This window comes from Ligilactobacillus apodemi DSM 16634 = JCM 16172 (genome assembly GCF_001434405.1).
In the GTDB taxonomy this organism is placed as follows: Bacteria; Bacillota; Bacilli; order Lactobacillales; family Lactobacillaceae; genus Ligilactobacillus; species Ligilactobacillus apodemi.
The window spans coordinates 115,343-164,516 of the sequence record NZ_AZFT01000048.1 but is presented as its reverse complement, the minus strand read 5'-3'; the positions used below and the strand labels follow the sequence as shown (position 1 = coordinate 164,516).

Here is a 49,174-nt window from a genome sequence, read left to right as displayed (position 1 = left end):
ACATTTGGATCGAGCACTGACTCTGGTGTCAATTTGCTGTTCAAAGTGGCGTGAACGTTGGCTTTTGGTGTTACCGCATCGGCATCATTACCTACTTTAACTTGCATTGGTAAGTCATCTTTCGAGCCATCTGGATACGTTACTTCCAATGTTCCGGTTTGGCTACCAGCCTTTGTAGTATCCACTGGAACTTTCCATGTTACCTTTGTTCCTTGCGAAAGAACTGCACTGGGATCGAGCACTGATTCTGGTGTCAATTTGCTGTTCAAAGCAGTGTGGACATTGGCTTTAACTTTTGGTGTTACGGCGTCGGCATCTGTCCCTACTTTGACTTGCACTGGTAGTTCATCTTTTGAACTATCTGGGTATATTACTTCTACTTCTCCAGTTTGCATCCCCGCTTTATTAGTATCTACTGGAACCTTCCACGTTACTTTTGTCCCCTTTGGAAGGGTCACATCTGGATTCAAAACTGATTCTGGTGTTAAAGTTTCACCCAATTTCACCTGTAAATTCTTTTTAACAGTTGGATCATAATTTTGTGCTTGGGAAACAACTTTGACCGGCATGTTTGTCTCTGCTGTCGAAGAATCTGCAAATGTCAATGTATCTGGAACTTGCTTTTCCCCAATGTTTGTCGTATCTACTTTATCTTTGAAGACCGCATTTACTACCTGTAAATTCTTTTGTTCTGCTGGTACTAATCCTTCCAACGCTTTATTAGCAGCGACATTTTCATTTAAGCCAACGACTACTGGCTGAAACTTAACATTTTTATCCTTGCTAAAATTCTCTGCTTCTGAAGGTTCAACTTGGACACTTACAGGTAAAAGCTCTGTCGTATGATCCCCATATGTCACCACAACGTCATCTTGTGAAACATGTTCTTCTTTTGGTTGAGGTGTAACTTGAAGTGGCTTTTTCCAAGCATATGTCACTGGACCAAATTGTTCTAATTCCGCTTGATTAGCAACTGCATCACCAGCATTTAATTGCTGTCCCCAAGGAACCGTCAAACCTGTTTTTGCTTTAGCACCAACAACATTAATGTCAACGCTTGCCAACATTTCTTGATCATCTTTGGTTGCAACACTTACAAATCCCGTAGTTTTACCCGCTACGTTAGTTACAGGACTTTCGCCCCAACTTACACTTTTAACAAGTGACCATAATGGTTCTCCCGCCAATGTTTTTTTACCATCTCGTGAGGTCCAACTTAATAAATCTTTTGGTGTTAACGGGACCGTATTGCTGTTCTCATTAACGTGCATTGTCACAGCTTTGACTTTAAAAGACCCATCCTTTAGATCAAAATCAGCAACTTTAACTAAAACTGGAACTACCAACTCATGCTGATAAGTTGGATCATATTTATCAGCAAAAGATACTTTCACTTCAACTTGCTGGTTGCCACTTTTAGTTAAATCTGGTTTGGTTACCCAAGAATATTTAGCATCGGTTGGCAATTGGTCTGCATTGGCAACTAGCAATTTAGGGTCTTCCAAAAAACTTGCATTTAACGGATACTCTTTCCCAGTTACGCCGACCGGAGCCGCTTTAACTGCAACTTCTGTAACTTGTGGGACGGTATTATCAGCAACATCATCACTAGTATCTAAAACTGGAACAACAGCCACTTTCAACTTGGAATTACTACTATTTACCTTTGCATTTAGTTCAACCGTAAATGGTTGTGCTTGTGCCAAACTATTAAATTTAACTGGTGTAACAGAGGTTGTCCCTAAAACTTTTCCGTCTTTATCTGTAACAGTAAGTTTTTGGGGATTTTTTTCAACGTCGCTAAAAACAAGTTGCCCGTGAACTTTTTGCTCTGTTCCATAAACGTTGGAGACATTTGGCATGGACACAAATGGATTAGTCGATTCTGTAGTTTCTTTTACATCAGGCAAGCCATCGCCATCAGAGTCATTAAATGAAACGACCCCTGTTGCTAAAGAATAAGCTTGCATCGTACCATCCTGGGTTGAATAGTATTCACTAAAGAGCAGATTTCCATTTGAATCGCCCTTTTTCAATAAATCAGTGTAGATCTCAGATGGTTTTTTATTTAACCGGTACACTAAGCGCAACGCAGCTGGACGTCCATGATAAAGGAGTCCATTTTGAAAATCAATATAACTTCCCAAATTTGTCGGATTTAATTTTCCAGTCCCATCATCATTAAACGGCAGATCTGCAACTTTTTTCGTTAAAGGTGAATTATATGCTAACGGTCTCCAAACCGATTTTCCTGCCACTTTGTCATACTGCTTTTCAAAGCCGTATGCGCCATCGGTACTTGGCAAGGTCCCCCCGGTCAACATGTCTAATTCTACCGTCCGAGCACCATTTACCTTTTCTAAATAAGGTAATAATGTTGGATCGATCGCATAATTTAATTGTAGGCGCCAATCGTTATCATAAGACCACATATAGGATTTATCGGCTTGATAGAAGACTACTAAGGCACCATTTTTACCAATGGTCGGATCGTAAGTAACAACTGAATGCGCACCGTTAAATTTAGACTCTTCTGGCGTTGAAACCGGAACTTTTGCCAACGGATCTCCAGGACCAACAACGTAGCCTGCGTTATTCGTCGACAATAATGCCGTATGACTAGTATCATCGTAAACATAGGCATTATAAGCCAGTGGTTGTTTCGCTACATCAGGAAGCTGACGCAAGACATTTTGAACAGTATCAACTAAAGTGATCTTCCCATTTTTAGCTACCTGTGAAACCCCGGCGTTCACCAGACCACCACCAAAAATGCCACCACGGCTATAAATCATGTTAGCTTCCCACATATTAGTTGGCTTGTTATCATCACCTACAACACGTGTGAAATTGACAACTTTAGACTCATCACCGGAAACACTAACTGAAACTCCATTGACCTTATTAGCCAAACGATTATCAAGTTGCACCCGTAGCTTATACGCTGATGAACTTGCAGCACAAGCATCAGAGCGGTGGTTGACTACCGTAAATGGGAGCGTGTTCCCCGTCAAGACATCTTTTGTAACCATCCCTGGATCAAAGGCCATGGTATACCATTTAGCGTTATAACTTAACTTTGGCGTATATAAACCGCTCTTATTAGCTACCGCTTTTTGTGCATCGGCTGTCCATTGTGGATCAATTACTGCTTTACTTTGAGTATTATTATCTGATGGGGCAACGGCATCTTGATACTGATTTGCATTAGGAGCGACATTTTTTTCTTGTACTTGTGGATCGGCTGGTTTATTTGGTGAATTTACGTTGCTTGGCTGTGATACTACTGAACTTGTAGCTTGAGCTGCTTGTGACTTTTGTTGTTGTGAATCATTTTCTGGAGCAACCGCTGTCTGAGCTGGTGCTTGCATTTTTGAAGTTGCTGTTGGAGCCGATTTTTCTGATTTATCGGCTGAAGTGACTTGTGGTTTTTGCACTTGTGTCACCGAACTAGTTGTCTCGGCAGGTTTAACCGGAGTTGTTTGTGACGTTTGTGTTTTCTTAGTAGCTACTTGTGCTGCTTTTTTAGTCTCAGCAACTTTGTTTTTATCAGTAGAAACACCTGTAGTTTGTTTGCCAGATAAAACTTGAGAAGACGATTCTTTATCACTAGGTAAATCAGCCTGCGCTTGTGTGCTTTTTTGCTCACTTGTTTGTGCGCTGGCATTATCCGCTTGAACATATTGACTTTGAGTAGAGACATATAATGCGAAGGTTGAACTGATCAAAACTGAAGCAACACCAACTGTAAACTTTTTGATTGCAAAATGTTGCTTAGTAGCCGCTAACTTTTGCAATCGAAGCTTATGATTATTTTTTGAAAGCATTTCTATCCCCTCCATATTTTTTAGCTATTGAATATTTTGTTACCGCAATATTCAATAGTTAGACATACTGTAGACCTACTATAAGTTATATTCAATAGTTTTGATTCGTTTTATGTAATTATGTTCAATAAAAACTTATTTATTCATTAAACATAAAATATAAATAAAAATATGTGTGGACATTTTAGAAAATTAACTTAGCTAGATGATTGAATTTTTAGACAAAAAAAGCTCTCAGCACAAAGCTGAGAGCAGTAATTATTTTAGGCTTTTGTACGAATCGTAAAGCTTCGTTCGCCCGTCTTCTTTTGTGGACGTTCGTTTGTTTCAAAGCGACGTTTACGTTTACCGTTATCACGTTGATTTTTCTTGTTGTGCTCACGTGAGTTGAACTTATTGTTGCGCCGACCGTTATAACGTTTATATTTACCATTGTTATTATTACGATTCTTGCGTCGAGGCAATGGACGTTCTGGTGTGATCTTAACTGGAACTGAACTTGCATCATCTTTAGTCATATTATTCAACAAGGCAGCAACAAGATCAACTTGATCGTATTGTTCCAATAATTCTTTAGCTTGTTCTTCGTATTTATCTGTATCAGTTTTAGCCACAAGCTCTTTGATATCATCAAGCGCTGATGATACTTGACCAACAAAGGCTTCTTGAGCTGTTGGTGGACGAAGAGGATCCATGCGCTTCTTAGTCAAGCGTTCGATCACGCGCAAATAATCCATTTCATTTGGAGTGACAAAAGTTACAGAAACCCCATGACGACCGGCACGTCCAGTTCGACCGATCCGATGAACATAACTTTCTGGATCTTGTGGAATATCATAGTTGTAAACATGTGTTACCCCAGAAATATCCAAACCACGAGCTGCCACATCTGTTGCAACTAAAATATCAAGTTTGCCTTCTTTAAAGCGTTTCAAGATACTCATTCGTCTTTGTTGTGAAAGATCACCATGGATGCCAGCAGCATTATAACCACGTGCTTCTAATCCTTTTGATAATTCATCGACCCGACGTTTTGTCCGCCCAAATACAATTGTCAACTCAGGTGCTTGAACATCTAAGATCCGTGTCATAATGTCAAACTTCTCATAATCACGAGCTTTTACAAAGTATTGATCAACTAGATCTGTCGTTAATTCTTTAGCCTTGATCTTAACAACTTCAGGTTCTGTCATGAATTTTTCGCCAATTCGTAAAATTTCTTTTGGCATCGTAGCTGAAAATAGTAATGTTTGACGTTCTTTAGGAACTTCTGAAATGATTTTTTCAATATCATCTAAAAAGCCCATATCTAACATCTCATCAGCTTCATCTAACACGAGCATTTTTACATGACTCAAATCAACGGTTTTACGGTTGATATGATCTAATAGACGTCCTGGAGTACCGACTAAAATTTGAGGTGGGTTCTTTAAGAGCTTGATTTGGCGCCGAATATCTGCCCCACCATAAACAACTTGCACCTTTGCTCTTTTATCTTTACCTAAGCGATAAAGTTCTTCTTGCGTTTGGATCGCTAATTCACGTGTTGGTGAAATAATAATTGCTTGGATTGCATGTTCCTTAGGGTCAACGTGTTCCAAAATTGGTAACCCAAAGGCCGCCGTTTTTCCCGTACCAGTTTGTGCTTGTCCAATTACATCTTTTCCTTCAAGCACAAGTGGAATAGTTGCTGCTTGAATTGGAGTTGCTTCCTCGAAGCCACTGCGCTTAACGGCTTTTAACAGGTCTTGTGATAGACCAAGTTCATCAAATTTCAAAAAATTTTTCCTCCTAGATTTGGTGGTGCTAGCCACCTGTCTGCACAAAATAACAGACAACAACTCTGCAAAAGCCCGTCAATTGCAAAGTATTTTTGGTAATCATAATTTTGTACGTATCATCATAGCATAGCACTATTATTCAGTCTTAGCAATGTCTGCCAAGACTTCTTCTAAATGGATCCCATGACTAGCTTTTAATAAAACCAAGTCATCTTTTCCTAACATTGCCTTTAAATCAGTAGCAAGTTTCGCCTTTTGATCCGGTGAATATTGATGGATCTGCGTAGGCATAAATTTTTCCGTAAGTTTATCAGCTAAACTTTGCATCAAAGGCCCACAAAGATAGACTGCTGAAATCTTTTCAGGATCGATCGCATCAGCTAAACTAGCATGCATTGCTTGCTCATCTTTACCTAATTCAAGCATATCGCCTAAAACTGCAACTCGTTTACCGGTTGTGCTAACTTCTGAAAAGGCTCGCAAAACTTCTTTAGCAGCAGTCGGATTAGAATTGTAAACATCACTTAAAATTCGGTATCCACCTAAGCCATCACGCCATTCAGTCCGATTTTTAGTGATGTCAAATTTTTCTAGCGCTTGAGCCATTTCGTTGACATCAATATGGAAATACTTCCCTACGCTTAAGGCAGCTAAGGCATTTTTGACATTATATGCCCCAATCATCGGGATCGTAAAGTTAGCATCTGGCCACATGGTAACTCTAAAACTTGATTTAGTTGCATCACTTACCACATTAACACTTTGCAGATCATCGGTTGCTTCATTTCCAAAAGTAAATGTTTCTTGCGAAATGTCTTGTGCGCGCTTGACCAATAACGGTTCATCACCGTTATAAATCAAGATACCATCTTCTTTTAAGCCGTTAACGATTTCCATCTTTGCATCGGCGATCTTGTCACGTGAACCAAAAAATTCGATATGTGCTTCACCAATCATGGTGATCACAGCTACATCAGGTTGCGCTAAATGACTTAATTGATCAATTTGACCAAAGCGATCCATCCCCATCTCAACCACTAAGATCTCAGTATTAGGCTCCATTGAAAGAATCGTCATTGGCACACCGATCTCATTGTTAAAGTTCGCAAAAGTCTTCTTCACATTAAATTGAGTCGCCAAAACCGCTGCAATCATGTCCTTAGTTGTCGTTTTACCGTTACTACCGGTTACCGCTACGACTTTAGGGTTGATTTTTTGCAGATAATAGCGACTTAAGCTTTGTAAAGCATCTAAAGTATCATTAACTTTAAGTGCTGGAACTTCATGTGGCTCATTTTCATGGTCTGCTTGCCATAAAACAGCGCTAGCTCCATTAGCGATCGCTGAGCTGACATAATCGTGACCATCTTGTTGCCCCATCAACGGAACAAATAAAGCTCCTTTTGTTAACTCTCGACTATCAAAACTTATGCTGGTGATCGTGATATTATCCCAGTCTTCAGATCCTTCTATATTTAAGGCACGAGCAATTTCAGATAATTGCATCTTCATGCGAATTTCTTCCTTTCTGCCAACTACGGACATTCCGTAAAATGACATAACTTTTTTATCAGTTCTTTTCCATTGTATCACAAACGATATTCTTTTTCCTTGCTACGAAGTATTTTTAACATTTTGAATTTCTCTGTCAAAAATCAGCTTAAATCATCACAAAACAACAACGGGTACCACTTCTAAAGTGAATACCCGTTGTTAGTTACATTTGGCGTAAACGTTTAACTCGTTCTTCAATCGGTGGATGCGTATCAAAGAGATGCGCCCACGTTTTTCCTTTAAAAGGATCAGCAATATACATTGACGCACTACTTGCATCCGCAGCCTGCATTGGTTCACTGGTTGAGATTTTTTCCAAAGCATTGACAAGCCCTAACGGATTACGTGTTAGTTCAACCGCAGAAGCATCAGCCAAATACTCACGATTACGTGAAAGTGCCATTTGCGCGATCATGGCTGCTAATGGCCCCAAGATCACCGCCAGCAAGGCTAAAAGCATCATTACGATCTCAAACACACCACCGCCACTGTCATCGCGATCATTGCGTCGGCGATGTCCCCCCCAAAAAAGGGAATGCATCCCAAAGTTAGCTAAGATCGAAACTACCGATGCAAGTGCTAACGCCACAGTCTGCAGTCTGATATCGTAATTGCGAATATGCGAGACTTCATGCGCCATCACACCTTCGAGCTCTTCACGGTTTAAGCGCGTTAACAACCCTGTAGTAGCTGCAACCGCCGCATTTGAAGGATCATTTCCCGTCGCAAAAGCATTGGGACTATTATCCTCAATGATAAAAACGCGTGGCATTGGAACTTTACCAACTAATGCCATATCTTCGACAATATGCCACAATTCTGGCGCTTGACTTGGATCAGTGATCTCACGGGCATGATTCATACTCATAACTACATCAGCCGATTGTCCTAGCATGACAAACATGTAGACAAAACCGATCACAATTGCAAAAATGATCCCTATCAAAGCACTTCCAGCAAAAGCATAACCGATCGCTGCCCCGATCACACCTACTAAAAGTAAAAAGCCAACCATTACACCGACAGTTTTGCGTTTATTTGAAGCGATCTGTTGGTATAGCATAAAAAATTCTCTCCTAATCAAAAGATACCTTTGGCACTTCTTTTTGTTCTTCAGGAACTGACAAATAGTCGACTTTTGTAAAATGATGCATTTTAGCGATCAAGTTAGAAGGAAATGTCAGTAATTTTTGATTAAAAGCTGCCGCAGAAGAATTGAATAATTGACGGGAATAAGCAATTTTATTTTCCGTATTTGTCAATTCTTCCATTAATTTTGTAAATTCTTGGTTAGCTTTTAAATCTGGATAGCTTTCCGAAAGAGCAAAAATTGATTTCAAGCTATCACTCAATTGATTAGAAACTTCCATTTTAGCTTGATGATCCCCATCAGGCAACGAAACTAATTGGTTACGTAATTTAACAACTTCAGCAAAAGTTTCCTTTTCGTGCTTAGCATATCCTTTAGTTGTCTCCACTAAGTTTGGGATCAAATCATTGCGCCGTTTTAATTGAACATCAATTTGACTCCATGATTCTTCCGTATAGATCTTTGCGCGTTGCAAGCCATTATAAAGCGAGATATACATAATAACTAACAGTAAGACAATGACTGCGATCATAATCAAAAACATGGCATTTACCTCCTAGATCTGGTTACATTTCTTTACAAAAAAAGCCAAGGGTGAATTACTTCACTCTCGGCCAGCGCAGTACTCATTATCAAAATGAATAGAATACCTACACTCCACAATGTAATGTATTCAAGCACGCTGCAATCCGGCAGCAAATGTGCTCTGCTATCGACACTGACCACTAGCCGCCGCAGCGGAGTAACAAAAATGTTACTTGGTCCTTCTCGACTCATCGCATACTGAAATTATATCTTATTTAGCACAACATTTCAAGTCTAGCCGTTTTTTATAGTAGCTTTTCCATTTGATGATGAGCGATCCCTGCTTCCATAAAGCCAGCCCCAACTACATGGTAGCCTAATTTCAGATAAAAACCTTGGGCTTGATCTTGGGCACCTAATGTAAGTTTTTTTATTTGGTACTCTTTAGCCACCTGTTCAAGCTTAGCAAACAATTCTTTAGCCAGCCCTTGTCCGCGATGATCACGGCTAACAGCTACTCGCTGAATGTGCCAAACGCCCGCTTCTTCTTCAAAAGCACGTGCCGTTGCAACTGGTTTATCCGCTAAATAACCAACAAAATAAACTGGTCCTGTCTCATTTTCTAGCTCCAGGTCGCTAGCAACTCCTTGTTCCTCGACAAAAACGGCCTTTCGTAGGCTCAAAGCATCTTGATAAATTTTACTGGTGATATCGTCACTTTGTCTGATCTGCATTGTTTTACCTCTTTTCTCAAATGTGGTATGAAATATTTTACTTAGGTATTATCTTGGATGCAAGATGCTTGAACTTAAATTAAATAGTTTTATAATAAGACCGTGGGTAGATCCACGATTATGAATATACGGGAGGCGAAGGACATGGCTAAGAAGTTAAGTAAAGAAGAACGCAAGGCAATGGCTCGCAAAGCAATGGAAAAACGTGCTAAGCAACCTAAGCCAGCTGCCGGATCAGGCTTCGCAAAACTTGATTCTGACGCTGCACACCTACGCGCTTAATTACCGTCATAGTTCATATCAAAAACATCTGTCATTTTGGCAGATGTTTTTTTATTTTTGCCCTGTAATAGCGCAGAATTTTGCAGAAATTTGGGATTTTTCTAGCTACTATTGTTAAGCACAAGTAAGCGGTTGTTAACATTCGTTACAATTTGCATACATCTCCTTGATATGCTAGGGTTAATACAACGAATTCAAGCATAAACACTTATAAAACAGAAAGGAAGATTTAATGACAGTCGAAATTGACGTAAAAAACGTCAGTAAAATTTTTGGACGTCAAGTTGAAAAAGCTAGTAAACTTGCGGTCCAAGGTCTAAGTAAAGAAGAAATTTTAAAGAAGACTGGTGCTACCGTTGGGGTCGACCGCGTCTCTTTCCAAGTCCAACAAGGTGAGATCTTTGTGATCATGGGGCTTTCAGGGAGTGGTAAATCAACAGTTTTACGGATGCTAAACCAACTGATTCCAGCTACTTCAGGGCAAATCATCGTAGACGGTCAAGATCTAACTAAATTATCTAAAAAAGAAATGCTTGAATTCCGCCGCAATAAAATGAGTATGGTATTTCAAAATTTTGCACTTTTTCCACACTATACAGTTTTAGAAAATGTGGCTTATGGTCTTGAAATCAAAAATGTTTCCAAAGATGAACGCCTTAAAAAGGCGCAACATGCCTTAGAGCTAGTTGGGTTACAGGGTTATGGTGAACAATATCCTGATCAGCTATCTGGTGGGATGCAACAACGTGTTGGGCTTGCTCGCGCCTTGGCCAGTGATGCACAGATTTTATTAATGGACGAAGCTTTCTCTGCGTTAGATCCATTAAACCGCAAAGAAATGCAAGATGAGCTTTTGCGTATTCAAGCAGATTTAAATAAAACGATCATTTTCATCAGTCACGATCTAAATGAAGCCTTGAAATTAGGCAATCATATTATGATCATGCGTAATGCTAAATTAGTTCAAGTTGGTACACCAGAAGAGATCTTGACTTCACCAGCCGATGATTATGTTGAAAAATTCATTGAAGATGTTGATCGTAGTCGCATCTTAACAGCCGAAAACGTTATGATCACGCCAGCAATGGTCAATATTGACAAAGCTGGTCCACGAACCGCTTTACGTGAAATGCGTGAAAATAATACTTCGTCGATCTACTTAGTTGATAGTAAGTATCGCTTTAAGGGCATCGCATCTGCTCAAGATGTCTCCCAACTTCTCAAAAAAGGCAAAACTGATTTGCATGATGTCTTGATGACCGACGTTCCAACAACGACGCTAGATACTGTTTTAACTGAATTATTAGCCGATATTTCTACGACAACTATCCCATTTGCAGTCTTAGATGAGCAAAAACGGTTGCGCGGTATTATTATTCGTGGTGCGGTCCTAGCTGCACTTTCAGGAAATGAGGTGGAACATCATGCCTAACATCCCAAAATTGCCCCTCGAAGACTGGATCAACGATTTGGTTGATCAATTGTCACAATTTACCGGTTTTTTCAATGCAATTTCCAATTTTATTTCTTCAATTGCTAATGCCTTTCAATGGTTCTTTGATCTTTTTCCAATTTGGCTTTTCATTTTGATCTTACTCTTAGTCACCTATTACTTACGCCGTGGTCAAAATAAATGGGGCCTATTAACTTTAGAATTAGTCGGATTACTCTTTATTTGGAACATGGGCTACTGGCGCGATATGACACAAACCTTGACCCTTGTTTTGACCTCTTGTTTATTAGTTTATATCGTTGGTATTCCGCTGGGAATCTGGATGGCTAAAAGTAAGACAGTCAAAATGATCGTCCAACCGATCTTAGATTTCATGCAAACTATGCCGGCCTTCGTTTATTTGATTCCAGCGGTTGCTTTCTTTGGGATCGGAACTGTTCCAGGTGTCATTGCCTCAGTGATCTTTGCAATGCCACCAACAGTTAGAATGACTGATTTAGGGATCCGTCAAGTTCCTGAAGAATTGATCGAAGCGGCTGATTCTTATGGTTCAACCAGTTGGCAAAAACTTTTTAAACTCCAACTGCCGATCGCACGCAATACGATCATGTCAGGTGTGACCCAATCATTGATGCTAGCACTTTCGATGGTCGTTATCGCCTCAATGATCGGTGCTTTAGGTTTAGGGAATAAAGTCTACTTTGCTGTCGGACGTAATAACGCCGGTGCCGGATTTACTGCTGGATTAGCAATCGTTATTTTGGCTATTATTTTAGATCGTTTGAGTCACTCACTTCAAAGTAATCAAAAGAAAAAATAGGGGGATATAGTGTGAAAAAACTGAAAAAGATCTTTTTCCCACTCCTAGCTCTTTTGGTATTTACTTTAAGCGGTTGTAGCAATCAAGCGACCGCCAAATACGATGCTTCAAAACCACTAGGTCCTCAGATCAATTATACGATCACTGGGATCGATGCTGGAGCTGGGATCATGGGAAATACACAGACAGCCTTAGAAAAATATGGTTTAGCACAAAAAAATTGGCAATTACAAACTAGTTCAACGGCAGCAATGACAAGTGTCTTAGATAAGGCAATCAAAAACAAACAGCCGATCGTTGTCACCGGTTGGATCCCACACTGGATGTTTACTAAGTACAAATTGAAATTCTTGCAAGATCCTAAAAAAGTTTATGGTGACGCCGAAGGGATCCACACGATCGCGCGCCTTAATTTGAAAAAAGAAGAACCCGGGTTTTATCAATTTTTAGAAAACTTCAATTGGACTTCTGATCAAATGAGTGAGGTCATGCTACAAATAAATGAAGGTGCTGATGCTACCCAGGCTGCTAAAGATTATCTCAAAAAGCATCCTAAGCAGCTCAAAGAATGGCTCAAAAATGTGCCTAATGGTAACGGGAAAAAGGTCACGCTAGCATACGTTGCCTGGGATTCTGAAATTGCTAGTGCCAATGTTGCTAAGCAAGCTTTAGAATCTAAAGGCTATAAAGTTACGATCCGCTCAATGGACGCTCAACCAATGTGGACTGCGGTTGCTACTGGTGCGGTCGATGCATCACTTAGCGCTTGGCTTCCAACCACGCACAGTGCCTACGCAAAATCATTTAAAGGCAAATATATCGATGTCCGAACAAATATGGAAGGTGCTAAGACTGGTTTAGCAGTACCGACATATATGACAAATATCAATTCTATTTCCGATTTGCTTAATAAATAACACATCACTTTAACCAAAAGACTTGCTGAGTAATGATAGCTATTTATCATTACTCAGTTTTTTTGTTTACTAAAAAATACCGCCCAATTATTAGCTAGAGAACTAATGTTTAGGCGATATTTGGCAACTAGTCGAGCTTTTTTATTTTAGTAGGTTAACTAATATTATCCGGCGTAATATATATTTCAAAAACATCTAATTCAGTACCATCATCAAAAACCGTAACTTCAAGTGCTAGCATTTTTGGACCAAATACTTTACGTTGAACTACTCGTACTGAGTCCCAATTATAGCTAACTTTTTCCACACTGTATCCTTGTTGTATCACATAACTACTGCGATTTCTGATATAAGCTGTCATTTCTTTTTCATGCGCCTGCAAAAAAGCTATCTGTCGCGCTTTTTGGGTTTCACACCTTATCGCAAATACTTTCTTTGTCCTAACACCAACTAATACTAATAACAATGCCAACAAGATCACGATAAATCTCTTTTTCAACTTATCCTCCATTTTGCACTATCTTTTACAACTACCATGTATATCGTATGCATTTTTTCGCTGTTAGTCAGTCTTTGCCCCACAAAAGGTACACTAAAAAGACCCACTACTACATTTTATCAATGTTAGTAATAGGTCTTTTTTACTAGTGATATTAACTAAGGGCTGGAATTTCATCGGCAAATTGACTGTTATAAAGATCAGCATAAAAGCCACCTTTTTTCATCAACTCACGATGATCACCAGTTTCAACGATCGAACCATGATTCATCACAATGATATTATCTGCATCCTTGATCGTTGAAAGACGGTGCGCCACCACAAAACTTGTCCGATCACATAATAAACGTTCCATTGCTTGTTGGATCAAGACTTCTGTTCTGGTGTCGACCGAACTAGTTGCTTCATCCAAGATCAAAATTTCTGGGTCCGCTAAAAAGGCCCGTGCGATCGTGATCAATTGGCGTTGTCCTTGCGAAATGTTTGAAGCATCTTCATTTAAAATCGTGTCATAGCCATGTGGCAATTGGCGCACAAAAGCATCGACATGGGCTGCTTTAGCGGCTCTAATAACATCTTCTTTAGTTGCGTCTTCACGTCCATACTTGATGTTATCATAGATGCTTCCCGTAAAGAGCCACGTATCTTGGAGCACCATCGCAAAATGTCCGCGAAGATCATAACGTGTAAATTTACGCGTATCTTTCCCATCTAATCTGATTGCACCATCATTGATATCATAAAAGCGCTCCAACAAATTGATCATCGTCGTCTTCCCAGCTCCAGTCGGCCCAACGATCGCGATCTTTTGTCCAGGTAAAGCTTTAAAACTAAAGTCGTTCATTAAGATCTTGTCTTTAGTATAACCAAATTTTACGTGATCAAATTCGATCTTAGCAGCTGTTTCAACATCAGGTTTAGTTGTCTTTGCTGGCTCAAGTTCAGGTTCATCCAAAACTTCAAAGATCCGTTCTGCCGATACGATCGTTGATTGGATCGTATTTGCAAGGTTAGAAAGTTGTGTGATTGGTTGTGTAAATTGGTTGACGTATTGAAGGAATGCTTGCACATTACCTAAAGTCATCGTCCCATTGGCAACTTGCAAACCACCAACTACCGCAACTAAAACATAACCAATATTTTTAACTAAGTTCATACATGGCATGATCAACCCTGAAATAAACTGCGCACGCCAAGAAGCTTGGTAATAACGTTCATTTTCCGCTTCAAATTCGGCGATCATTTGCTCTGACTTATTAAAAGTTTTGACAACAGTGTGTCCCGAATAATCTTCTTCAACATAGTTATTCAATTGTCCTAAACTTTGTTGTTGCGTTGCAAAATGTTTTTGCGAACGTGGTGCTACAAGCGAGACGACCACGACACTTAGTGGAACAGTGATGCAAGCAATCAAGGTCAATTTCCAACTGATCGAAAGCATCATGATCAAAACCGCAATAAAGGTCACAGTACTTGTGACTAACTGCGTCAAACTTTGTTGTAAAGTCCCACCAATGTTATCCATATCGTTGACCGCACGTGACATGATATCACCATTAGAGTGCGTATCATAATATGAGATCGGTAAACGTTGCATTTTTTCTTTTAAATCTTTACGCAACTTATAAACGATTTTTTGAGAAACATTTGCCATGATCAATTGTTGCGCTAACCCTAATACTGCAGCCAAGAGATAAAAAATACCAACTGTCAGTAAAATCTTCTTGATCGCATCAAAATCAATCGGGAAACTAGTTACATGCTTACCTGCTTTTATTTGCTGGTAACCTTGCAATAGACCGTTGTAGATCTCGGTAGTTGCTTGCCCTAAGATCTTAGGTGTGATCGTTTGAAAAATAACCGAAGCAATCGCAAAGATGATCACCAATATCAATGCCCATTTCCACGGATTCATGTAATTGATCAATCTAAAGGTAGTCTCCCAAAAGTTTTTAGCTTTTTTACTTTTTCCATTTGCGCCACCTGGTCTTGGTCCTGGTCCATGCATTAGTGTTCATCCCCTTTCTTTAATTGAGAGTCAACAATCTCTTTGTATGTTTTATTGTGTTTTTCAAGTTCTTCATGTGTGCCTTGACCGACAACTCTACCTTCATCTAAAACAATGATCTCATCTGCTGCAGTAACGGTCGAAACACGTTGCGCAACGATCACGATCACACTTTTTTGAATTACAGGATCTTGCTTTAAGCCGGCCCGTAACTTAGCATCAGTCTTAAAATCAAGGGCTGAAAACGAATCATCAAACACATAAACAGCTGCTTTTTTCATCAAAGCACGTGCAATCGCCAACCGTTGTTTTTGTCCACCAGAGAAGTTATCGCCACCTTGCTCGACCACTGAATCTAAGCCATCAGGTAATTCGGCAACAAAATCCTTCGCTTGAGCTAACTCTAACGCATGCCACATTTCTTCTTCGGTCGCATTTTCATCCCCAAATTGAAGATTACTCTTGATCGTTCCTTTAAAAAGAACTGCTTTTTGTTGCACAAATGAGACATGTTCATGCAAATTTTCCTGGGAAATATCGGCAATATTTACCCCATTGACCTTGATTTCACCTGCAGTTGGATCATATAACCGGGGAATTAAATTAACTAAGGTCGATTTACCCGACCCAGTCCCCCCGATGATTGCAACCATTTGGCCAGCTTTTGCTTTAAAATCAACATTTGATAATGCCAAATTTTCAGCATTTTCATATCTAAAATCAACATGTTCAAAAGCTAAACTACTTGGTTGTTCTGCGTTCAACTCAGCTGTAACATGCTTAGTTCCAGGAATCGAAAGTGGCATTGCTAAAACTTCATTGATCCGAGCAGCGGCTGCTTGAGCCCGAGGAAGGAAAACAAAGACCATTGAAAGCATCATGAAACTAAACAAGATCATGTTAGCGTAAGTCATAAACGAAACTAAATTACCAACGCCCATTGAACGATCCCCGATCAATTGCGCACCAAACCAAACGATTCCCATGTTAGTCCCGCTCAAGATCAAAGTCATCACCGGTGACATGATCGAAACCAGACTAAATACTTTAACCCCAGTTTGGGTGTAGTCTTTATTGGCTTGATCAAAACGTTTTTGTTCAAAATCATCACGTCTAAATGCCCGAATAACTCTGACCCCAGTTAAACCTTCTCTAAACGTTAAATTGATCTTATCAATTTTCTTTTGCAAACTCTTAAAGAGTGGAACTGCTAAATACATTACGATCGCAATTGCGATCAATAATAGTGGAATTGAAACTAAGAACACACCAGTAAGTCTTTTTTCACTTTGGTATGCCATAAAACTTGCCCCGATCAACATTAACGGTGACATCAACATCATCCGAAATAACATGATCAAGACGTTTTGAATTTGTAAAATATCGTTAGTTGTTCGTGTGATCAATGACGATGCCCCAAATTGATCGATCTCACGTCCGCTAAAACTCAAAACCTTTTTAAAAATGTCAGCTCTGATTTTTGCACCAGCTTTTTGGGCTTGAGTTGCTGCAAAATAGACGTTTCCGACGGCTGCCAATAAGCCAATGCCGGCGATGATCAGCATTTCGCCCCCAATTTTCCAAATATAATTAGTGTCGCCTTTAGCCACACCATTATTGATCATATCTGAGGTCAAGGCCGGCAAATTCAAGTCACAAATAACTTGAACTAGTAAAAATAACACGGCTGCTAAAACCGCCCACCATGAGAGCCGGTTTTTGACTAATTTGAGCATATTAACCTTCCTTTCTGGGAATTAATTGTATTGCTATCTTACCCTCTGACTAATCAATTGTCAACTTCCCTTACAATTATAACAAATTTTATTACATAACTATCATAATTAGATATAAAAAGAGGGGACATCTCCCCTCTTTTTATATCTAATTAAACACATCTTTAAAGGCTTGTAAAGCAACGTTATTTGTAAAAATATCAAAGTATATTTGTTCAAAAAAACCTTGAAATTCTGGCTTTTCTAAGCAATGTTTAAAAAGCGGTGCTACCATTTTAGGATCATTACCAAACATTTCACAGCCAAAAGCTCCTAAAATTAAAATATTTACTTTAGCCTGCTTAAAAGCTCGCAAAGTTTGCGTGATCCTGCGCCTAAACACATTTTCTAACTGCGTTTTAGCAGGAAGATGGTTAGTCTTTTCTGAGATCAACTTCACATTAGGCGCAGCGATCACAGCCACATCAGCATACCGTGTGTTAGGTAAGATCTTATCTTCTTTTGGTCCACGTAAAAACTTAATATTTTTTGCATAGATCAAAGCGTCAGAATAATAACCTTTTTTTGAAGCTAATTTATTTTTGTAATAATAACTCTGCCGATACTTACGCAGTTCGGGATATAAAAAGCTATTCCGACAAATCATTTGTTCTCGAAAATTTCCTTCCGTCATAAAGTCATGCCCTAACTTAGCGGGATCAGCAAAATCCATCAAGCCAACCTTTTTTGTTATCGGCAATTTTTGCAAACGTTCTAAAAAATTTTCTTTTTCTACAAAGATTTGGGTCTTACTATTCTTAGGATTGTCTGTTTCTGGTAACAATTCACTGATCAACTGTGAAGATTGTTCTAGATGTAGCATCTCGATCTGATACAGATTCATTGCTTTATGTCCCAATGCCTGTTTTTCTTTCTTATCCATCTGCCACGCCCCTCCATTTACAACTTTTTCCAAATAGAATACGTAACTTCGTGTTTAACTTCCATATTCTCCAAACTGACTTGTGGTGCTGGCAACTTAGGATCAAATAATTTGATCCCACTGCCCAAATTGAGTGGTAACGTGACCAATCTGATCTGATCTACCAAGTTTTTACTGGTGAGTTGATTGATCACTTGACTTCCACCAAAAAGCCAAATATCTTTACCTTTTTGTTGTTGTAATTTTTTAATTAAAGTCACAATATCTCCTGCATAGAGATGCGCATTAGCACTGTGCTTAAAAATTTTATCATGTGTCAAAATGATCAACTGCTTGTTTTTTAATTGCGCTAAACTACTGTAATATGCTTGATAAGCATTTTTCCCCGTCAAGATCGTATCAAATCCCTTAGGCACACGCCAATCCCCCAAGCCAGCCGGCAAATGATCATGATAGAGCTGCTCTAACTTTAAAACACTACCATCACTATCAGCAATATAACCATCTAGACTCACTAATACTGAGATGATCAAATTTCTTGTCATTTATTTCCCCTGAACCTTTTTACTAATATTATTCCCCCACAAATCACCCAAATAAATGGGGTCAAAATGATCGCCCAATTAACGAGTTTAGCCGGATGATAGGAAAGTACTAAAGTGTTTTTACCTTTTTTCTGGTTAACTTTTATCATCCCGATCGTCGTATGTTTAACTTCACTTGACTTCAATTTTTTGCCATTCAGCGTTACTTCTGTATGACTATAGCCCACTACCGGAAGGGTAATTTGCTTTGCTTTTTTAGCTTTCCATTTAACAACTAACCCATTTTTAGTTGCTATTTTTCTAAATACAACTTCTTTTTGAATAACTTGCCAATGATAATTATGGTACCCATGAACTTTTCGTGGATCCGTAGTATCAGTATAGAGTGGCAAGTAATCAGGGGTTGATTTTTGAACATACTTCAATCCCAACGAAAGATCCGTACTAAAGAATGAATTTTTGATATCTTGGACATCATCGTTAAAATATAGTGTATTTTTATGGTACATAAACTCTGTCGCATTATCCCACTTGCTCAAAGCAGTATTTAAGTTGTACATTGCTTGCCCAAATGATGCAATTACGATCACACTAAGTGCTACTAAAACCTTCTTTTTTGACCAACCCAATTCCATAAAAAATAATCCGATCGAAATGATCAGTAAAACGATATAAGGCACAAAAAAGCGGAATGGGAATTGCAAAATATCAACTCCGGGCACATTTACGCTAAGCCATTTCCATGGTAATAATTTGGAAGATAAGACTAAAAATACTAATGCTTCAAGTGAAACGAGCCGATTTAAAGCTGATATTTTTTTCCAATATTTGACTAACAAAATAATTTGTAAAGCGCCAAAAAAGACAAGTGCGATTGGCGCTAACCAATTAGTTAAGCGGTATCCATTAAGCGAGATCGCCGTACCATACATATTTTTATTGATGAAGGGCGAAAGAATCTTATTGCTTAAATTAACTTCTAATAACCCCGCCCAAATATTGGCCGTTAATAAAAGGAATAAGCCAATTGCTAAACACAATTTACCAAGTAGCTTACCCCGTTTATCAGTTTTAAAAAAGGCATAACCAAAACACGGTACATAGATCATGATCACAAATAGACTTGTCAAAAAATGCGTTTGGATCATCAACGCCGTGCAAATTGCGAGTTCTAAAATATTTACCTCTTTTTTTCTCACAAAAGTTACGATCGGAAATAAACAAAAAGGTAATAGACTCGCAGCCCAACCTGAAAAAGCTTGGGAAATGGTCCAATACTGGATCGCGTAAGTCGTCAAATAAAATAACGCTAATAAAATACTGTAGCTTCGGCGAATCGCACACTTGCGTAAAAGTAAATACATTCCGGTCCCAGCTAACAGGTAAACTGCTATATCTGAAATGATTTGAAAATTAAACCAAGTTTTTCCTAATAGCAACAAGATCCCATTAAAATAAGCCACAGCCGGCCCATAAACAGCATTTACAATGCGACCAGATTCTTGAAAGCCATACATTGTAATAAAATAGTGTAAGTTACCATTTTTTAACTGCATTGCAGCTTCATAAAAACGATTATAGTGAAAAATGGAGTCTGATCCTAATAGCATCTGTTGGGTAACTACTTGAGGAAGCACCAATACGATCGCACCTACGATCAATAAAAGCCCAGGTAGGTATTTCGAAAGGCTTGGAGAGAGCTTTTTCACTTTTTGAACCTCTTTTTCTATTTAATTTCAAGAAAATAAAAAAATTTATCTATTTATTCCTTTATTGATTATACACGTTTTTTTATTATCCGTGTAAAAAAAGCCCCTTTTAAAACCAGCTCAGATTTATTCCCCTTACACTACCTTATTCCAAATATTGAGCAACTTGTTGACCTGCTTGACGTCCAAAAACAACTGTTTCTGCGATCGAATTACCACCGATCCGATTATTTCCGTGTAAACCACCAGCCACTTCACCGGCAGCAAATAACCCGGGAATTATTTCCCCGTTTTCATCAAGCACACGCGTCTTTTCATCAATATGCAAACCACCCATAGTATAGTGGATCGCTGGAGCAATGTGGATCGCATAAAATGGTGCTTGTATCAATTTACGTTGCATTCCTGTGTGACGCCCAAATTGAACATCCTTTTTAGTTTCAACCGCTGTATTCCAACGTAATAATGTATCATGTAGCGTTGTTTGTTCCATATTTAGCTTAGTTGCTAGCTCTGCAATTGATTCGGCTTGGAGCACTAAACCTTTTTGTAAATAAAAATCAAGTGCTTTTACGCGTTGTTTGACCCCTTCATCAAAGATCAAATAAGCCGATTTTTGTGGCAAATCAGTGATCTTATTAGCAACTACTTTTCTTGTTCCTAATTCATCAGTGAACCGAACCCCGCTGTGATCAACTAAAATAGCTCCTTCACCGCGGACCGCTTCACCGATCAAGTAAGTATGGTCTGTATCTTGTTGCACGGTTGGATGGATCTGGACCATTTCCATTTGGATCGCTTGCGCCCCAAGTTGTGTGGCTAGCTTGATCCCATCACCAGTAGCGCCATTTTGGTTAGTTGTTTTGTATGATAGTAGATCTGGGCGATAGCGTTTCATTAATTCTTTTGAAGCACCAAACCCACCAGTGGCTAAGATCACCGCATCAGTTACGATCGTTTGCTTTTGTCCAGCAAGATCAACTTCGACTCCGCGGATCTTTCCTTCTTCACTCTTTAAAAGTTTTTCAACCTTAGCATTTGTAAAAATCGGCACTTCAACTTGAGCTAATAACCATAGCAAATTATTGATCAAAAAAGCACCTACTGGAGCAGTACTTTGGGGCCGGTGAGCTCGTTTTTTCGACATTCCACCTGTGATCGTTAAATCGTTAAGTTTGATTCCATGCCAATGCAACCAATCAATTGCTTGGCCACTATGTGTCGTAAAATACGATAAAAGTTTAGGATCATTCAAACGTCCGCCACCTTGGTAAGTTTCTTGATAAAACTCGGAAAAACTATCAACAATGCCGTGACGTAATTGGACATTTGTCTCCGCCGCATTCATTCCCGACGAGGCTCTTAAAGTATTTCCCCCAACGATTGGCATTTTTTCCAAAACTATTGGGCGCAGTCCTAGCTCGCGTGCTTGAAGCGCACTGACTAAACCTGCACCACCTGAACCAATAATAACCACATCACAACTGTCTGCTAATGTTTTTGGGTCGCTGGGTTTAAATTTAAATTTTTCTGCCACTACTAAAAAACCTCCTCTTATTTATAATTCCATCATATTATATCTATCAAAAAAATTCATCAAAAAAAGTGTAACCAAAACACTGGTTACACTTTTAACTTTAAGCGTTATTTGTTTTAAAAATCATTTAAAGTCGTTTCTTCAGCTAATACTTCGACCAACTGACGTAAGATCCGCTGAAAAACAGCTAAATCTCGAGCAGAGACGGTTTCTTCCAACCGATTCTGTAAACTATTCCAAAACTCCGAATTCGATTCAAGTACATCATGATACTTATCAGTTACCGATAAGTGTGTTACACGATGATCTTCATCATCTAGTCTCTTTTGGATCAATCCCAACTCCAATAACTTTTTAATGTGATAATTGGTATTTGGTGTTGATTGTCCTAGTAAGCGTGAGATCGTACCGATCGTTGGATCTTTTAATTGGTAGATCGCTTCCAGATAGTACATATCAATCGCACCGAGTTTATCTAACTCCGGTGTATTGCTGTTACGATATTCATGTAACCGTAACACTTGACACAAATTAGTTGTCATTCTTTGTAAAGAACTCATTATCTTTAACCCCCCTCAAAAATCAATGAGCACTGAAACTTGACAGCTCAGTCATAAAATTCTGACACGCTATATCTACTGCTATACTTACTAGTACAACATACCCCTACGTAGACAGTACAGTTATCCTATACTAATAGCAATTATATTGTATACTATTTTCTATTTAAAGTAAAAGATTATGGGTAAATTTATTTCCCACTGAAAATTAGTGCAAATGGTGAATAAAATCACTTAATTCTTCTGGGCTCATTTGAAAATTACTTTCGACCCATTTAAAAAATAATGTCAGGCAGGCACCAGCAATCATATTAGCGGCTAATTTTTTATCGGTAGAAGTTAGAACTGTTTCTTCGATCCATTTGATATTATGCAATCGATCGTTCAAACTTGCTTCTAAGATCCGTTCAGTCAACATATCCAACATCATCCAATACAATAAGTTATTACTATTGTTGATCGAAACATTCCGAAAGATTTCTTTATCTTTAATGATCATGGAAATCATGGAATCTACAATGTCTTCTTCGTCTAACTTACTTAACATCAATGTTCCAAAAGCGTATTGCAATAAATCATATTTATCTTGAAAATAACGATAAAATGTACTGCGATGAACTTTAGCTTCCCGACAAATTTGATCAACGGTGATCTTTTCAACTGCTTCATGCTTTAAAAGTGTTCTAAGTGCAAGAGCGAGAATTTCTTGTTTCTTTTCTTGACTTTTACTCATAATTTGACCTTATCCTTAATCTTCTTTCTAGTTTATTCTCTCTAATGAAGAGTTTCATTATCGATTATAACAAAAAAAGACGACAGCAAAAATCCCTGACTAAATCCAAATCTTTGCTGCAGTCTCTTTCTAAACTAGAATTAGCGTACAACCAGTACGGAAATCGGTGAATTTTTAGCCATATAAGCTGCCTGGGAACCAAAGAATTTCTTAACACCCTTCTTTGATAACGCCCCAATGATCAACAAATCTGGTTCAACCTTGGGGATAACACGTTTAATGATCGTTTCTCCGGCATCACCTTCAGCAATGACCACTTCAACTCGCTTGATCCCAGCTTTTAATGCGATCTTACGGTATTCTTCCACGTGTTTTTCAAGCTCTTGTCGTTCACCATGAACATAGTCTGCGCTCAATGCTTGGAAAACATTCATCTCATCTGACTCTAAAATCGAAGTGATGCATAGCGTTGCATTTAAATCTAAGGCACGACGCATAGCGACCCGAAAGGCAAGTTGCGCATCTTCAGAGTCATCGACACCGACTAAGATCTTTTTGATGTTTTTGATCGGTTCAGTATCCATATCAACCATCCTATCTATAAATAAATTTACTACGTTCATAGTATACCACATTTCAACTCATCCGAAAGTATTAATTAGGTGCTCCTAAAACTTTTTAACCTTCCTGACAACTTTTACAATGTTTTAACCCAAAACTTGCGGGAATACAATCGCACGCCAAGGTGGTGGGGGCATCTGGTAATTTCTGTTGGAGCACTGCCATAATATTTTGGATATCAGTTTGGGTCAGGTCTAAATTATCAACTAAATAAGTTAAAGTCTTGCCCGTATGCATCTGACAAATATTACCAAAACTACGCATCAACTGTTGATCGATCGTTTTTTGTTCTTCTACTAACGGATAATAAATAAAACCCCGTCCCGCCTTTTTAGTCGCCAAGGCTCCCTTCGTGGTCAATCGCCCCAAAAGCGTCTTAGTCGTTGCTGGTTTCCATTGACGTTTGACCTCCATGATTTCCACTAATTGTCGACTTGTTGCTTCACCCAAAGTCCAAATAACGCGCATGATCTCCCATTCTGCATTACTGATCTCGATATTTTCTGCCATCTTTATCTCCCTGTCGCTTAATTTATCCTAATTATACCACGTCTCTCACACTACTATCCGTTATAGACTCGCTTGTCACTTCTAGCAACATATTTTATAATAGATAAGATTCTTGAATAATCGGAAAGGAATTCAATAAAATGGTAATTGAACTTTTGAAGGCATTTCTTTTCGGGGTCGTTGAAGGTATCACCGAATGGCTTCCGATCAGTAGTACCGGTCATATGATCTTATTAGATCAATTTGTTAAGTTAGATGTTTCCAAAGATTTTTACAGTATGTTTGAAGTGGTGATCCAATTAGGGGCGATCTTAGCCGTTGTCCTGATTTATTGGTCAAAGATCTGGCCGTTCCACACACCACAGCATAGTGCCAAAAACGCTACTGGAATTTGGCGCTACGTCGATAAAGATATCATGATCATGTGGGTCAAGATCTTTATTGCATGCTTGCCTGCCGGAATCATCGGGGTCGCTTTTAATGATACATTTGAACGACTCTTTTATAATCCAACTTGTGTTGCGCTCGCATTGATCATTTTTGGTATCGCCTTTATCTGGATCGAAGATATACATAAAAATCATCAACCAAAAATCACATCAATTGCCGAACTTTCTTACTACACGGTAGTCTTGATCGGCTTTTTCCAATTGATCGCCGCAGTTTTCCCAGGAACATCTCGTTCAGGGGCTACGATCGTAGGGGCATTACTCTTAGGTGTTTCCCGGACAGTTGCTACTGAATTTACGTTCTTCTTAGCGATCCCAGTTATGTTTGGGGCAGCGCTCTTTAAGCTTTTGAAATTCGGCCTTGCCTTTACCCCAATGGAACTTTGGATCTTAGCAGTTGGGATGATCACTGCTTTTGTTACTTCGATCATCGCAATCAAATTCTTGATGCAATATATCAAAAAACATACATTCAAAGCATTCGGCTGGTATCGGATCATTTTAGGTATTTTAGTCATCCTTTACTTCTGGATCATTAAATAATAAAGCTAAAACTTCGGGTAGTTTATTACTCGAAGTTTTTTTAGTTACCCGGGCTAAGAAAAATCGGCTTCCCTTAACTTCTTAGAATTTAGCTAAGTTTCTAGCAAAAGATTAAATTTACATGATTCAATTTGTCTTTTGCTGTCAAAACCATTAGAATCATACTTAAGCTATTTCGTGTACAACACGTTGAAAATTAAGAAAGGAATTTACAGTTTTTAACTGTAATAAATTTTACATGGACACAACAGTTTTGACCGAACTTATCGGACAGTACGGGTATCTCGGAATCGCACTGCTGATTGCCCTTGAAAATATCTTTCCCCCGATCCCTTCTGAAGTTGTTTTAACATTCACGGGATTTTTGACCTTGACCGCTGGCTTAAATATCTTTGGTGCGATCGCTGCCGCTACTTTTGGTGCAGTCCTAGGAGCCATGATTCTTTACGCTGTAGGTCATTTTCTTTCAGTTGAACGCTTAGAAAAGATTTTAAATGGTAAAGTTGGCCAGATTCTTCACTTTAAAGCCGAAGATCTTGACAAAGCAGCTAACTTCTTTAATCGCCACGGTGTGTTAGCGTTATTCTTCGGGCGCTTTGTTCCTGTTGTTCGCTCTCTCATTTCGGTTCCCGCTGGAATGACACACTACACTTTCCCTAAATTTTTATTTTTAACGACTTTAGGGACCTTGATTTGGAACACTGTTTTGATTTATGTTGGTCGTGTAGCTGGTGCGGCTTGGCCTACGATCGTCGCAGTGATCGACACATATTCAACAGCTGCTTTCTTCTTATTAGTTACCATCTGTTTGGGAGGCGGAGTTTATTACTTCACCCGTAAATGTCGTTAAAAAAACACTGAATTGCTACAAACTAGGCAATTCAGTGTTTTTTTTAGTTATGATACATGTATTCACGTGTGATCGGTAAGTTATTACCACTAGGACCTTTAGAGATCAAATATTGGATCACATCGATATTTCCTGATTCAAATGATGCTGCACAAGCTTGGAGATAAAGATCCCACATGCGAATGAAGCGTTCATCTTCAAGTTTACGAACTTCTGGAAGAGCTTCTTTAAAGTTTTCATCCCAAATTTCTAACGTTTTTTGATAATGGCGACGCAAAGTTTCCATATCGGCAATTTGCATCCCAGCATCTAAAATGTGTTGGATATTTTCAGTTAACCCGGGAATATATCCCCCTGGGAAAATATACTTATTGATCCAAGCATTTACCGCACCACCTTGTTGACGTGTGATACCATGGATCAATGCCACACCTTGTGGCTTCAAATAATCAGAAACTTTTTGGAAATATTCGCCTAAGTTTTCGCGCCCGACATGTTCAAACATCCCGACACTTGTAATATAATCAAACGGTTCATGTTTTAATTCACGGTAGTCAGTCAAGATAACTTTAGCTTTTCCTTCTAAGCCTTCATCTTTGATCCGTTGATTGACAAAATCATATTGCTCTTGGCTCAATGTGATCCCCACAACATTTAGATCATATTCTTTGCAAGCGGTCAACATTAACGTGCCCCACCCACAACCAATATCTAATAAAGTCTTGTTAGGTTTAGGATCTAATTTATCAATGATATGGTGAACTTTATTGATCTGTGCATCTTTTAAAGTATCTTGTGGATCTTTGAAGTATGCACACGAATAAGTCATTGTGTCATCAAGCCAAAGGCGATAAAAATCGTTACCAATATCATAGTGACTCTGAACATCTGATTTGCTACGCCGTTCAGTATGGGACTGTTTAGGCATAAAGCGCTTGAGTGTCTTATTGTTTAAGAAACTCCCAGCTGATTCATAGGCTGATGTTATCAAGTCTTGGATCGAGCCATCGATTTCAATTTCCTTATCCATATATGCTTCACCTAAGGTTAATGAAGCATTATGTGTCAACTCTTTCATCGAAATATCTCGGTGGAAGGTTATTTTTACTTGCGGTTCTCCCTTCGTGCCATAGTGTTCGACTGTTCCATCGGCGTACGTTACTTGCACGGGGATGTTAAATGAATGTTTGAGGACTTCTTTTAAGAAGAAATTGTTAAACATTTAATTTCCGCCACCCTTCTAATATTAATAACATTTTATATTTTAGCACTTTTTCAAATAAATTGATAAAGATACTTTGCGCTTACTTATGCTCCAAAGAGATATTTTGCTTACGGGGCGTCTCTTTTTGGAGTGCATCAAGTAGCATTTCACGAGTCATTTTCACAAAGTATAATTCTTGTTTAGTCCGTGAAACTGCCGTATAAGCTAAACCATAGTCATCGGCTTCTAAAACATACACTTTATTAGCTCCACTCCCTTGTGCTTTGTGGATCGTTAAAGCATATGCTAAAAAGAGATCTTTGCGTGCCCGACTCAAGGGCAACACATATTTTTTGACTTCTGTTTCTACTGTGACCGTGGATTTATCTTCATTTTCAACTAAATTTAATGCAGTCACTTTGCCAAATTCACTATTCGTATAGCCGTAATTTTGATAATTATCATCGTTGTGGTAAAAAACAACTTGGGCCCCTACAAAAAAGCCCCCACGGCCAAAACCATTTTGAAAGTAAAATGGTACATGTGGTTTATTTTGAGCTAAAAGCCGGTAAAATTGCTGATTGATCAACCCTACAGTATGATTGCGATAAGCTAAGATCATGCATTCTTCTAGCGCTTGATGCTTAAATTTATCATTGAGCATTTCTTTTACCGTCGCAGTTTGAAAGGCCATACTCGTTGTCAAATTAGCCGGATCTTTGGTGCGACAAGCCCAAATAAATTTATTCAACGCTTGATTTTTACACCGCAAATTAGCGCGAAAATAAAAGCACGAGCCGTACGCTTTAATGAGTTCTAAGGCATCCCCACAAACACTAAGTGCGTCTTCGTCTTGCGTCACCGGTGGAAGCTGTTTTTCATCACCGACCAAAAGATATCTTACGCCAACGGTAGCACTTGTGACCAATTTGGCTAAAAGTTCAAGGGGCGCCATCGAAACTTCATCCAAAATCACCACTTCATAATCAGTTATCACACTTTCGTTGCCATTTTCCAACTCATAAATAACATGTTGCAAAGTATCGTTGTGATAAAAGCCATGTTGCGCTAAATTCAAGCGTGCTTTGTGAGTCGGCGCAAGGGCTAAAGTTTTACTTGGATCTAAAATTTGCCCTAAAGTATGCGTCTTCCCTGAACCACCGACTCCAAGTAAATTAACTACTAGTGCCTTATTTTGAGCGATCCATTGCATAAATGATAGTTGCTCTCTAGTTGGACGATAAGTCGCAGCGGGATGTTTAAACGGCAATTTTTTACGGGACTTCTTTTGCAATGCTCGCTTAAAATCACGTTCAAATTGGCATTTATCAGCTAAATGGATCGTTTGACCACAATTTTTAGCACAGATATAGCCAAAATCTTGAAGCAATTCTAATTCTTTAAATTTATTTGCTTCACTTAGTGGTAAACATTCACCTGCTTTTTTTAATTCAACTAGATCTTCACAGCCTTGCAGATGTCGGCGCGCCGTTTCGTCTAATAATCCATTTAATTCTAATAATTCTGCAATCTTATGACGCTCAAAAACAGGTACTTGGAGAAGCGAAAAGACCCGTGATTTCTCCCACTTAGTCTTAAAAAATTCATCTTCTTCCAAGTAGTCATTAAACATCTTTCTTAAAAATGCATCGGGCAGATCAGGTAAAAATTTTCGGTAATACTTGCGTTCATCTTTGATCGTGCAAGCCATATACCCCTTAAATTCCAATGCTTTAGGCGTAGTAACCGCAAATTCATGCCATTTACCATCAGTAAAGCTTTGTTTTTGAACTGGTGTCATCCCATTGATAAAAAATTTGTATGCCCGATATTTAGGCGCAGAAGTTTGGGCGATCGGTGTTTTACTTTTAGCAAATTGAATAAATTTAAATTTTAGGCGCAGTTGCTTTTTGGCATCCAATTGCTTAAAGGCCCGTTCAAATTTTGCTAGCCCTGTAATTTGTTCCTTTTTTGCTTGCTGCAAGATCTGTTCAAATTTAGCTTTATCTTGCGCTTGTAACGCAATCTTTAGTCCCAACTGATAGGCAGCGACCCTATTTTTTGCTGTATTAGTCGCTAAATGCTTTGCCAGTAAGTCATAGACATCATCTGCTGGTCCATCTAAGTCTGCCTTGCATCGAGCTAAAAAGTAGTTGACTGAACGATAATTTGGTTCAATCTTTTTTATTTGGTTAAATTTTACTTGTGCCTGCAAAACATCACCTTTTTTTAGTAATTTACAGGCTTGTTGATATAGTTCAACGAGCGCGGATTTTGTCATATTAAGTCTCATTTTTTTCCTACATTTATTTAATCTATCTTAAACATTTAATAAAATTTTATAATACTTTTTAAGACAAACCTATTTTTCTGTGGTATGCTTTTTTTAACGGCAAAAAAGTATGCATTGACGCAGAAAGGATGATTACATGCTCAATTCCATCAAACGTTTCTTATGGTTGTTACTTGCAATCATCAGCTTTGTCCTTGGGGTGATCGGGATCTTGATCCCTGTTATGCCACAAGTACCGTTTTTCATTCTCTTTATCATTAGCCTTTCAAGATTTTCTCCACGTTTCCACGACTGGCTAACGAACACAAAATTATATCGTAAATTCCAAAAAATCTTAGATAAAAAAATCGCTGAAGCAGAAGCTCGATCCGAACAGATCAAACAAACTTGGTACCATGTTTTATGGTTAAAATTTCTTTTGCTCGCTAGAATTTAAGACTAACGCCCATAAGCAACGTTGATTGATGACTTAATTACTGTTGCTTATGGGCGTTATTTATTGTCACTCGTCATTTTGACCTAAAGCTTGCTTTAATGCTTGTGCCAAAGCACTTTCTTGGGGTTCATTATCTTGATTGATCTTCTTTAACAACCGTCTTTCTTCGTGCTTGGTCATCTTTTTCTTACCTTTTTTGCCACCAGTCAATTTCTCAGTTGTACCATCATATTTACATCTGAAATATTCACCATTTTTTCCACTTACGATCAACATCTTCTTGTGACATATCGGACAACGGTGATTGGAAACTTTTGCTTCAGCTCGCCGTTTATAAGTACAGCTTTCATTAGTGCAAACTAATAATTTACCGTCACGCACTGGTTTTTCTTTCAAAAAGGCCCCACATTTAGGACATTTCTTTTTAGTCAAGGAATAGTCTTGGTATTTTTGTTCACTATTCTTTACTTCACGCACCAAGCGTTTCGTATCGGCTTCGATCTCACTTAAGAATTTCTTACTGTTGTATTTTCCCTTAGCGATCTGTTCGAGCTGTAATTCCCATTTAGCCGTCAATTTAGGACTAACTAGTTCTGGGTTGACCAACTCTAACAATTGTTGCCCTTTTTTCGTTACGTGTAAACTATTATTATTTCGTTCCATCAAGGCTGATTTCACTAGTTTTTCAATGATTTCAGCGCGAGTTGCTGGGGTACCTAAATTAAATTTTTCCATTTGAGCAAGTAAACTACCTTCACTCAATGGCTTAGGTGGGGTCGTTAATGCTTCATTGATCATAAATTGAGGCGTAATGACCATATTTTCGGTCAAATTAAGGGGCGCTTCATTATTTTCGCTTTCTTTCCACCCTGGTTCTAAGACTGTCGTTTGAGTCAAAGTAAAGGTTTGGTCGCCAAATTTGACCACAGCTTTTTCTTGGCGCACTTTATGTGGTGGTAAAAAGAGCCCTAAAAAGCGCTTAGCGATCAAGTTATAAATACGGTGTTCATCACTTGAAAGCTTGCTATATTGGGGAATTTGTTCCGTGGGGATCAACGCATGGTGGTCGGTCACTTTGGCATCGTTAAAGGCTTTAGTTTGCACAACTTTAGCCGTACCTGCATACTGTTTAGCTGCGGGTAACATCCCTGAGATCGCCCGCAAACGTTCTTTTAAAGTTGCCTTAAGGTCATTTGACAAATACTTACTATCTGTTCGGGGATAAGAAACGATCTTATGAACTTCATAAAGACTTTGAACTAGTGCCAATGTCTTTTTAGCTGAATAGCCATAGAGTTCATTAGCTACCCGCTGTAATTCGGTCAAATCATATGGTAAGGGCGCCGGGATCACCTTATCTTTAAATTTGATCTCAGTCACCCGACCACTTGCTTGTTGCATTTTTGCCACGATTTCTTCAGCTTGTTTGCGCTCTTTTAATACATGAGGATCTTTTTGTTGCAGCTTAGCTTTTTTCCCAGCTACATTTAACGTGATCGTAAAATATTTTTGTGGGATAAATTTACTGATCTTTTCTTCTTGCTTAGCGACTAACGCCAGTGTTGGGGTTTGGACCCGACCAGCCGAAAGATTGTCTTGATATTTGACAGTCAATGCGCGAGTAACATTTAAGCCGACTAACCAATCAGCCTTGGCACGAGCTAAAGCAGAATAATACAAATTATCGTAAGCTTTAGCTGGTTTTAACGTTGCGAAGCCTTGCTTGATCGCTTTAGTCGTTTGCGAAGAGATCCACAAACGCTTGACTGGTTTATTAAAACGAACATATTCTAAGATCCAACGTGCCACCAACTCACCTTCACGTCCAGCATCAGTTGCGATGATCGCTTCAGAGATATCTTTTCTCTTAGCTAAGGAACCAATCGCCTTTAACTGGGCCCGAGTTTTGGGCAAAGGCTTAGTGCCAATGTATTTAGGGATCATCGGTAAAGTTTCCAGTTGCCACGTTTGCCACTCTTGCTTGAGATCTTCTGGCATCTTTAATCCTAATAAATGTCCCAAAGCCCACGTAACTACATATTCGTTACCTTCATAATAGTTTTTATGCTTTTGTGTTGCACCTAAGATCTGACTAAGATCACGCGCTACACTTGGCTTTTCTGCTAATACTAATTTTTTCATATTTTTCGTTATCCTTTTAAATTGAATACTTTTATTATCTGATTTCCTGATCTTTTTTGCAAACCACTATCATTTTTCAACGACTTTGATCGGTAAGATAAACTTCTGCCAAATGCCTAAAACTTGGCGCATCAATTCGGGATAAGCTTGGGGGCGCGGTGATTTTTTTTGATAAGTCAAGAATTCAAAATCCACGCCACCTTTCTCAGCGGTGTAAAAATCAGTTGGGAAAAAGTCATTTTTCGCATAAAATTTCAAACGACGCTTGCGCTCCTCATTATTGGGTGCTTGTTCATCTTCTTTTTCGGCACTCAACCCGATCACTTGTCCTGCATAACGCTCTTTAACAAGTTCCATCAAGCCACTCCCATAGCCTTTTGAGCGGTTGGCCGGATCGATCGCTAAAAAGAAAACATATACTAATTCTTGATTTTTAAGCGTATAAATAAAACCTAACCACTTGTCATCCTCATATAAACTACAAAATTCTGCATTTTCCGCTTTCGTCCGCTTTTTTAACAACCAAAACGGCACGCGTTCCACTGCCGGAAAAGCTTTTAAATAGAGTTCTTTGATCTTTGGTAGATCATTTGAATTTGCCGTTACTAATCGTAAAGTCATAAAAAATCCCCCTAATATCTCTCACTTCAAAAAATTATACCATTTGTAGCTAGCTTTGATACAATTTCTCAACAGCAGAAATATCCTCGGATTGGATGCCATAATATGAGCCAGCCGATTGCATTACCGAAGCGCTTTGATCATTATGTGACAACCCGATCGCATGACCTAACTCATGTTCAGCAGTGTTAACGATCCGTTCGTTTGAATAGCCAAACTGTGGGTTTAAAAGATAGTAAGTATTAAGATAAACATCTGCACTTGTTAACCGCGAAGTTATTTGATCAGCTAGAATATGGGTCACCCCAGCTGCTTTAGTTTGACTATCATTTTGTTGCTTTAAGACGATCTGGGCTTCGTTTTTGCTAGTAACTTGTTCAAATTTAAAAGCTCCGGTTTGATTCCAATTATCTAAAGCTTGAAGATAAGCATTTTGAATCTGCGCATCCGTCGCTTCTAAATAGACAGTCGCAGTATTAGTAGCCCAGCGATTAGTTTGGTCTATATCTGTTTGTGTATCAATATCAGTCTTTAGTGCTGGCTGAACTTTAGTGATCAGCGTTTTTAATTCATTCACTAGTGGGGTCGCATAAGAAGTTGTCAAAAACCACAAGACCCCAAGACATAGCATAAGTGTAACTACAAAAGTAACAATTAGATTCCAGAGAAAATGTAAAAACTTAATTTTTGGTCACCTCACATCACTTTTTCACTTACTTATTGTACACAATCTATAGGCGAACAAGCATTAAATTTTTACTTAAGCTCGGGTCAAAGCTTGATTCAAATCAGCTAGCAGATCTGCTTTATCTTCGATCCCAACTGAAAGGCGGATCAGCTCATCACTAATCCCATCACGCAAACGGATCTCACGTGGAATTGCACCATGAGTCATGATCGCAGGCACTTCGATCAAGCTTTCGACCGATCCTAAACTTTCGGCTAAAGTGATCAAGTCAAGGGCTTCGATGAAAGCCTTAACGTTAGCTCCAGGTTGTAATTCAAAGGATAACATCCCACCAAAATCACGCATTTGCTTTTTAGCTAATTCATAGTCAGGGTTATTAGGATCACCTGGGTAATAAATTTTAGCAACTTTTTCATGTTGTTGTAAAAATTCAAAGATTGCTTTCGTATTTTCATTATGGGCTTTCATCCGTACCGCTAAAGTCTTGATCCCACGTTGTAACAACCAACTATCTTGTGGCCCTAAGATCGCACCGATCGCATTTTGCAAATATGCAAGTTGCTCACCATCTGCACTATCTTTTGTCACCGCTAAACCAGCCACAAGGTCGCTGTGCCCCCCTAAATATTTAGAAGCACTGTGCACTACGATATCAGCCCCCAGATCAAGTGGACGTTGTAAGTATGGCGTAGCAAAGGTGTTATCCACGATCACTTTTAAGTTATTTTCATGTGCTAATTCACTTAAAGCAGCCAAATCGGAGACATGTAACAACGGATTAGTTGGTGTTTCCAAATAAAGTGCCTTAGTATTTTCCTTGATTGCAGCTTTAACTGCAGCTAAATCGCGGGTGTCAACCGCAGTAAATTCGAGCCCTAACCGATTTAAAACCGTGTTTAATAATCTAAAAGTTCCACCATAAACGTCATTTCCGACTACAACGTGATCCCCCTTAGAAAACATCATAAATACCGTATGGATCGCAGCTGAACCGGAAGCAAAAGCCAAACCACGTGAGCCGTTTTCTAATTCAGCGATCAACTCTTCTAAAGCTTGGCGCGTTGGATTTCCTGTCCGTGAATATTCATAAGTCGGTGTGCCCCCAAGCTCTGTTTGTTGATAAGTCGATGTTTGATAGATCGGCACACTTACCGCACCTGTTGTCTTATCTGTACTAATACCACCATGGATCAATTTTGAATCAAATTTCATTGTAAATTCCTCCTACTGATAAATGTTTTTACTTAAATATCGCTCCGAACTATCAGGAAAAATCGTCACGATATTGCTATTTGGGGGTAAAGTTTTCGCTAATTCTAAACTAGCGGCTAAAGCAGCACCACTTGAACTGCCAATAAATAGTCCGTTTGTGCGTGCCATTTGAGCTACCATTTCAAACGCCTGGTCATCACTGATCGTATAGGCCTCATCGATCTTAACATCAGCAAAAAATGGGGGGATAAACTCGACCCCAATGCCTTCAGTCCGATGACTGTGCGCCGGTCCACCATTTAAAATCGAGCCCTCAGGTTCAACCACTGCCGTCTTTAAACCAGCAACATGTTGTTGTAAATACTTAGCGATCCCGGCAAATGTACCACCACTACCAGCACCGGCAACAAAGCCATCGATCTGCAAATCATTTTCAGCAAAATCAGCCAGTAATTCGGGAGCTAAGCTACGCGCATAAGCGGCTGGGTTCGCTGGGTTTTCAAACTGCAACGGGACGTAACTATTTTCTAATTGACTTGCCAATGCTTGAGCTTTTTTGATCGCACCTTTGATGCCTTCTGCTTTAGGTGTGTGCACGATTTTTGCGCCTAAAGCCCGCATCAGCACTTGTTTTTCCTGGCTAAATTGCTCTGGCACAACTAAGATCACTGGTAAGCCACGCTTTTGGGCGGCTAAGGCTAACCCGATCCCAGTATTTCCCGCAGTTGGCTCAATGATCGTGGTCTCTTCGTTGATCAAGCCTTTTTTAGAAGCGTCAACTAGTAAGTATTCTCCCATGCGATCTTTGATACTACCACCCGGGTTATACATTTCTAATTTGGCATAGATCGAAACTTGATTAGGCGTTGGTAACTGTAATTTTAACAGTGGTGTATGCCCGATCAATTCCGTAACGTTTTGGTAAATCATTTTACCCCTTCTTTCTCGATTTTTAGCGAATAAAAAAGGACGCAAACCGATAAATGGTCGCGTCCTTTACTAACGAAGATTCTCTAGTTAAGCTAAATCGTAGCACAAATAGCTTTCTTCGCTAGGTGACGCGAAGAAAGACAACAGTTGTTTAATTGTACATTCATAACTAAAGTTTCCATCGTAATTCGTTCCTTTCAAATCGTTGATTAAACAATATCACTTACTTTTTATAAATGCAAGTACATTTGACAAAAAAATTTTTTATCTGTTAATATTTAGTGAATTAAAGGAGGTATTTTTATGCCAGTTCGGTTAGCTACAACCGCTGATCTGCCAGAGATTTTAGCGATCTATCAATATGCACGCACGCAAATGATCAAAAATAATAACCCGACACAATGGAAAAAAACTCATCCCACAAAAGAAGTTATCTTAGCTGACATTGCAGCACAAGATCTCTATGTTATTTATGATGATGAAACCATTGGGGGCATCTTTGCCTTTATTACTGGCGAAGACCCAACTTATCAACACATTGAGGGACAATGGTTAAATGCTGATCCTTATGGGACGATCCACCGCATCGCCGGTAATGGAAAAGTGCCCCATATTTTTGAACAAGCTTTAGCCTTTTGTGCTCAACTTGAACCAAATATCAAGATCGATACTCATCAAGATAACACGATCATGCGCCATTTGATCACTAAAAATGGCTTTGAATATTGTGGGATCATTCAAACCGATGACGGGACTGATCGTCTGGCTTACCAAAAAAGATGCTAGCTATTTTAGCCAGCATCTTTTTTTACGCTAAAACATATCCTTTAGCCGTTAATTTTCCTTCTTTGTTACGCGTTAAGTAAATTCCCTGGATCTCAGGTTCAAAACCCGGGAAATATTCCATTGCACCTAACAAGATTTTAAAGTAGTCCACATCAATTTGTTGCCATTTTTCTCCTGGTGCCACAATAAATACTCCGGGTGGGTATGGCAGTGCCCCTTCTAAGGCAACCCGTCCGACGATCTCATCTAAGTCAACTAATTCACCTTGATTGCGCATAAAAGCTTGATCAGCGGTGTATGGTAGCTCTTCATAAGCTTGGAAGGTATCTTTAGTAAACAGTGCTTGTTGCAACTGATAAATATTATGCGTGCTAAAATACGCATGCATTTCTTGGCACAATTGCTTTAATGTATAACCTGCGTAGCGATCCTTAGCTTGCTTAGCAAAACGTGGTAGTGCTTTTTTCAAGGGGGCATCGGTCAAATATAAGCGTTCAAATTCTAAAAAGGCTTCGAGTAAGGTTTGTAAACTGAGCTCATCTTCACCAGGTGTTAAGAAAAATAACGTCGAATAAAGGTCTGCTTTGCCAGCAATGATCCGCTTTTCTAACAAAAATTCCCCGATCAACGGACTAGGGATCCCCACTGATTCATATTTTCCGGTAGCTAGATCAACACCAGGGCTAACGATCGTCAATTTCAACGGACTTATGACCGCTTCATTTTTTGTGCCTTGTAAGAAGCCATGCCAGTTTTGGGTGGGATCTAAACGCCATAAATCTAACTCAGTCGCTAATTTTTCAGTTGAAATATCTTGCCAATTTTTCCCAGCGATTTTAGTTGGAACGAGTGGTTTAAATAACTTACTTTGCCGTAATAAGGCCTTTCTAAATTCGATCCCTCGTCTAAGCGTTTGTTCCCACCAAGTTTTATTAGCCGTACTGTGCGCCATTTTGGCATTGACCGCTAAGGAAGCATAGATTGGATAAGAGTAACTCGTAGTCACATACTTAAGATAGGCGTTATTAAAATGCTTATGATCAACGTAACGTTTTTGCCCTTTTAGATGCGCGTCTTTTTTCAAAATTTGGGAAGTTTGCGCTAAGCCAGCCTGTTGTTTATGCACCGATTGCGTCACTAAGATCCCTGGATCATCAGGCCCATAATTCGGTTGTAGTGGTGATAGTGTACGCATCAAGTCAACAAATTGCTCATAACCACCCCAAGCACAATCAAATAAAACATAGTCACACAAGGGACCAATTTTTTCTAACAGATACTTCGCATCATAAAAAACACCATCGTAGGTTTCAAGCTGTAACACAGCTAACCGAAAGGGGCGTTTTTCCTGTACTTTTTTAGGATCGACTTTAGCAATTTCTTGTCTAATTTTAGTTTCATCTAAATCTTTGGCTAAAACCGGTCCGATCAAGCCTAAAGCGTTACGATCAGTCTGTAAGTAAACCGGGTTGGCGCCCGTCATCACTAAAGCACTATTGTAAAGTGACTTGTGATTATTTCGGTCAAATAATACCAGATCACCTGCTGTTAGCGTTGCACTGGCACAAATAGTATTTGAACTAGTCGTCCCATTAGTACAAAAATAAACTTTATCTGCGTTAAAAGCTTTGGCAGCTTCTTTTTCAGCCGTCAAAGGTGTCCCACCGTGCGTTAAGGTATCGCCTAATTCTGGGATCGTGTCACTAACATCAGCATATAACAAATTATCGCCAAAAAAGTTTTTAAAGACTTGCCCTGCTGGATGATTACGATAGAAATTTCCATTGTGATGTCCTGGAGTCGTAAAACTGACTGCTTTTTCATCAGCAAAGTTGATCAGGTCTTGTAAAAATCCCGGTACCATTTCATTTTCATAAGCAGTTGCAGCGTTCGTTATCATTTCTTTAGCCTGAGTTAGGTCTGTTGCAGTTAACTCAATTAGTGGCAGATCCAGCCCTAGTTGCTTTTTTAACAAGTTGGCACACGCCTTTTGCTTTAAATCATTAGCGTTGATCACGATTGCCGCTAACGTGGTAGCTTCGATTTCTGGGCTCAATTCGACCCATTCCCAAGGTTTTGGCACCAAGCTTTGTAATTCCTTTGGTGTTGCAATTTGTAAATACTTTTTCATCTTCCCACTCATAACTTTCATAGATTTTTCACCACTATTTTACACGGAATGAAAAATTTGTGGTAGTAATTTTCTTAATAATTCTTTAAAATAAAAGGACAATTAATATCAAGGGGGGCAGGCTCGTGCATTCAAACAAGCATCCTGGTGCCTTAGGTTTTAGCTAAAACAACTAAGACACATTTTAAGGAGAAGAAAATTGAATACTTTAAACCCAAATTCACTATCACAAAAAAAATATACACCTTGGCTCGTGTTGACGTTACTTGACTTTGTAACGATCATCAGTTTTGAAAATATCTTCTACCCTTTTCAAAATCAAGGTTTATCTGTTGTCGTTTCTTGGATCTTTATGCTCTTTGTCTACGTCATCCCATACGAATTGATCGTCAGCCAACTTGGTTTGACCTTTGATCAACAAGCTGGGGGACTAGCCTCTTGGATCCGCCGTGGGACTGGCAATGACCTTTTTGGTTATGCCACGTCTTGGATGTATTGGGTCCAAACAATCCCTTACTTAGTCGATGTTTCAAACTCGATCATCGTTTCTTTTAGTTGGATCGTTTTAGGCGACGCAACATTGAGCAGTCATATGTCGACGTTTACGTTTGGTCTCTTAACATTTGTGATCATTTTAGCCTTTATTTTACTTGAAAATATCTTTAAAAATGCCCTTGAGATCCTCTCATTGATCGGTGGGGGCGCGATGTTTATCATGTCAATGCTTTTTGTTTTAATGACCGGCTATGCTTTGACACATGGCGCACATATCGCCACGCAACCATTTAACTGGTCCGCCTTTAAGCCAAACTTTAGCTTACATTATTTTTCAACGACTGGCCTTTTGATCTTTGCCATGTCTGGAGCTGAATTAGCAGCACCATATATCAGTCGCATGAAAAATCCTAAACGTGATTTTCCCCGTTCAATGTGGCTACTTGCTTTAATGACTGGGGCATTGACGATTTTTGGTACACTGGCATTAGCCGTTTTCTTTGACGCTAATAACATCCCTAACGACTTTAAGATGAATGGTCCTTACTATGCCTTCAAACTTTTAGGTGAACAATTAGGCTGGGGCAAAATTTTAATGTATATCTTCGCGGTAGTGCAAGCTTTCTTTATGTTGGCACAATTAGCGGTCTTGATTGATGCTGCTAGTCGGGTCTTTGCCGGCGATGTTAACCAAAAATACATGCCAAGTTGGCTAACAAAAACCAATAAACATGGGCGTCCTGTCCACAGTTATACCTTAACTGCGGGGATCGCTTTAGTCTTATTACTGTTAAGTGGAACTTTACCAGACATCAATTCGATCTATAACTGGCTCTTAAACTTAAACGGGATCGTTTCACCTTATAAGACATGTTTGGTCTTTGTCGCATTTATTGCGGTCAGATGGCAACAAGATAAATTTAGTTCAGATTATATCTTCATTAAAAATCGTACCGGGGCTTTATTAGTTGGTTTTTGGTGTTTCTTATTCACCTTTGTTTGTGCAACGATGGGCTTTATTCCCCAAAATTCACACTTTGGTACCGCACAATTCAATCATGAATTATTAATGAATTTCTTCTTTGTTTTCTTGATCTTTGGTATGGGTGCTATCTTACCACTCTTACGTAAGCTCGAAATCAGATTAAAAAATAAAAAATAAGTTAACCTTAAAAGACGCGAAGCTAAATGCTTCGCGCTTTTTTTATAACCGTTCTTCACTAGTTACCTCTAATTCTTCTTTTGATTCAACGACCCATCTAGCATTAGTGTCAAAAACATGGGCTTCTAAAATCAAATCTGCTTGGTTGGTTTCAAGAATATATTCGCATAATTTAGAATCAAATAGCATTCCTGCAACCGCAATAGGTAATTCTACGGCTTCTTTCATCGCAGCTGCATACGGAACTTGCCAACCTTCATATTTATAATCTGGTCCTTTATCAAACAAACCACCAGTTGTAACGCTGATGCAGTCAACTCCATCGCGTTTGAGCCAGTTACCGATCGTTTGCCATTCAGAAATTTTATTTTGTTCTTCTGCCTTAACATATTCATCTAATGAAAGGCGGACCCACAAAGAATTTTGATAAAAGCTTCTAATTGCGGTAATGATCTCTTGCAAAAAACGGTAACGATTGGCAAGCGACCCACCATATTCATCTTCACGAGTATTAACTACAGGTGAAAAAAATTCATCGATCAAAAAGCCTTCACCACCTTGGATCTCTACCATATCTACCCCAGCAGCGATCGCTCGCTTAGTTGCGGCTACAAAAGCGGCTTGGAGTTCTTTTATTTTGGCATGATCAAGTGATTCAGGCTGTGAATATTCATCATTATAAGAGATTGCACTAGGCGCAACTACTTTAGTTGCATCTTTTGCTTTACGCCCAGCATGTCCTAACAAAATCCCTACTTTTGTCCCCAAACTATGCAAAAAATCTACTAATTTTTTTAATTCTTTGGCTTGCTCATCATTCCACAGACCTAAATCATCATCTGTCGTCCGACCATCTGGTGTCACCGCGGTCACTTCAATGATCAACAAACCAACTTGTTCGACGGCACGTGCACCATAATGGGCAAAATGCAATGGATTTAAGATACCATCATGTTTTTGAACATTATATGTTCTCATTGGGGATAATGCGATGCGATTTTTTAATTTTAAATCAGCAATCACGGTTGGTGATAAAAGCATTGACATCGGCTGCCACTCCTTTTTAGGTAAATTTTTTTGGTTTATTTTTAAAGATAACATAAATTCTTTTAAATGTGTTAATTATATTTCTTTCCCATAAAGAAAATACAATTCAGTATTATCTTCTCCAATATCATCCCAATAAAAAGTTTTTTGCGCTAATTTTTGCATACCTTGATACTTATAAAAAGCATAATCTGATGAATCATCAGTATAAAGATAAAAAGATCGTGCCCCATTTTTCTTCAAATATTCACAAAAATTATTATAAAGTAGCTTGCCTAAACCTAGACCTTGGTATGCTTTAACCACGATCAAAAGGTTCAAACTGCCGTCAAATTCACGCCCACTTTGTAATAATAATTCTTGATCAAGTTCCATTGTTTGAATATACTTTTCAAAAATAGATCCCTTTTCAGTATATGCCAAAATTGCTCCCAATGCATGCGTTTTCTTTCGCAAACTAAAACGTTGCATGCGTGAATATTCTAAAATATCTCCTGCACAGATCCCAGCTATTTTACCATCGACCTCAGCGATCATAATATGGTCTGAACGTTGTAGCAAATCGCTTAGAAAAAATTCAGCCATTGGTTCAACTAGCCTTTTTGGTACCCATGAGCGATAATCCCAAGTAGTGATCACTAATTTTAAAATTGGCTCATAATCTTCTGTTCTCATCGCACGTAAATTGATTTCCATAAATTCCACACCTGCCTTTCAAAATTACAATTAAATTTTAACGAATTTTTTGTTCAAAAAAAAGAAGAGATTAAAAAAATCTCTTCTCGCTCGTTATCAGCGTAATTTATGCAACAAATACGCAATATAACTAGTTGCATTTAGTAAGGTCACTGCAAAAGTGATCAACGTGACCCAGAAAAATGTTCCCGTCAAATATGAACAAATCGCACCAAGAATCGTGGTCACGCCAAAAAGCCCTACTAATTGCGGGGAAAGGTGTAATTTTCCTTGATTATAGCGAGCCGCAATCAAAATCCCGATATAAAATAGCATTAACCCTCCATATAGACATAAAACAGCTACATGGTCATCAAAATGCGTTTCACTGATGAAGCTTAACGCAACTGTTATCAGGCTCAAGCCAAATAAAATAAAGTAATGCAAATAAATCAACAAGACACCCGTTTCACCGGTACGTTTCTCATCAATATAATGATCAAATTGGGTAATATATGTCATAAACAATAGACACACTACACCAAAAATCAATAATGACGGTAGGCCAATCGTTTTAAGGGTAAAGTATGGGGCAATATCAACAATCGTTTCCCCAAAGGTGATGATCGTGATCAGCGTCAGTCGTTCCAATAAGTGGGGAAAATTGATCGGACTTTTTCTCATTGTTCTAGTAAAGAAGAGCGGTAAGATCCAACTACCAAGAATCCCGAGCACTGCGAGGATTAGCCCAACTTTTAGCGAAAATAAAATGCTCAATAGTAACATAACTGTTCTAAAGCCCAAAATATACATAAATTTTTGGGTAACTTCTTTAGTTACTGAGTCTTTTGCCGTACGATAGGTCAAAAAATACTCTAAAAACAGTGTCAATGATAGTAACCCTGTCGCAAACACAAACGGCCTAAACCACATGGTGATCTCACCGGTAAAGGTATTAGACATGAATAATAGAATCGCCATGTCTAACATAAAAAATATGATATCACGCAAGGAATTCTTGCCATAACGGTTAGTATAGACTGTTTGGACCATCCAAGTATTAAGAAAAACGATCATTACGATCGCAAATAAGCCAAAATACTCTAAAAACTCCCGCGCATTTTCCACATGGTGGATCAAGCCAGTCACTTTAGAAATTGCAAACACAAAAACTAGATCATAAAAAAGCTCTGTTAACTGAACTTTTTTAGGAAGGACCTTCATTAGTTTCCCCTTTCGTAGTTGAGATTTCCCTGACTAACTAGGGTATCTGCAACTAAATCAGTTAAATCTTTAGTTTCAACCAAGCCTTTTGTCTTTTCAAGGTATTCCTTAAAATGCGGAGTTGCCCGGTGCTTATCATAAGCTGCCTTGTCTTGATAAAATTCCAAAAAGAGCCATTCATCAGGTTGATTTTGGATCGTTGCCGCATACATTGCACAAACTCCTTCTTCTAAGGCGATCGCTTGTTGCATCTCACTAAAGACTGCCGCCTTAAATGCTGCTGCACTCTCACGTTTAAGACTGATACGAGCATATTTAACTGCCATATTTTCTGAAGAAGACTTGCTCAAAAAGTCATATTTTTCTAGCAATAACTCCGGAATCAATTCAGTCACTTTACGTTTAGTGATCGCATTTTTAGCAAAAAGCGCATATTTTTTAAACTGCGGTGAATTGCGGTGGCGCTCTTGGGCAGCCTTATTTTGATAAAGTTCAAAAATTAAGTTTTTTAGCCCTTTTTTATCACTATGAGTCGCATGCATTGCCAACGTTTGGGGCTCTGTTTTGATCGACAGATTTAAATTTCGTTTTCCTAAGGCAAAATACTGTGCTTGCTTTTCGGGCTTGATATCAATTTCGTATAACTTAAACAACGGCGGATATTCTAAGTTTGTCACGTTTGATCACCTACTATCATTTTTTCAAAATTCTCATGTAAAATTTTTTCGCGTACTTCCAAAGATAAGTCAGTTTCATCCAAAGCCGCTAAAAGAGCCTGACCTGCACCTGCTGGAGTGATCCCCAAAGGTGCATCAGTCCCAAATAACACGTGGTCTGCGCCATAATAAGCAACCGCTAACTCTAATGCCTTAGGATTGCCTAAAATTGCAGTATCCACGTAGAAACGCTTAAAATCACTTGCTTGCTTAGGTGGTAAAATATGAGCGATCCGCTCTGCAAAATAAGGGACCATCCCGCCTGCATGATGCACAATGATCTTTATTTGTGGTAACTTGGTAAATAGTTCACTTTTAACCAAATCATACATGGCTTGGGTCAATTCATATTCCCAACTAAAAACAATATTGTTATCAGGTTTACGCTCATCAAAAATCGGATGTAACCAGATCGGAATGCCCAACTCATGCGCCTTAGCGAATACGGGATAAAAACTTTCATCCGCGATACTTTTCCCCAAAGCACGGGTAAACAACTGAATCCCACAAAATTCTTTTCGCGGTGCGATCTGTGTGGTCAATAATTCCAAAGCACCAGAAATATTGTTTAACGGTAACATCGCAATCGCCTTAAGAAACATTGGCTGATTGGCTAAAACAAGTTCAGCTAACTCATCATTCCCTTGCCGACATAATGCAAGTGCTTTATCAGGCGTGGTGTAGTCTTCTGGATTGAGATTAACATTAGAGATCACCTGGTTGATTTGACCGTCAAAATATTGCTGACGTTTCACTAGATCACTTAATAATGGCTGAGTAATAAACGGATACATTTGCGGTAAGCGCGGTTCAAGTTGCAACATTTCTTGGTAAAATTTTGGTGGTAAAACATGGGCAAACACATCGATCGCTGTCACAGTCATTTCTCGCTTTCTTTATTTGACAACTTAATAATTCTTAAGATTTACTAACAACATTTTTATCAATTTGTTTAACCTAAATTAAACAAGCAAGTCTTTCTGTTTCATTATAGCAAAAACTTTAGCAGAACTGCACTTATATCTCACACAAGTTATCTGGCTAAATTTTTCTGTGCTAAATTTTTCAAGTTAAAACCTTTATTAGCAATTTTACGGTAAATATACTTATTTTCTAATAACCTAACTAACTTACTAAAAAAGCCCTTAAAAATTGTTGAAAACTAATAGCCAAACATTAACTAAGTGAGTAAAATGGAAAATACAGTTAATTTGAAAGGAACGTGATCTTTAACATGAAATATCGACTTCAAGCTTGCTTATTTGTGTTTATCGCCTTCATGCTCGGCTGTAATGAATACATTATTGTTGGGGTCTTGCCTGATATTTCTGCCGAATACAAGACATCTTTAGCAACTTTAGGTTTACTAGTGACGATCTTTGCCCTTGTTTATGCTCTTTTTACCCCACTAGTGACCTCGTTTGCCAATCATTTTTTGCGCCACCAAGTTTTGTTAGTTTTGATCGGCATCTTTTTTATTGGTAATACTTGGACGGCGCTAGCAACTAATTTTACTTCACTACTACTCTCAAGAATCCTCACTGCTAGTGTAGCCGGTGCGATCATTTCTTTAGTCTTAGTTATGGCAAACTACATTGCACCACGCCATAAAAGAGCAAGCCTTGTTTCTTGGGTCTTTGCTGGTTTTAGTCTCGCCTCGATCATCGGGATCCCGATCGGAACGTTGATCAGTACGACATTTTCATGGCACGACAGTTTTTGGATGATCAGTGCGATCACCTTTGTTGTTTTGGTATTGTTGATTTGGCTAGTCCCACGTGATACCCCCCAATTTAAAGGCTCTTTAAAAAATCAATTTGCCTTGTTGCGTGAGCCACAGATCATCTGGGGCGTGGTCTTTGTGATTGCCGTTTGCGCGGCCGATTACACCATCTACACCTATATTCGCCCATTGATCACAACGGAAATGGGCTTTGACAATGCTTGGCTCAACTGGTTGTTATTTGGTATGGGCGTCTTCTTTATCATCGGAAATAAATTTGGTGGTTACTTAGCCGATAATGGTGGCTTGTTGCGTTTACGTTATCTATATATTGGAATGACGCTCTTGTTGCTTCTGTTAGCACCACTATTGCACTATCGTTATTTAGCTGCCTTAGCGATCGCTTTAATGTGTATTTGTTTTGCAAGCTATGGTTCATCAACTCAATTAATGTTTTTAGATATTGCTGAGAAAAAATATCCCCAATCGCTTGATTTAGCCTCTTCGTTAAATTCGATCTTCGCTAACCTTGGGATCTCACTAGGATCTTTGACAGCAGCTCAAACTGTCCAAGTTACCTCGCTTAGAAATGTAGGGTATGCTGGTGCGGTCTATGGTTTACTTGCAACTTTGATCGTTTTTTATCTTTGCCGGCGCTACATCAAACAAAATTAAAAAATGACCCGAAGGCACTTTTAGTCTTCGGATCATTTTTAGTTTTGTTGCAATTTAGCGAAATAATTTGCCACTGCTTTAATATCTTTTGTTCCCGTAGTACAGCAACCACCGAGCAGATCAGCTCCAGCTTGATGCCATTTAGCGGCTTCTTGTTCAAAATCGATTTTTTTATCTAAGTCTTGCCAAGTCTTAGTTTTTGTATCATACGTCGCTCCTGAATTTGGATAAACGATGATTTTTTTCGCCGTGTTTTGCTTGATCACACGGAGCGCTTTTTCAACTAGTTTAGGGGAAATACAATTGATCCCGACCGCAAAAACTTGGTCATATTCACTGACTGCTTGAACTGCGACTGCTAATGGTGTTCCATCACTCAACGTTTTTTCGTCCTTTAAGGTAAAAGAAACATACACCGGCATAAAGGGAACATTTTGTTTTAGCCATTTTAAGATAGCCAACGGTTCCGATAATTTAGGTTGCGTTTCTAAGGCTAGACAATCCGGTTCTTGTAATAAAACCGTCGTCAAGCGTGGTAAATGAAAATCTAAATATTGCGCCTCACTTAATAAATAATCACCGCGATATTCGCTACCATCGGCTAAATAAGCTCCATAAGGCCCAATTGAACCTGCTACGAGCGCATAATTACCGGTGTCTTCTTCGTAGTCTGCTCGCGCTTTTTTAGCTGCTTGGACCGCCACAGCGATCAGTGTTTCTGCTTGTTTTTTAGTGTAACCTTCTTTTTCAAAAGCTGGCAGATTTGCTTGATACGTATCAGTCAAGATCATTTGTGCCCCAGACCATAAATAATCTAAATGGACGTCATAGATTTTTTCGATATTATCTGCCAAAGCTTCTGCCGTCCACAACTTGCTGTTTATTTCAACTTCACGCTTTTTTAGCTCTGTTGCTAGCGAGCCATCAAGTACGTGAATGCCCTCAAAAATTTTATCCATGATATCCCCTCGATCACCAAAATTTTTCTCTAATTATGCCTAACATCTTAACACTTTTTGGCTTTAAAGTAATAGTAAATACTTTTTAGATACAAATAAAGCAACTAACCCTAATTAGAACTAGTTGCTTTGAAACTAAATTGAACGTGGCAATACGATAAAGGTCGCTGTGATCAAAACTGACCACATCATCGCAGACGGAAAGACTGTTAAGGTCAAGATCAAGCCAATGACCTTGATCACGATATCGATCATCCCGCGTCCGTCTAAAATACTAAAACCATCTTCGACTGTTTCACCCTTATTTAGCCGTTTTAATTCAACATACATCCAAACATTAGTTGCGGTCACCGCTAAAACGATCACTCCATACATTGTTTGAGCCACGGAGCTATTAAAATTATCCGCCACTAAACTAGTCGTGTACGGGAAAAACGACGATAAAAAGAGTAAGATCAACGCATTCCAGACCAGTTCATTATTGATTTTTTCCACATTATGCCAAGCACGGTGCATATTGACCCACATCGTCCCTAGCCAAAAAAATGACACCGTATACGCAAAGAAACTCTCTCGCAATTCCCAAACCGCACCCCAAGTCATGGTTTCTGGCTTATTTAATTCCAAAACTAAGATCGTCATAATAATGGCTAAAACTGCATCAGTAAAAGCGGTCAAGCGTTCTTTTGACATTTCCATTTTAAGTTGTCCCCCATATATTTTTGTACTATTCTAAAGTATCAAAAATATAAAAGCAATAAATTTTATTAATTTTTTCGTTCCAGTTGTAGTAATTTTTCTTTGCGCACTAAGCCACCAGCATAGCCATTTAGACTACCATCTTTAGCCAAAACACGGTGACAAGGAATAAAAATCACTAGCGGATTATGGGCGACTGCGCCTCCTACAGCCCGGGCATGCGAACCAAGGTCTTTAGCTAATTCTTGGTACGTCGTCGTCTTTCCCGCTGAAACTTGTTGCAAATTAGTCAATACTTGTTTACGAAAAGCCGTCACTTGGGGTTCTAGTGGAAAAGTAATTGATAAAAATTTTCCTGCAAAGTAAGCATCTAACCAATTTTTGGCAGCTACCAAGATCTGGTCTTCGTTTGTTTTGATCTCACTAAGCTCAAAGCCGGCCCCAAAATATTTTTGCCCACTAAACCAAGCACCCACTAAAGCTTGTCCATTACTGACTAGGCAAATGTCTCCTAAAGGTGATGAATACGTCTGTTTAGCTAACATGGTAAGTTCCTCCTAATTTTTAGTGCTATTCTAACATGACACTAAATTTTACGCCAAAAAAATAGCCGTCAGCAAATTTCTGCAGACGACTAATACTTTTTAAGCTGGCATCTTTTTAAATGCGTGCCGGATCAAAATCGCAGCTAGTAAAGCCGAAAGAAAGTCGGCGATCGGATTAGCGATCATCAAATTATCTACCCCAAGCCACAAGGTCATGATGACAAGTAGCGGTAAAAGCAAGATGATCTGTTTAGACAAGATCAAGAACACACTATTTTTGGCCTTACCGATCGAGGAAAAGAAGATCCCTGATGATGTTTGAAAACCATTAACAAAGACCATCGCAAAAAAGACGTGCATGTAATACACCGCATAATTCATGTAAGTTGAACTTGCCGTCCCAAATAAGGAAATGATCGGATGAGTAAATAATTGAAACGCTAAAAAGGCTACAAGCGAGATCAAAGTGTTGATCGTGACCGTTAATTTAAAGGTCCCACGCACCCGCCCGTAAGCTTTAGCCCCATAGTTAAAGCCTAAGATCGGTTGAGCTCCTTGGGTGATCCCCAAAACGATTGCGGTGTACACTTGGTTGATCTTAGAAAC

General features: G+C 38.9%; 44 protein-coding genes (1 of these 44 only partly in view). 10 read left to right on the top strand and 34 right to left on the bottom strand.

The annotated features are described in order from the left end of the window. From FC32_RS04610 to FC32_RS04585, 6 genes are all read right to left on the bottom strand, one after another. Positions 1 to 3,827 (bottom strand): Rib/alpha-like domain-containing protein (locus FC32_RS04610; protein ID WP_162253199.1); only part of this gene is annotated, 3,827 nt, incomplete at its 3' end. A gap of 263 nt (positions 3,828 to 4,090) precedes the next feature. Beyond that, positions 4,091 to 5,605, bottom strand: a complete 1,515-nt coding sequence (gene cshA / locus FC32_RS04605) for a degradosome RNA helicase CshA (RefSeq protein WP_056957296.1) — start codon at positions 5,603 to 5,605, stop codon at positions 4,091 to 4,093. Between the two features lie 138 nt (positions 5,606 to 5,743). Continuing rightward, a complete protein-coding gene (locus tag FC32_RS04600; protein ID WP_056957295.1) occupies positions 5,744 to 7,120 on the bottom strand; it encodes a UDP-N-acetylmuramoyl-tripeptide--D-alanyl-D-alanine ligase in 1,377 nt (458 codons plus the stop codon). Between the two features lie 205 nt (positions 7,121 to 7,325). Further along, positions 7,326 to 8,225, bottom strand: coding sequence for a zinc metalloprotease HtpX (gene htpX, locus FC32_RS04595; RefSeq protein WP_025086770.1), 900 nt, complete (start codon positions 8,223 to 8,225; stop codon positions 7,326 to 7,328). Between the two features lie 13 nt (positions 8,226 to 8,238). Then, positions 8,239 to 8,796 carry a LemA family protein gene (locus FC32_RS04590; RefSeq protein WP_025086769.1) on the bottom strand — a complete coding sequence of 186 codons (558 nt, stop codon included), beginning with the start codon at positions 8,794 to 8,796 and terminating at the stop codon, positions 8,239 to 8,241. 286 nt (positions 8,797 to 9,082) lie between these two features. Beyond that, entirely contained in the window at positions 9,083 to 9,511 is a 429-nt protein-coding gene (locus tag FC32_RS04585; RefSeq protein ID WP_025086768.1) for a GNAT family N-acetyltransferase, read from the bottom strand. A gap of 144 nt (positions 9,512 to 9,655) precedes the next feature. Here FC32_RS04585 and FC32_RS10780 point away from each other — a divergent pair, with 144 nt between their 5' ends. From FC32_RS10780 to FC32_RS04570, 4 genes are all read left to right on the top strand, one after another. Then, on the top strand, positions 9,656 to 9,793 hold the full coding sequence (locus tag FC32_RS10780; protein ID WP_167330256.1) for a hypothetical protein: 138 nt from the start codon (positions 9,656 to 9,658) through the stop codon (positions 9,791 to 9,793). Positions 9,794 to 10,025: 232 nt separating this feature from the next. After that, a complete protein-coding gene (locus FC32_RS04580; RefSeq protein WP_025086767.1) occupies positions 10,026 to 11,225 on the top strand; it encodes a quaternary amine ABC transporter ATP-binding protein in 1,200 nt (399 codons plus the stop codon). After that, positions 11,218 to 12,066, top strand: coding sequence for an ABC transporter permease (locus tag FC32_RS04575; RefSeq protein WP_056957294.1), 849 nt, complete (start codon positions 11,218 to 11,220; stop codon positions 12,064 to 12,066). Before FC32_RS04580 ends, FC32_RS04575 begins: the two co-directional genes overlap by 8 nt. 11 nt (positions 12,067 to 12,077) lie before the next feature. Beyond that, positions 12,078 to 12,983 carry a glycine betaine ABC transporter substrate-binding protein gene (locus FC32_RS04570; protein ID WP_035459595.1) on the top strand — a complete coding sequence of 302 codons (906 nt, stop codon included), beginning with the start codon at positions 12,078 to 12,080 and terminating at the stop codon, positions 12,981 to 12,983. 154 nt (positions 12,984 to 13,137) lie between these two features. On the opposite strand, the gene FC32_RS04565 is transcribed toward FC32_RS04570, so the two are convergent. From FC32_RS04565 to FC32_RS04515, 11 genes are all read right to left on the bottom strand, one after another. Beyond that, positions 13,138 to 13,482 carry a hypothetical protein gene (locus FC32_RS04565; RefSeq protein ID WP_081780045.1) on the bottom strand — a complete coding sequence of 115 codons (345 nt, stop codon included), beginning with the start codon at positions 13,480 to 13,482 and terminating at the stop codon, positions 13,138 to 13,140. A 154-nt stretch (positions 13,483 to 13,636) separates the two neighbouring features. After that, the gene (locus tag FC32_RS04560) at positions 13,637 to 15,490 is read right to left on the bottom strand and encodes an ABC transporter ATP-binding protein (RefSeq protein WP_025086765.1); all 1,854 of its coding nucleotides are present in this window, start codon (positions 15,488 to 15,490) and stop codon (positions 13,637 to 13,639) included. Next, positions 15,490 to 17,226: an ABC transporter ATP-binding protein gene (locus FC32_RS04555; RefSeq protein WP_025086764.1), complete on the bottom strand. Its 1,737-nt coding sequence runs from the start codon at positions 17,224 to 17,226 to the stop codon at positions 15,490 to 15,492. The genes FC32_RS04560 and FC32_RS04555 overlap by 1 nt, the downstream gene beginning before the upstream one ends. 148 nt (positions 17,227 to 17,374) lie before the next feature. Then, entirely contained in the window at positions 17,375 to 18,148 is a 774-nt protein-coding gene (locus tag FC32_RS04550) for a TIGR02452 family protein (RefSeq protein ID WP_025086763.1), read from the bottom strand. A 17-nt stretch (positions 18,149 to 18,165) separates the two neighbouring features. After that, positions 18,166 to 18,693, bottom strand: a complete 528-nt coding sequence (locus FC32_RS04545; RefSeq protein WP_025086762.1) for a dihydrofolate reductase family protein — start codon at positions 18,691 to 18,693, stop codon at positions 18,166 to 18,168. After that, the gene (locus tag FC32_RS04540; protein WP_025086761.1) at positions 18,690 to 20,402 is read right to left on the bottom strand and encodes a hypothetical protein; all 1,713 of its coding nucleotides are present in this window, start codon (positions 20,400 to 20,402) and stop codon (positions 18,690 to 18,692) included. Before FC32_RS04540 ends, FC32_RS04545 begins: the two co-directional genes overlap by 4 nt. Positions 20,403 to 20,547: 145 nt before the next feature. Then, complete coding sequence (locus tag FC32_RS04535) at positions 20,548 to 21,939, bottom strand: flavocytochrome c (RefSeq protein ID WP_025086760.1); 1,392 nt, start codon at positions 21,937 to 21,939, stop codon at positions 20,548 to 20,550. Positions 21,940 to 22,055: 116 nt separating this feature from the next. Further along, on the bottom strand, positions 22,056 to 22,499 hold the full coding sequence (locus FC32_RS04530; protein WP_025086759.1) for a MarR family winged helix-turn-helix transcriptional regulator: 444 nt from the start codon (positions 22,497 to 22,499) through the stop codon (positions 22,056 to 22,058). 208 nt (positions 22,500 to 22,707) lie between these two features. Beyond that, entirely contained in the window at positions 22,708 to 23,232 is a 525-nt protein-coding gene (locus tag FC32_RS04525; RefSeq protein WP_025086758.1) for a TetR/AcrR family transcriptional regulator, read from the bottom strand. A gap of 140 nt (positions 23,233 to 23,372) precedes the next feature. Further along, the gene (locus tag FC32_RS04520; RefSeq protein ID WP_025086757.1) at positions 23,373 to 23,816 is read right to left on the bottom strand and encodes a universal stress protein; all 444 of its coding nucleotides are present in this window, start codon (positions 23,814 to 23,816) and stop codon (positions 23,373 to 23,375) included. Between the two features lie 94 nt (positions 23,817 to 23,910). Beyond that, positions 23,911 to 24,363, bottom strand: coding sequence for a CopY/TcrY family copper transport repressor (locus tag FC32_RS04515; protein ID WP_025086756.1), 453 nt, complete (start codon positions 24,361 to 24,363; stop codon positions 23,911 to 23,913). Between the two features lie 140 nt (positions 24,364 to 24,503). Between FC32_RS04515 and FC32_RS04510 the strand changes: the two genes are divergently transcribed. After that, positions 24,504 to 25,355, top strand: coding sequence for an undecaprenyl-diphosphate phosphatase (locus FC32_RS04510; RefSeq protein WP_025086755.1), 852 nt, complete (start codon positions 24,504 to 24,506; stop codon positions 25,353 to 25,355). Positions 25,356 to 25,593: 238 nt separating this feature from the next. Beyond that, complete coding sequence (locus tag FC32_RS04505) at positions 25,594 to 26,205, top strand: DedA family protein (protein ID WP_056957293.1); 612 nt, start codon at positions 25,594 to 25,596, stop codon at positions 26,203 to 26,205. A 43-nt stretch (positions 26,206 to 26,248) separates the two neighbouring features. Here the strand turns inward: FC32_RS04505 and FC32_RS04500 are convergent, their stop codons facing one another. Both FC32_RS04500 and FC32_RS04495 read right to left on the bottom strand, forming a co-directional pair. After that, entirely contained in the window at positions 26,249 to 27,427 is a 1,179-nt protein-coding gene (locus FC32_RS04500; RefSeq protein WP_025086754.1) for an SAM-dependent methyltransferase, read from the bottom strand. 82 nt (positions 27,428 to 27,509) lie between these two features. After that, the gene (locus tag FC32_RS04495; RefSeq protein ID WP_025086753.1) at positions 27,510 to 29,690 is read right to left on the bottom strand and encodes an ATP-dependent DNA helicase; all 2,181 of its coding nucleotides are present in this window, start codon (positions 29,688 to 29,690) and stop codon (positions 27,510 to 27,512) included. 148 nt (positions 29,691 to 29,838) lie between these two features. Here FC32_RS04495 and FC32_RS04490 point away from each other — a divergent pair, with 148 nt between their 5' ends. Beyond that, positions 29,839 to 30,138 (top strand): DUF454 family protein, encoded by a 300-nt coding sequence (locus FC32_RS04490; RefSeq protein WP_025086752.1) that lies wholly within the window; start codon positions 29,839 to 29,841, stop codon positions 30,136 to 30,138. 66 nt (positions 30,139 to 30,204) lie between these two features. On the opposite strand, the gene FC32_RS04485 is transcribed toward FC32_RS04490, so the two are convergent. The 5 genes from FC32_RS04485 to FC32_RS04465 all read right to left on the bottom strand — a co-directional run bounded on the left by FC32_RS04485 (position 30,205) and on the right by FC32_RS04465 (position 35,731). After that, positions 30,205 to 32,280 carry a DNA topoisomerase III gene (locus tag FC32_RS04485; protein WP_056957292.1) on the bottom strand — a complete coding sequence of 692 codons (2,076 nt, stop codon included), beginning with the start codon at positions 32,278 to 32,280 and terminating at the stop codon, positions 30,205 to 30,207. Positions 32,281 to 32,349: 69 nt separating this feature from the next. After that, positions 32,350 to 32,901, bottom strand: coding sequence for a GNAT family N-acetyltransferase (locus FC32_RS04480; RefSeq protein WP_025086751.1), 552 nt, complete (start codon positions 32,899 to 32,901; stop codon positions 32,350 to 32,352). Positions 32,902 to 32,950: 49 nt separating this feature from the next. After that, positions 32,951 to 33,505 carry a matrixin family metalloprotease gene (locus FC32_RS04475; RefSeq protein ID WP_025086750.1) on the bottom strand — a complete coding sequence of 185 codons (555 nt, stop codon included), beginning with the start codon at positions 33,503 to 33,505 and terminating at the stop codon, positions 32,951 to 32,953. Positions 33,506 to 33,661: 156 nt separating this feature from the next. Further along, positions 33,662 to 34,801, bottom strand: coding sequence for a trans-sulfuration enzyme family protein (locus FC32_RS04470; protein WP_025086749.1), 1,140 nt, complete (start codon positions 34,799 to 34,801; stop codon positions 33,662 to 33,664). 12 nt (positions 34,802 to 34,813) lie between these two features. After that, positions 34,814 to 35,731 carry a PLP-dependent cysteine synthase family protein gene (locus FC32_RS04465; protein WP_025086748.1) on the bottom strand — a complete coding sequence of 306 codons (918 nt, stop codon included), beginning with the start codon at positions 35,729 to 35,731 and terminating at the stop codon, positions 34,814 to 34,816. Between the two features lie 303 nt (positions 35,732 to 36,034). Here FC32_RS04465 and FC32_RS04460 point away from each other — a divergent pair, with 303 nt between their 5' ends. Continuing rightward, positions 36,035 to 36,517 (top strand): acetyltransferase, encoded by a 483-nt coding sequence (locus FC32_RS04460; protein ID WP_025086747.1) that lies wholly within the window; start codon positions 36,035 to 36,037, stop codon positions 36,515 to 36,517. A 22-nt stretch (positions 36,518 to 36,539) separates the two neighbouring features. Here FC32_RS04460 and FC32_RS04455 read toward each other — a convergent pair whose 3' ends face one another. Beyond that, positions 36,540 to 38,648 carry a putative ornithine decarboxylase gene (locus FC32_RS04455; RefSeq protein WP_025086746.1) on the bottom strand — a complete coding sequence of 703 codons (2,109 nt, stop codon included), beginning with the start codon at positions 38,646 to 38,648 and terminating at the stop codon, positions 36,540 to 36,542. A 199-nt stretch (positions 38,649 to 38,847) separates the two neighbouring features. Between FC32_RS04455 and FC32_RS04450 the strand changes: the two genes are divergently transcribed. Then, on the top strand, positions 38,848 to 40,305 hold the full coding sequence (locus FC32_RS04450) for an APC family permease (protein ID WP_025086745.1): 1,458 nt from the start codon (positions 38,848 to 38,850) through the stop codon (positions 40,303 to 40,305). 42 nt (positions 40,306 to 40,347) lie between these two features. On the opposite strand, the gene FC32_RS04445 is transcribed toward FC32_RS04450, so the two are convergent. From FC32_RS04445 to FC32_RS04425, 5 genes are all read right to left on the bottom strand, one after another. Then, positions 40,348 to 41,352 (bottom strand): oxidoreductase, encoded by a 1,005-nt coding sequence (locus tag FC32_RS04445; protein ID WP_025086744.1) that lies wholly within the window; start codon positions 41,350 to 41,352, stop codon positions 40,348 to 40,350. Between the two features lie 75 nt (positions 41,353 to 41,427). Next, positions 41,428 to 42,048, bottom strand: coding sequence for a GNAT family N-acetyltransferase (locus FC32_RS04440; protein ID WP_025086743.1), 621 nt, complete (start codon positions 42,046 to 42,048; stop codon positions 41,428 to 41,430). A gap of 96 nt (positions 42,049 to 42,144) precedes the next feature. Then, positions 42,145 to 43,251 (bottom strand): low temperature requirement protein A, encoded by a 1,107-nt coding sequence (locus FC32_RS04435; RefSeq protein WP_025086742.1) that lies wholly within the window; start codon positions 43,249 to 43,251, stop codon positions 42,145 to 42,147. Beyond that, entirely contained in the window at positions 43,251 to 43,928 is a 678-nt protein-coding gene (locus FC32_RS04430) for a putative quinol monooxygenase (protein WP_025086741.1), read from the bottom strand. The genes FC32_RS04435 and FC32_RS04430 overlap by 1 nt, the downstream gene beginning before the upstream one ends. Then, on the bottom strand, positions 43,925 to 44,851 hold the full coding sequence (locus FC32_RS04425) for an amidohydrolase family protein (RefSeq protein ID WP_025086740.1): 927 nt from the start codon (positions 44,849 to 44,851) through the stop codon (positions 43,925 to 43,927). Before FC32_RS04425 ends, FC32_RS04430 begins: the two co-directional genes overlap by 4 nt. A gap of 350 nt (positions 44,852 to 45,201) precedes the next feature. On the opposite strand from FC32_RS04425, the gene FC32_RS04420 reads away from it, so the two are divergent. Beyond that, a complete protein-coding gene (locus tag FC32_RS04420; protein WP_025086739.1) occupies positions 45,202 to 46,365 on the top strand; it encodes an MFS transporter in 1,164 nt (387 codons plus the stop codon). A 38-nt stretch (positions 46,366 to 46,403) separates the two neighbouring features. On the opposite strand, the gene mmuM is transcribed toward FC32_RS04420, so the two are convergent. From mmuM to FC32_RS04400, 4 genes are all read right to left on the bottom strand, one after another. Then, a complete protein-coding gene (mmuM, locus tag FC32_RS04415; RefSeq protein ID WP_056957291.1) occupies positions 46,404 to 47,324 on the bottom strand; it encodes a homocysteine S-methyltransferase in 921 nt (306 codons plus the stop codon). 135 nt (positions 47,325 to 47,459) lie between these two features. Continuing rightward, positions 47,460 to 48,017, bottom strand: a complete 558-nt coding sequence (locus FC32_RS04410) for a TMEM175 family protein (protein ID WP_025086738.1) — start codon at positions 48,015 to 48,017, stop codon at positions 47,460 to 47,462. Positions 48,018 to 48,091: 74 nt separating this feature from the next. Beyond that, positions 48,092 to 48,568, bottom strand: a complete 477-nt coding sequence (locus FC32_RS04405; protein ID WP_025086737.1) for a methylated-DNA--[protein]-cysteine S-methyltransferase — start codon at positions 48,566 to 48,568, stop codon at positions 48,092 to 48,094. A gap of 99 nt (positions 48,569 to 48,667) precedes the next feature. Then, a protein-coding gene (locus FC32_RS04400; RefSeq protein WP_035459584.1) for an MATE family efflux transporter crosses the window boundary here: on the bottom strand, positions 48,668 to 49,174 show its final stretch. The gene runs 828 nt beyond the window's last position; the window shows 507 of its 1,335 coding nt (coding positions 829-1,335); its start codon lies off the right edge, out of view; its stop codon occupies positions 48,668 to 48,670.

Excerpts from the sequence above, each read along its gene's own strand:
- FC32_RS04600 (WP_056957295.1), bottom strand. The coding sequence starts at position 7,120 with ATGAAGATGCAATTATCTGAAATTGCTCGTGCCTTAAATATAGAAGGA.
- htpX (WP_025086770.1), bottom strand. The coding sequence starts at position 8,225 with ATGCTATACCAACAGATCGCTTCAAATAAACGCAAAACTGTCGGTGTA.
- FC32_RS04590 (WP_025086769.1), bottom strand. The coding sequence starts at position 8,796 with ATGTTTTTGATTATGATCGCAGTCATTGTCTTACTGTTAGTTATTATG.
- FC32_RS04585 (WP_025086768.1), bottom strand. The coding sequence starts at position 9,511 with ATGCAGATCAGACAAAGTGACGATATCACCAGTAAAATTTATCAAGAT.
- FC32_RS10780 (WP_167330256.1), top strand. The coding sequence starts at position 9,656 with ATGGCTAAGAAGTTAAGTAAAGAAGAACGCAAGGCAATGGCTCGCAAA.
- FC32_RS04580 (WP_025086767.1), top strand. The coding sequence starts at position 10,026 with ATGACAGTCGAAATTGACGTAAAAAACGTCAGTAAAATTTTTGGACGT.
- FC32_RS04575 (WP_056957294.1), top strand. The coding sequence starts at position 11,218 with ATGCCTAACATCCCAAAATTGCCCCTCGAAGACTGGATCAACGATTTG.
- FC32_RS04560 (WP_025086765.1), bottom strand. The coding sequence starts at position 15,490 with ATGCATGGACCAGGACCAAGACCAGGTGGCGCAAATGGAAAAAGTAAA.
- FC32_RS04555 (WP_025086764.1), bottom strand. The coding sequence starts at position 17,226 with ATGCTCAAATTAGTCAAAAACCGGCTCTCATGGTGGGCGGTTTTAGCA.
- FC32_RS04550 (WP_025086763.1), bottom strand. The coding sequence starts at position 18,148 with ATGGATAAGAAAGAAAAACAGGCATTGGGACATAAAGCAATGAATCTG.
- FC32_RS04545 (WP_025086762.1), bottom strand. The coding sequence starts at position 18,693 with ATGACAAGAAATTTGATCATCTCAGTATTAGTGAGTCTAGATGGTTAT.
- FC32_RS04530 (WP_025086759.1), bottom strand. The coding sequence starts at position 22,499 with ATGAGTTCTTTACAAAGAATGACAACTAATTTGTGTCAAGTGTTACGG.
- FC32_RS04525 (WP_025086758.1), bottom strand. The coding sequence starts at position 23,232 with ATGAGTAAAAGTCAAGAAAAGAAACAAGAAATTCTCGCTCTTGCACTT.
- FC32_RS04520 (WP_025086757.1), bottom strand. The coding sequence starts at position 23,816 with ATGGATACTGAACCGATCAAAAACATCAAAAAGATCTTAGTCGGTGTC.
- FC32_RS04515 (WP_025086756.1), bottom strand. The coding sequence starts at position 24,363 with ATGGCAGAAAATATCGAGATCAGTAATGCAGAATGGGAGATCATGCGC.
- FC32_RS04510 (WP_025086755.1), top strand. The coding sequence starts at position 24,504 with ATGGTAATTGAACTTTTGAAGGCATTTCTTTTCGGGGTCGTTGAAGGT.
- FC32_RS04505 (WP_056957293.1), top strand. The coding sequence starts at position 25,594 with ATGGACACAACAGTTTTGACCGAACTTATCGGACAGTACGGGTATCTC.
- FC32_RS04500 (WP_025086754.1), bottom strand. The coding sequence starts at position 27,427 with ATGTTTAACAATTTCTTCTTAAAAGAAGTCCTCAAACATTCATTTAAC.
- FC32_RS04495 (WP_025086753.1), bottom strand. The coding sequence starts at position 29,690 with ATGACAAAATCCGCGCTCGTTGAACTATATCAACAAGCCTGTAAATTA.
- FC32_RS04490 (WP_025086752.1), top strand. The coding sequence starts at position 29,839 with ATGCTCAATTCCATCAAACGTTTCTTATGGTTGTTACTTGCAATCATC.
- FC32_RS04485 (WP_056957292.1), bottom strand. The coding sequence starts at position 32,280 with ATGAAAAAATTAGTATTAGCAGAAAAGCCAAGTGTAGCGCGTGATCTT.
- FC32_RS04480 (WP_025086751.1), bottom strand. The coding sequence starts at position 32,901 with ATGACTTTACGATTAGTAACGGCAAATTCAAATGATCTACCAAAGATC.
- FC32_RS04470 (WP_025086749.1), bottom strand. The coding sequence starts at position 34,801 with ATGAAATTTGATTCAAAATTGATCCATGGTGGTATTAGTACAGATAAG.
- FC32_RS04465 (WP_025086748.1), bottom strand. The coding sequence starts at position 35,731 with ATGATTTACCAAAACGTTACGGAATTGATCGGGCATACACCACTGTTA.
- FC32_RS04460 (WP_025086747.1), top strand. The coding sequence starts at position 36,035 with ATGCCAGTTCGGTTAGCTACAACCGCTGATCTGCCAGAGATTTTAGCG.
- FC32_RS04455 (WP_025086746.1), bottom strand. The coding sequence starts at position 38,648 with ATGAAAAAGTATTTACAAATTGCAACACCAAAGGAATTACAAAGCTTG.
- FC32_RS04445 (WP_025086744.1), bottom strand. The coding sequence starts at position 41,352 with ATGTCAATGCTTTTATCACCAACCGTGATTGCTGATTTAAAATTAAAA.
- FC32_RS04440 (WP_025086743.1), bottom strand. The coding sequence starts at position 42,048 with ATGGAAATCAATTTACGTGCGATGAGAACAGAAGATTATGAGCCAATT.
- FC32_RS04435 (WP_025086742.1), bottom strand. The coding sequence starts at position 43,251 with ATGAAGGTCCTTCCTAAAAAAGTTCAGTTAACAGAGCTTTTTTATGAT.
- FC32_RS04425 (WP_025086740.1), bottom strand. The coding sequence starts at position 44,851 with ATGACTGTGACAGCGATCGATGTGTTTGCCCATGTTTTACCACCAAAA.
- FC32_RS04420 (WP_025086739.1), top strand. The coding sequence starts at position 45,202 with ATGAAATATCGACTTCAAGCTTGCTTATTTGTGTTTATCGCCTTCATG.
- mmuM (WP_056957291.1), bottom strand. The coding sequence starts at position 47,324 with ATGGATAAAATTTTTGAGGGCATTCACGTACTTGATGGCTCGCTAGCA.
- FC32_RS04410 (WP_025086738.1), bottom strand. The coding sequence starts at position 48,017 with ATGTCAAAAGAACGCTTGACCGCTTTTACTGATGCAGTTTTAGCCATT.
- FC32_RS04405 (WP_025086737.1), bottom strand. The coding sequence starts at position 48,568 with ATGTTAGCTAAACAGACGTATTCATCACCTTTAGGAGACATTTGCCTA.